Raw genomic sequence first — 57007 nt, forward strand, 5'->3', positions numbered from 1 at the left:
ATGACCCCGGCTGCTTATGCCCAACATCTGGCCAACACCGATATCATTACCCCCGGACTCTAAACCAAGCCGCTACTCAGGGCGGGGGGATGTCGTCAGGCTGAATGTCGCCATGAGCAATCTGCTGTGCTTCCAAATACGCGGAAAGAGCTGCAAGCGCCTGACGAAGCTTGGTTAGCGCAGCAGCATTTCCGTGGTTGCGTTCCAAGAACTCGGCAAGCGTGGTGCCCTGAGCCCACTCCATTTTGACGATGGGGTAGAGGTTTCCATCGATCAGGATCCCGTTAGGGATGAAATCGAACGGCAGGAAGTAGGGACTCGCAAGTTGCTTGAGTCGGAGTGCAATGGCCTGATAGCGCCGTTCTAGATCGTTGGATTTTTTGTGAAAACAACGCAGCGCAAAACGCTTGCCGCCCGTATCAACCGTATAGGTCAGTGCAAAGCCGCCACACAAAGCCAATGGCAACCCCAGTCCGGTGGTCCGCAACTGCCCGGCTCTAAGCTGTGGATCTTGAATCGCACGCGCAGGCGCTTGTAGTGCTTCGTTGTATTTCTCAAGCGATGGATAGTTCATAGATGTCCGGCGCCAGTCAACGCGGCGATGATGAGGGTGGTGTCATCCCGCCTCATGCTCCCTTTGGTTCGCTCTTCTTCGACAAGGCTGACAAGCTCTTCCAACTCTCTGACAGCATGAAGTCGTTCAAGGGCAGTGGGATCACTGCGCTCCTGGTGTTCAAGCAGCCACGCGGCTAGCGCGTCTGTCATGCACAAGAGAAGCCGATATCCATGGGTCTCATAGGGCCAAACCACCTCAGTCCAGACCCCGCTGCCATCTTCAAATAAGGGGGCATTGAGATCAGGCTTAGTGCTGATCAATGTTGGATGAAGGGAGAACTGCTCCGAGCTTTCATAGGGCGCGCACGCGAGCATCTGCTCACCATCGGTGAGTGCGGCAAACGAATCGCCAATCGCCGTGACTCTGATCTGTAACTGTTCGGCCTCGTCTTGTGCAACAAGCAGGGTGCCGAAGCTGCCGCGCTCATAGGCAGCAGCCTTCGACCAAGACAGATTTGGCGCGTCATGGAGCGCTTCGTATTGCCGCGTGGATGTGGCTATCGCATCAGACAGATTGGCAGGGTGCTCCAAGAACTGGTCCACAAGAAGCGCGGCCCAGTTCTTGGCGTCGAACGATTCGGATGCACCGTCAGACAGCACGATGCGTCCGGACGCCGCTGCCAAACGATAGGCGTCTTCATTGGCTTCCGGCGCGTCCAAATGTTTGGCAACAGAGCCGTCGAACAAGATCTGGATGGGCATGGTCAGCGCAGCTGGGCTGCTCGCGTTCCAATGTCGAAGAAGTCCACGATCTCCGCAGTCTCTGCGTTGAACATGAAGCCGCGTGACTCCATGGTCGCCTTGATTCCCTTTTCCTGAGCAGCTTGTTGCAAGTGCGGGGGCAGGGGGCTCGACATCCGGAAAAGGAGTTTGGCGTAGTTGTCAGACAGACCAGCGTCCGAGATCGGGAAGGTCACTGGATCGCCACCGCTAGCGCTTACGTGCAGGTTGAACAGCAAAACATTGCCGTCATTCGTGGCAATTTGTTGGAGTTGCTGGGCAAGGCCCTCCGGATCACCGTCTGTGGATTCGCCGTCAGTGACATGGAGAACGGTGGGCGGATAGCTGTCTGGATGCGCATCGCACCAGGCCACAAGTTCAGCGGCTGCGCTGGTGATGGCATTACACATCGGGGTGCCGCCAGAGGCGCGTGCTTCAAACCAGACCGGGAACTTGATGGACTGGCTGACCAAGCCACCTGCGCCATCGTCGACCCGCTTGACTCGGTCTTCAACGCGCAAAGGACTGGCTTCGATTTGAGAGATTGGGTGGAGCACGGTGTGCGAGAGGGCGCCCGCCAGACCATTCTGCGCGTCCGAGTTTGAGTAGCCAAGCACACCGACTTCGAAATAGTTGCGCGTTCCCTCCGATTTGGTGCAACGCGTGATCAGCGTTGCAAGTGTGCGGTTGAGCACGTCAGAGACGAATTGAGCTTTGGACTTACCATTCGTCATCACTTCCTGCATGGAGCCGGATTGATCGACCAAAAACAGAAAAGCGGTTGGGCTAGTGCGGCTAATCTCTGCGGTATAGCTCATTAGAACTCCTAAAAGGCGAGCTAGAAGACTTCTAGCTCTTGCGAGATATCATAGCGCCAGGCCCTCAGAGCGTTCAGGCTTGACTTGTGACCGTTAGCCCACATTTTTCTCACGTCGATGTATTCCATTCTCTGGTTCGTGGCCAGATCGGCTGAGAAAACTGCCTGGAAGTCGGTCCGCCTCTGTTTTTGGGTAGGGCAAAGGCCGGATAGCTAAGTGTCCCGAAAGACAAAGGCCTGGGCTGTGCTTGAGCTCGGTTATGTGCTTCCGCCAGGCGAGTGACGGAAGGGCGCTGGGGCGACAGATCATGTTCTGATAGCCAACGGTCAAGATGCTTCTATCGCTCCCGCACGGTCTTGTTACTTAAATGACGCGAAGTCGTGGTCAATCGCTTATGGCGCACCAAATGGCGTTATCGGCGGCGAAGAGGAAATCTAAAGCTGGAAAGCAGCTGTGTGCCCTTCCTCTAGAATGGCCTTGTATGCCTTGGTAGAGTGTAATAACTTTCTTCCCTCAGCCATCTTGTGGAGGTGCGGAGTAAGCCGTGCCTCACTCTGAAGTGCGAATGGATGGGCCTTTAGGCTCCTACTACCTCTACTCTGCGGATGACGAATAAAAGAGGACTTTTTTTTCATGTCGTCAAAAAGTATCGCTACGTCTGGTCAGGGGCTATTGCCGCTGGATCTCCCCGGCCTCTCCGCGCAGGCCGAGAACGAGGTGAGCGTGCGCCCTAAGCTGCCAGTTGATGCCACTCGGCTCTTAGAAGCGCTGAAATATCAAGTGCACGTAGCGATAGACTATTGTCATACATTGCAACCCGATGATGTTCTATGGATTGAAGTGTTTGGTGACGTAACGGTCGAGGGGCGAGAACAAGTCGAGGTCAAGGACTACAGCGGTGATCTTACTGACAATCACGAGAACCTCTGGAAGACGCTCAAAAACTGGTTGAACGAAGACTTTCCACACCAGGACTATGCTTCTTTGGTGCTGCTTACAACCCAGGAGTTCGGCGCGCGCGCGTCGATCCAGAACTGGGAGGGCCTAGACTTGGATCAGCGTCTAGAAGCCTTGGAGAAGATCCATAAAGATGCTGAAAAAAGGTATGCGGACCGTTCTACATCCCGAGACGGCGATAGTGCAGTTATGTCCGAGTCCAAAGCCAAAGCAAGAAAGGGCAAGCAAGAGCACATACCAGAGGTCTTGAAATTCCAGCGGCTCGTTATGGCCCCAGGCATGAGGGAAGCATTAAAGCAAGTATTGGCCAAGGTGAAGTTGATTACCGACCAGCCTGACCTCCTTGGGTTGATTGATCAATATAAGAGGAGGTATCTGAGGGCTGTGCTATCGCACCGACAAGACGAGTTCCTTGATGATCTTTTCGGGTTCATGACCAATGCAATGAAGATGACTGAGGGATGGAGCTTCACCAGCGCGCAGTTCAGTTCGAAGATCGCGGAGCTCACCAAACGATACATGGTTGGCACCGTTAAGTTTCCGCGTATTGATGCCGGCAAGGTAGGATTAGAAGCACAGGAAGCCAGTATGCGCGAACGGCTATATGTGAGGAAGTTGGAAGAGATCGGAGCTGATAAGCGCACAATCGGACAGGCCACGGTTGATCGTCTCTCCGCAGATAAATATATTGCGGAGCTATACAAGGATTGCGCGACGTCGCGTGAAGATGTTGAAGAATACAGCAGCAGTCACCTCCAATTGCATTGCTCTTCTCGCCTCTCCTGGATTGACCGCAGTCCTCCTTTGCCTAGCCACTCTGAGCGTCAGAGAAATTCCCGCGCGTTTTACCACGAGACCTGCGCTAGGCCCGTAGTCGTATTTGGGAGCTATGATTTCACGCCAGTTGCCTTTCGCAATGGTGTCTATCATATGTTGGCCGATCAAGACTCCGGGGATTCTCTTAATGATTTCCAGTGGAAGCTTTGGGAATGACACCTAGGCCAGTTGAACATCTCTATACACTTCAACGGTCACCGTTTGCGTTGGCGCCGGTCATTCATGAATTTTACGACGGTGCTGCTCCTCGCGAGCGGGGCTTGCTGCTCAGCTATTTGGTTCTGCCAATGGTTTTGTATCCGACGACGCAAAAATATCTTGTTGCTGCAAATAGCAGAAGTAGTCTTCGCACTCTTTGTAATGATCAGTCCAGGCTTGTCGGTCTTGTTCATAACACTGCCCGGTTCAAGGCGCTGACCCATGCTTCGCTGCTCGTTCTAAAAGCTGAGCGGAGCATCGAGATAACTGAAAGTTTGGCAGTGAAGTCCGTTCGTGAAGTTCGCGGAGTCAATGCGGTCGAAGAGCACCTGGCTGCGGCTAGGCGACTTTCCTTAATTTTTTCGGAAGCGGATGTCGTCTCCATTTACAGGATGTTGGGGTTCAAGTCACTATGAAATGCTTTATTCGCTACATCGGCGTTGTTGACACGGACGGCGATCTTCATCAAGTAAAATTCGAGCCAGGCCTTAACGTCATTACGGGAAAGTCCTCTACCGGTAAGAGTGCAATTCTCGAAATATTTGATTATTGCCTTGGCAGTAGTGAGGACACGATTCCGGTTGGAATCATCACGGAACGCGCAGAGAAATTTTTCGTGGTGTGGCAGTTCCCGGGATATTTTTTGGTGGCTGCACGAAGGAAAAGGTCGGATCATGGCTTCTTGCTTGAACAGCAAGGCACTGATCCAGATGCACTGATGGAGTTAATTGAACAGCCTGCAGCGTTCTTTGCTTCAAAGCACTTCATGCCATTGGCTGAGTTCAAGAAGAGCCTTGGTCGCTATTTCTCAATCACATTGGCGAACATTGACGAAGATCCCTATTTCAAGCTTGCCGGCAGAAACAAGGCTGCTACCCCCTCCGTGCGAACCTTCTCTTCGTTCATGCTGCAACATCAAAACCTCATTGCCAACAAGCATGCGATATTTTATAGGTTCGATGAGAGGGAAAAGCGCGACCAAGCAATCAATCACTTCAAGATATTTATGGGTCTTGTGGATGAGGCTTACTTTGATCTTTTCAAAGAACACGAAGTTGCAAAGTATGAGTTAAAAAAAATCCAGGCTCAGATACCTAAGCAAGCCCAACGCAGGGAAGCTGCAATTGGCAGATACAGAGATCTCTTGGCTCAGTTTAAAGCATTGGCCGGAGTGGATCTAATTGAGGCTACCGCAGAGCAGATCTATTCGCGCCCCTCTCTTCTACTGAGCCAGATCTATGGGCGACAGGTCAGAATTGATGTGCTATCCAATGAGATTGAGGTCAGAAGAGAAGCACTGAGTCGCAAACGGACCGAGGCGCTCCTTGAAAAACGCGAGTTGCAAGGCCAGCTGAGGCTTGTGTCAGAAGCTGTTGGTTCCGCTACGCAGTTTAGCGTGGACATGAAGACAGACAGATCACCTGATTCGACTGAGCTATTTGAAGCCATTTGCCCAATCTGCGAGTCTCATACGTTGGCACCGGCGACTGAGGCAAATAAGCTCGTAGATGCGATTAACTGGCTGAATGGTGAGCTCAGACTGTCGACCTATGCGCGTGAAAGCTTTGCAGCAGAAGGGCGAAAAGTTCAGGAGAAGATCAGTGATATAGATGATCGGCTGCGCTCAATCGCTGCCGAAATGAAGCCAATTGACGAAGAAGCTAAAAGGCTCGATTCGTCGAGATCAATTGACGAGCAGGCCACTAAATCTAAATTGTTGCTTGAGATTGCAATTGAGGATCAGTTGGATAAGCCGGAGTCCGAGCTTTCCGCGCAGGCTAAGCGCTGGGAAGAGGAGGTCACCCGCGTGGCTCACTTGTTGGCACAATATCGGGCTGATAATAGTCTCGCTTTACTGAGTGAGAGTATCGATGCAAAATTGCGCGAGTTCGGCGATCTCTTTAGTTTTGAAGACACTTACAAGCCTTCGAAGCTGCGCTTCGATATTGAGACCTTTGAGCTTTGGTATCAGCAAGATGAAAAAAGCCGTGTCTATCTCCGTTCTATGGGAAGTGGAGCGAACTGGCTCTACTCACACTTGGCTCTTTTCTTGGCGCTGCATTACCACTTTGCGGCTGAGGCAAAGTGCAAGATCCCACCCATCCTATTTCTAGATCAGCCTACTCAGGTCTACTTCCCGACCGCCCTGGATGATGCCGAGCATTTCGACCCCGAAGATCTGGCTAAGCAGTCCAGGCGCGAGACTCGGGTTGACGAAGACATGAACGCGGTGAACAACATGTTTACCCAGCTCGCCAGGTTCTGTGATCAGACTGCAAGGGACACGGGGGTGATGCCGCAAATTATCGTATCTGACCACGCAGACAAGTTGACCTTGGGAGACGGCTACGACTTCAAGAGCTTTGTTCGCGCTACTTGGCGAACAAGGGGCTTCATTGCCGAAGGCACGGCACCAAAGTGACATCAGTAGTTCAGGGCAGTAGCCCTGACTCTAAATCGGGCGGACCTTATTGGTTGCCGCCCGCCCGCTAGGCTAGCCCCCCAATTTCTGCTAACCATCAACAGTCACGTTGCCTGTTTTGCAGCGGTGGGCGTATTCTTTAGGGACATACACTAGGACACGGCTCGGTTGGTGTTTTGCAGTCAGATCAATGAGTTAGGGTGGAGAACGTTTAGTCCCACTCTCTCCGCCACTCCTGCGTAAGTTGTTGATTTCAAACAACAAAAAACAGGGCTGACAGATGCGGGTGAGGCACAATTCGGGGCACATTCCGAATGAAGCTACCTCACTACCTGACCAAGACGGCCTCAGGCCGCTATGTATACCGTCAGCGCGTTCCGACTGACCTGCGGAAGCTGATCGGGCGCGAGTTCATCAAACGAAGCTTGGGACACAACCTCTTGGATGCCCGGCAAGCCGCTTTGTGGCTTGCCTCGCGATATGCTGCGGCTTTCAAAGCAATGCGTGGGCAAGGTGTGGCGAAGATCACCGTCGATGAAGTGCTGAAAAATCTTGCCGCGCAAGGTTCTCGGGCCTATGAGATTGATTTGCCGAATGGCTATCGATTAAAGGCCAACGATGAGGCAGATCACGCAAGAGCAATGGAAGCAATAGCGGCCATTGGTCAATTGCATCAGCCAAAATCAGCTGATCCAGCTGCTATGACAGTGGCTGAAACGATTACCTTAGGGGATGCTAAAACAAAGTGGCTGGCAAGTTTGGAGGCCGTCACAATTCCTAAAACCTTAGCCATAAAAAAAACAGCGATCGAAGATTTGACCTTCTATCTTGGATTGCATCGTGATGTGCATACGATTGGAAGACCTGATTTGGCAAGGTTCTATCAACATTTGAGAGATAAGGGTAATTCGACGCCCGCTATTTATAATAAGCAATCGTATCTGGGGAAAACTGGTTTTTTTGCCTGGGCGATGGCTTCGGGATATTATCCGAAGGGTGATAATCCAGCTACTGACCATATTAAATATGGGGCAAGGGAAAAGCGTCAGCGCAAAAAACTCGGCTTTAAGAGTTTTACTGCTGAACAATTGCTGGCAATTTATTCGTCAATCAATTTTGAAAAAATGTCACCCGGTGCCCGCTGGGCAAGCGTCTTGGGACTCTACACTGGCGCAAGAGCCTCGGAAGTTGGTCAATTGTTGCTGACTGATGTTGCCAAAATTGATGGAGTTCTAGCCATCAAAATTGGCGATGAAGGAGATGGGCAGAGGGTTAAAAATGAGTCGAGTAATCGGATCGTGCCAATCCATCCCGATCTAATTAAGCTGGGTCTATTGGATTTTGTCGAGGTGCAGCAGAAAAGAGGGGAGACCCGTCTTTTCAGTCAAGCAGACCCCAAGGCAAAAAATGGTGCAGGAAACTGGATCTCCAAAGCCTTCACCCGCCATTTGGTCACAGTCGGCTCCGATTGGCCGGAAGCTAAGCGAGGGTTTCACTCACTCAGGAAGACCGTTATCCAAGAGCTACAAGGGGCGGGGGTTGCTTCCGAGTTGAGAGCGCAATTGGTGGGTCATGAGCTTGATGACGAACACCATTCGACTTATAGCCGTGAATTTACATTGGCAGAAAAATTAAATGGAACCGGGAAATTCCCGGGATTGTCAGTGCTGAATTATGGTTTGGATTTGGAGGCTTTGCGTTCATTGCTGACAGCAGCTGTAAGCAAGCGAACCGCAAAAGTGCCTGGGCGCAAATCAAGTTCAGCGGCGCGCTTGCGCAATAAAGCTGCGACCTCCTTGTCAAGATAAAGATCGAGGCGATCCATTTCTTTTCTTCGATTTATTAGCGATCCGGACATCCGGATAATATAGATAGAAAATTATTTAGCGCAATATCTATTGGCTTCCGGATAATTTGAGGGATAATATATCTAAGTCAGATCGGCAATACCCTTGAACATTTTTTCAGCAGCAGCTTTGGGCTTCAAAACATTGTCGGACGGTTTCAAACCGTCCGACAATGTGGGGAGTGACCAAAATGGCGTTAGCCGTTTTGGGCGCTCCCGTGTCCGAAGCGAGAGCGAAGGACACACGACCCGAAGCGAAAAGCGTAGGGTCGGTGAGGATGGCGGGAGCCAGCCGAACAGTGAGAAAGGCGAGAGCCTTTCGAATAGTGCGCACGATATCCAATTGTCACCGGTAGGTGGCGATTGGATGAGTAAGCATGCTTCTGCGCTTCGGGAGCGTGCAACGCGTGCCCGCCTGGCATCGCAAAGCGATGGCAAGGCGTGGACGCTGCACGCGGACCGCCAGACGCGCAACATCCTCGACGACTGTCCAAAGCGAGACATCAGCAATGAGACAGCAGAGAAGTATCGCCGTGCCTATGACAACCTGCGCGCATCAGGCAAAACCGCCTTGGAAGCCGCCTCTACCCGTGCCCACTGGGATTTCCTACGGACCGCGACACGATATTGCTTAGAGCAAGACACCCGCGCTTGGCGTGCTGCTTCTGAGGTGGCCAGAAAGGCAGGGCAACTAGAAAAAGCCCAATACTGCACCGAGCAAGCTTTTAATATGGCAGCGGTTTTAGATGAGCAATTTATGCAGCCTCATAGGAAGACCTGGGCTCACAAGGCTGCAAAATTGAAAGAACAAGGCATTCGTCCAGTGTCCAAATCCAAGCGATCAACCCGCGCACCGTCACCAAATTTGGCGACGGTCGCACTCATTGCTGGAAACAAGAAAGGGACAAAATTGGTAGAACGCCACGCGGAACGCTTGGCAGTTTTGTCCCTGTTTGGGGTGAGGCCAGCAGAACTAAAAAAGGGCATAAAATTAAAAGTAACCGAAGGCGGAAAATATTTAACCGCTGAGGTTTTAGGGGCCAAGTGCAGTGATGCGCATAATAGAGGGCAAGAGGTCCGGGTCATTCGTGTGCCAGTCAAAGGAAGCGCAGCCCAAGCATTGGCAGAGGAAGTGGCCAAGCACGGGAAGGCCTGGAAAATGCAGACTTCCGATGCCGATTACAGAAGCCTGAACCGAGGACTGGCCTCATCAGGATTGTCTTGCTATTCCTTCCGTCACCAGGTCGGAAGTGAACTAAAAGAAGCCGTTTCAACCGGTGCGATGACAGCCGCAGAGGCAGCAAAAACTATGGGCCACCGATCAACTGAAAGCTTGTCGTATTACGGTAGCCGTAGCAAATCGGGTGGCGGGAGAACAATGCAGGCCAACGCGACCAATGAGGTTCGTGTGGAGCCTGTGTCATTTGCAGCGCGTGCCGAAGCACGCGCAAAAACAGGGAATGGACGCATTCGCGTCACCCCAACGCCGCAAGCACGGCCCAGGGCCGTGCCGAAGGCGGCCCGAGCCAGATCGGCTGCCCCTCGTCCCAAGCCTCCGCGAATAATGTAAGCTTCGCGAGGGCACGAACCAGGGCACATTTTCGGGTTGTGTTTCACTTGCAAATCAGAGAGATGGATTGGTTTCTACTTTCTCCCACTCTCTCCGCCAGGTCTCGCAAACCCCCTGATTTATCAGGGGGTTTTGCTTTTCTGGGAGAGCATCAGGCAGGACACGAATCGGGACACAACCCGATGCGAATTCCCCAGCATCTCATCCGCTCTCCCGCTGGGCGTTGGTCCTTCCGCCAGCGATGACCCAACCCCTAAAAACAGTCGCATCGTAACGTAGAAACTTGCCCGATATGGGCCCCTGTCATTCGATATCGATTACACCACCGCGACCTTGACCTTGAACACCTCAACAGCCCGCATGAGTTGGGTGGAGTGCTCTTCCAGCGAGTGTGCGGCGGTGCTCGCAGCTTCGACCAGGCTGACGTTTTGCTGGGTGGTTTCGTCCATTTGGGCGATGGTCTGGTTGACCTGTTCGATGCCGCTGGCCTGTTCCTGCGAGGCGGCCGAGATGTGGCCCATGATGTCGGTGACGTGCTGGACGCTGGTGACGACCTCGCCCATGGTGGTGCCGGCCTTGTGTACCAGCGCAGAGCCGTCGGCCACGCGTTGCACGGAGTCGTCGATCAGGCGTTTGATTTCTTTCGCGGCATCCGATGAGCGGTGCGAGAGCGTGCGCACTTCCGAGGCCACGACAGCGAAGCCGCGTCCTTGTTCGCCTGCGCGCGCGGCTTCCACAGCAGCGTTGAGGGCGAGGATGTTGGTCTGGAAGGCGATGCCGTCGATGACCGAAATGATGTCGGCAATGCGCCTGGACGCCGCTTCGATACCAGACATTTTTTCCACGACCTGGCCGACCACATCGCGACCTTCCGAGGCGATCGAAGCTGCGCCGAGTGCGAGTTGATTGGCGCGACCTGCATGCTCGGCGTTCTGTTTGACGGTGGACGTCAGGGCTTTCATCGACACTGCAGTGCGCTCCAGGCTGGCTGCCTGCAGTTCGCTGCGTCGCGCCAGTTCCTGGTTGCCTGTGGCGATATCTTCGGCGGCAAAGTCGATGCTGTTGGACGTGGTCTGGATATGCGTGACGATATCGGTGAGGCGGTGCACGGTGCTGTTGGCGTCGTCGCGCATGGAGGCAAAGACGCCGTGGAAGTTGCCGGACATGCGCACGGTCAAATCGCCATCGGCGACCGAGTGCAGCAAGTCGGAAAACTTGCTCAGGTTGCTGTCGGAGGTGCCCATCATGGTGTTGAGGTTTTCGACCATCAGGCGGAAGTCGTGCTCGAACTTTTCCGGCTGGCCGCGCAGCGCGAAGTTGCCGGCGCATGCCGCCTGGGTGAGTTGCTGGATCTGCACGTTGATGGCGCGCAGGTTCTGCTTGACCTGCTGCATGGTAGCGGTGATGGCGGCTTTTTCGCCGGGATACTGCTCGATTTCCGGTGCCAGATCGCCGATGGCATAGCTGCCCATGACCTCGGTGATGCGCAGCTGAGTCTGCACGTGCGCATGCACCAACGCATTGGTGTCCTGCACCATATGCGCATATTCGCCGGGAAACTGCTGCGCGTCGGTGCGGTAGCTGATCTCACCTGCGTCGTGACGGGCGGCCATGTGGCGTTGCGCGGAGATCACCTCTTGCAGGCGACGCTGCATCTGCTGCATGGCGCGCAGCAGTTGTCCGGATTCGTCCTTGCCGGTCGTGATGTCCTGGCTGCGCAAATCGCCGTCGTTGATGCGCTCTGCCAGGCGCAGCGATTGACGCAGCGGCAGCACCACGCTGCGTGTCAGCAACCATGCAATCGTCGCGCCCAGCAACAAAGCGATTACCGTGGAGATCACCATGAGCATCGCAAAGCCGCGTGCGCTGGCCATGGCATCCTTGGCCGCTTCGCCGTTCTTGGCTTCCTGCAAGTCGATAAAGGCGTTGATGCTGGCCAACCAGGCGATGAAGGCGGGACGTGCCTCCTGCAGCAGGCGTTGCTCTGCGTGCGGTTTGTCTGATGCATCGCGGAACGCGCGCACTTGCGCGATCAAGGGAATGGTGCGTTGCTCGATGGCCTTGATCTGCTGGAGAATGGCGTTCTCCTTCGTATCCGAAGACGCCGCGATCATGTCGTCCAGCGGCTGTGCAGAACGTGCGTAGTCCGCCGCCAGTTTGTCGATCGATTGCTCGGCGGCGCGGCGGTCTGCCGGGTTGTCCATCAGCACCACGTCGCGCAAGGCGATCGCGCGGTCGTGGACGCTGCCGCGGAAGTTGATGGCATAGCGTTGCTTGACGCTGTTGACCTGGTTGATGGCAGTGAGTTGCTGGTCGATGCTCTGTACGCGCTGAATACCGACGACGGTCAGCATCACCATCAGCACGATGATCGCGAGGAAGCCAAGCGCCAGGCGCTGACCGATGCGCAGATTCGAAAAGAAGGACATAGGGGTTCTATCGGTGATCCGACTAGCGGGAGAGCGGGGAATTCCCGGCGACAGCAGGGAGGCGAAGGCACTCGGGACACCAATGCGTCAGCAGCGCTAGCGCTGCTACGGACGTGTCTCGACGCGTTGGTTAGCGACCGCAACCGCAGGAAATGAAACGGTTGGGTTCGTTTGATTCAGGTGCGGTTGCTCTGGGTCCGCTGGTTGCACGCATCGCGCCACGATCAGGCGCGCCGCTGTATGTGTGTGTCTGCAACCCGCTATTGGTGCGGATCTTCGACCGCCGTGTAATCGGGCGTGCGCCGACGCGCGCGGTGCAATGCCGTCAGCCCGCCAGGCGAGGCGGCGTTTGCAGATGAGTCAACGCGTCTGCGGGCAGCCGTGGAATCAGCAGGGCAGGGGCGCCCCAGCGTGGCAATGCCCTCTGCCGCAGGGCATTGCCGTCATCGCGTTTTGCTATCCGCAGCGAGGGCACTGGCGATTGTGCAGTGGTCGGTTTCGGTCGTCGCCCGACAGATTTGGTGCCTCGATCGACGGCGTCATCAGCGTTGCGGAGGAATTCTGTACGCTCGGCCGACTGGTGGATTTCAACCCGCCCTGCAGCAGCCGAATGCCGAGCCGGCCATGTGGGTTCATCAGTCGCGGCCCGATTTTCGGGACGCCCTGGCCTTGTTCGACCATCGACCGCATGGCGGCGGCGTAGGCGGCAAATGCGCTCCCCAGGGTGTCGTTGCAGGCGATCTCGTTTGCCAGGACATACCCGCCGGTAACCGCCAACGTGGTGCCGATACCGGCCAGCGGTGTCGCGCACCAGGCTGCATCGCCGGTCAGTGCCACACGCCCCTTGTGCCAGCGTTGCACGCGCACTTGCCGCAAGGCAGCGAAGTAAAAATCATCGGTACTGTTCATGCCATCCAGCACACGTGCCGCCTGCCAGCCGGCATCGGCGCAGCGCGCGTGCAGATAGGGTTTTTGTTGTTCGACGCTCCACTCCTGCTCGCCTTCGGGCTGTTTTTACAGACAGCGGATGGCGCGTGCGGTGCCGTGCCGATCCGGCCGTAACGAAATGCTGCGGCCGCCAGTGGCGTGATGCCAGCGCCACAGACGGTCGTCGTCGGGGGGGCGTGCAATGGTGAAGTGGGCGATGGTCAGATCCATCCACCGCGGGTCGTTTTCGCCGGGCAGGTGGCGTTGCAACATCGGGCCTTTCCAGGACAGCAGCATGATCGGGCCGATCAATGTCAACGAGACGCCATGCGGCGGCAGCTGTGCATCGACCAGCCGATTGAAGACCCGTGTCGCGTGATTGGCCAGGTAACCCGGTGCCACCGCGGCCAGGGGGATGAGTTCATGTCGATCCTGGATGTGCGCAACCGTGCAATACCTTGCGGCCATTGCGCGATTTTATCGGCGCCGCACGCGCACCGGGCGTCCTTGATCGTCCTGGTGCTGCGGTCAGGGCGGCAAGGCGTGGTCGTTGCCTTCCTGCAGGCTGCTGGCGCGGCGACGCTGCTGGCCTGGACGCGTGTCGGCCGGGCTTGATGCCCATCGTCACAGCGGTCCTGTACCGTAAGATGGTGGGCCGGCGCGAGACTGCGCGCGCCTGCTGGATACCGTCTCCCCGGATGGGACGCGGCTGACGGCTAGCCGCTTTCGCAGGCGCTGGGCACGGGTGGTAACTGATCTCTTTCAATGGTTCGAAAAGATGCACGACTGGTTGATGGGTAATCTGGCCGCAATCTGCGCTGCATGCGCGCATGGCGATACGCGCCGGGAGTGCGGCAGGTTCGTTGCGCGGCAGCACGCCGCATGAGCACGGCGTTCCCGCATGGCGACAGCGCCATGGCGCAGGAGGTGCGTGCGTACGACTGGACATCCACGCCGTTGGGGCCTTGTGCGCAATGGCCATCGGCGCTGCGCAATGCGGTCAATCTGCTGCTCAGTTCGCCGGAAAGCATGTATGTGGTGTGGGGCGAGCAACTGATCTTCTTCTACAACGATGCTTACGCCCCGATCCTGGGGCCGCGGCAAGCGCAGGCCTTGGGCGCGCCGTTGCGCGAGCTGTGGGCCGATGCCTGGGAGGCGGTGCGTGCGCCGGTCGAGGACGCGTTTGCCGGGCGCGCGTCGCGCTTCGAGGAAGTGCCGATCGGCATGAACCGCTACGGTGCGCCGGAAGATACCTGGTGGACCTTCTCGTTCTCGCCGATCTACCTGGACGATGGCCGCGTGGGTGGCGCGTTCTGCGTTACCAACGAAGTGACCGATCGCAAGCTGGCGCAGAACCGCCTGGCCGATGAACATGAGCGGCTGATCCGGTTGTTCGAGCAGGCGCCGATGTTCATGGCCTTCCTGAGCGGGCCACAGCACCGGATCGAGTTCGCCAACCCGTGCTATTCGCGCCTGATCGGCCACCGTGACGTGATCGGACGTCCGCTGGCCGAAGCGCAGCCCGACGCGGTCGAACAAGGGCATTTGCAGCGCCTGGACGAGGTGTATCGCTCCGGGCGCGCGTATTCGGCCAATGCGCTGCCCTACAACGTGCAGTCGGTGCCGGGCGGGCCGATAGAGCGGCGTCTGCTGGATCTGGTCTATCAGCCGATTGCCGGCGCCGATGGCGCCGTCTCCGGCATCTTCGTGCAGGGCCTGGACATCACCGATCGCATCAGCCTGGAGCGCGCCGTGCGCGAGGCCGAGGTGCGCAACCGGCAGATCCTCGACAGCGTGATGGACTACGCGATCATCGCCACGGATCTGCAGGGTCTGGTCACCACATGGAACGAGGGAGCACAGCGCACTCTGGGCTGGAGCGAGGCCGAAATGCTCGGCAAATCGCTGGAGCGCACCTTTACCCCGGAAGACGTTGCACGCCGGCAGATCTTGATCGAGGCGGCTGCCGCGCTGGAAAGCGGCAGCGGCATGGACGAACGCTGGCATCTGCGCAAGTCCGGCGAGCGTTTCTGGGCCAACGGTTCGTTGATGGTGCTGCGCGACGAAACCGGCGCGGCGATCGGCTTCGTCAAGGTGCTGCGCGACCGAACCGCCGAGCGGCTGGCCAGCGAGGCGCTGCGCAAGAGCGAGCGGCGGCTCGATGCGCTGGTCCGTGCGGCGTCGCAATCGATCTTTTCGGCCAGCGCCGATTGGCGTGAGTTGCGCCAGTTGGTGGGCGATGGCGCACTGCGCGATGCGCTGCCGGCCACGCCTTACTGGCAGCAGGACAGGGTGCACCCGGACGATCGCGCGCGTCTGGCGCAGGCGATTGCCACCGCGATTGCCGACAAGACCGGCGTGGATATCGAATACCGCGTGCGCGGGCCCGCGCAGAGCGTCGGCTGGACCTTGATGCGCGCGATTCCGTTGCTCGATGAGCGCGAGCAGATCGTGGAGTGGTTCGGGACTGCGGCCGACATCACCGATAAGCGCATGGCCGAAGAACAGCTGCGCCAGCTCACCGAAACCCTGGAAGAGCGCGTGCGCGAACGCAGCGCCGCGCTGTTGCTGGCCGAAGAAAAGCTGCGCCAGAGCCAGAAGATGGAAGCGGTCGGGCAACTGACCGGTGGCCTGGCGCACGATTTCAATAATCTGCTGACCGCGATCAGTGTCGGATTGGAACTGCTGCAGACGCGCATCGAACAAGGCAAGTACGACCGCCTGGAGCGCTACGTGGACATGGCGCAATCCAGCGCGGCGCGTGCCACGGCACTGACCCAGCGCCTGCTGGCGTTCTCGCGTCGGCAGACATTGGCGCCGACCGCGCTGGACGTGGAATCGCTGGTGCGCGGCATGCACGACATCATCGCGCGCACGCTGGGTCCGTCGATCGTCTTGCAGCAGCGTTCGGCGGACGACTTGTGGAAGGTGCTGGTGGATGCGCCGCAGCTGGAAAACGCACTGCTCAACCTGTGCATCAACGCGCGCGATGCCATGCCGGATGGTGGCGAGCTCACCATCGGCATCCACAACCGTGCGCTGGATGACAGCGCTGCCCAGCAACTGGACATGCCGGCTGGCGACTACGTGTGCTTGAGCGTGCAGGACACCGGAACCGGCATGACCGCCGAGGTGATGGCCAAGGTGTTCGAGCCGTTCTTCACCACCAAGCCGATCGGGCAGGGCACCGGGCTGGGGTTGTCGATGATCTACGGGTTTACCCGGCAATCCGGTGGACATGTACGGATCGATTCGGAAGTGGGCGTCGGGACCGTCATGGCGCTGTATCTGCCACGTTTCAGCGGTTTGCTCGCGCACGAGGATGTGCTGGCGACGGATGCGCAACCGCAGCGCTCGGTGGCGCGCAGCCGTACCGTGTTGCTGGTGGAAGATGAAACCCCGATTCGCGTGCTGATGTCCGAGGTGCTTACCGAAGCCGGCTACCGCGTTGTCGAGACTGCCGAAGGCAGCGCGGCGGTGGAGCGCTTGCGCTCGCATGAAGACATCGATGTGCTGGTGACCGATGTCGGTCTGACTGGCGGATTGAACGGGCGCCAGGTCGCCGATGCGGGCCGCCAGTATCGCCCCACATTGCCGGTGCTGTTCGTCACCGGCTATGCGGCGACCGCTGCGGTGGGCGCAGGGCAACTGGACACCGGCATGGAAGTGTTGACCAAGCCGTTTCTGGCGGCGGATCTGGAGCAGCGCGTGGCGCAACTACTGGAGCGTCAACCGCAATGATGGCGCTTTGTGGCAGCCGGCAAACCTGGTATCGCAACCGGCAGCCTGCAGAAATTGCTCAGTCGGGTTCGCCTACAGCGCCGTTTCTACGACGCCCAGCAGGTCGCGTAATGAGAATGGCTTGGTCAGCAGGCGCATGCCGGTATCGAGAAAATCCGCGCGTTTGGCAATGGCGCCTGCGTAGCCGGTGATGAACACGATGGGCAACGCGGGGTACAGGCGGCGCGCGTTATCGGCCAGGTCGCGGCCATTCATGCCGGGCAGGCAGATATCCGATAACAGCAGGTCGAAGGGGCGCGCCGATGCCAGTTGTTCCATCGCCTGCTCGGCATCTCCCGAGGTGACCACCTGATACCCCTCGTCACCGAGGATATCGGCCGCCATTTCGCGGATTGCATCATCGTCTTCGACCAATAGAATGCGTGCGTTGCTTGTTACATCGTTCACTGCTGTCCTTGAGCACGCGCGACAACGCGACCTGCTTCAGTCGCAACGCTATCGGTGCCCATGTGATGGATGTGTGGGAGTCACAAAGCCGCCGGAGCGCAGTTGCGTGACCAGCCATACTGGCGCTCGCTATGGCCTGTCCGCTTTGAAAGAGCCCCAACGCCAGGCGCACCAAAGGGTGGTCTTGCGCATTGCGTCAAGCAAAACAAGCTGATCAGTTCAGCCCAGGGCGCCGGAGTATTACGTGCGCGTGATAAATTAACGTCATGGAAAATTCGACGCCTAAGATCGCAAATCGCATCACCACTGGGACCGAGGGGCTCGACACCATTCTGCGCGGTGGCCTGCCGCCGAATCGTCTGTACCTGCTTGAGGGCCAGCCAGGGTCAGGCAAGACCACGTTGGCGCTGCAGTTCCTGCTCGATGGCGTAGCCAACAACGAGAGCTGCCTCTACGTGACCTTGTCGGAAACCATCGACGAGCTCAACGAGGTCGCTGCCTCGCACAACTGGTCGTTGGAGGCGCTGAGCATTTTCGAGCTCGCTTCGGCCGAGGCGTTTCTGGGCGACGGGCGTCAGCAATCCATTCTGCACCCGTGGGAAATGGAGCTCGATGGCACCGTCAAGCTGATCCAGGCCGAGATCGATCGGATCAAGCCGACGCGCGTGGTGTTCGATTCGCTGTCCGAGTTACGGCTGCTGGCGCAGGATGCGCTGCGCTATCGGCGGCAGGTGCTGGCGCTCAAGCAATTCTTTGCGCCGCGCAATATCACCGTGTTTCTGGTCGATGATCTCACCGGCGAGAACGGGCAGCGCGACGCGCATCTGCACAGTCTGTGCCATGGGGTGATTTCGCTTGAGCGCATGACGCTGGACTTCGGTGCAGCGCGTCGGCGCATGCAGGTGCAGAAGCTGCGCGGTGTGAATTTCATCGCCGGTTATCACGATCTGACCATCACCACCGGCAGTATGCGGATCTATCCGCGCCTGATCGCGTCCGACCACCATGTGCCGTTTGTCGGCGACCCGGTGTCCAGCGGCGTGGAGCGCATCGATGCGTTGCTGCACGGAGGGCCGTTGCGTGGCACCAGCACGCTGCTGACCGGGCCGGCCGGCTCCGGAAAGACCAATGTGTCGCTGCAATACGTCAACGCTGCCTGCGAGCGCGGCGAGCATTGCTGCATCCTGGAGTTCGACGAGCGCACCGGTACGTTGCTGACGCGCGCGCAGAGCCTGGGCATGGATCTGCGCAAGCATCTGGACTCGGGCATGCTGGAACTGCATCAGATGGACCCGGCCGAGCTGACTCCCGGCGAGTTTGCCTGGGCAGTGCGGGCCAGCGTCGAGGAGCGCAACTGCCGCATCCTGGTGATCGATAGCCTCAACGGCTATCTGTCGTCGATGCCACAGGAAAAGCAGCTGATGCTGCAGATGCATGAGCTGCTGTCGTACCTCAACCAGAGCGGCGTCACCACGTTCTTGATCAATCCCCAGCATGGTCTGGTGGGCACGATGTCGACCGGCAACCTCAATATCTCCTACATGGCCGACACCGTCATCCTGTTCCGCTTCTTCGAGGCGCAAGGGCGGATTCGCAAGGCCTTGTCGGTGATCAAGAACCGGAGTGGCGCACACGAAGATTCGATCCGCGAATTGCGCATCGGCAGCGGTGGTATCCAGCTGAGCGAGCCGCTGGACAAGTTCCACGGCGTGCTGACCGGTACCCCGCATTTCGTCGGAGACATCGTGCCACTGCTGGATGGCCCACTTGACCACCTGTGAGCCGGACGGTTCCATCGTCCACATCATCGCGCCGTTCGGTCGTGATGCCGACAGCATTGCCGGTATCGTCGGTCAGCGAGGGCTGACGCGCCGGGTCTATGGCTCTCTGTCCGCGTTGGCAGAAGATCTGGTCGATACGTCCGGCATGGTGGTGTTGACCGAGGAGGCGATCAGCGGCGACCTGCATGCGTTGTCGCAGGTTCTGCAGCGGCAGGACGCATGGTCGGATATTCCGTTCGTGCTGCTGCGTGCGCCGCGCGGAACCCATACCGGGCGCCGCGCCGATGTTCCGCCGGAGATGACCAACGTCATCGAACTGGAGCGGCCGCTGAGTTCGGCCTCGTTGCTGAGCGCCATTTCCACTGCATTGCGCTCGCGGCAGAAGCAGTTGGTGATTCGCGACCAGATGATGCAACTTGCCGAGAGCAAGGCCGCGTTGGCGTTGAGCGAAGCCGAATTGCGCCGGGTCACCGATGCGTTGCCGGTGCTGATCGCCTTCATCGACAAGAACCTGGTGTATCGCTTCGCCAACCGCTCGTACGAGGATTGGATCGGCATCCCGCCAGAGGACGTGATCGGGCGGCCGTTGGCGGAGGTGGTCGGCCCCGACGTGGTGACCGAACGCCGTGCCTGGATCGAAGCGGCATTGGCCGGGCAGTCGTTGACGATGGAAGCGAGCTGGCCGCATGCCGATGGACGTCGCCGCGATGCAGAGATCCGCTACATGCCGCGCTTGGATGCCCAAGGTCAGGTGGATGGCTTCCACGTGTTCGCCACCGATATCACCGCACGTGCGCTTGCGATGGAGTCGATCCAGCAGCAGGCCAGCCTGCTTGAGGTCAAGGTGGCCGAGCGCACGGTCGAGTTGCAGCAGCAGATGCAGGCGCGCGAATCCAGCGAAGCGGCGTTGCGTCAGGCGCAGAAGATGGAAGCGGTGGGCCAGCTCACCGGTGGCATTGCGCACGATTTCAACAACATGTTGACCGGCATTTTGTCGGCGCTGGATCTGGCGCGGTTGCGCATCGATCAAGGCCGCACCGAAGGGTTGGGACGCTTTCTGGACGTGGCCTCGGCCTCGGCGTTGCGAGCAGCGGCACTCACCCAGCGCCTGCTGGCGTTTTCGCGCAGGCAATCGCTGGAAGCGCGGCATCTGCATTTGAATGACCTGGTGGTGTCGCTGCAGGAGTTGCTGATGCGCACCCTGGGCGAATCGGTACGCCTGGAGACGGATTTGTGCGCAGAGCTGCCGCAGGCCTATGTCGATGAAAATCAGCTGGAAAGCGCGCTGCTCAACCTGGCCATCAATGCCCGCGATGCGATGCCCGATGGCGGGCAGCTGCGCATCACCACCCGTCATCTGCTGGTGGACGCACAACCGCTCGAACTCGGCCGTGGAGTGACGCTGGCGCCGGGCAATTACGCGGTGGTGTCGGTTGCCGATACCGGGACCGGCATGCCGGTGGACGTGCTGGAGCGGGTGTTCGAGCCGTTCTACACCACCAAGCCGATCGGGCAGGGCACCGGTCTGGGCATGTCGATGATCTATGGCTTCATGCAGCAGTCCAACGGACAGGTCTGGGTGGAGTCGCAGATCGGCGTGGGCACCACGGTCAGCCTGTACCTGCCGGCGGGGGTGAACTCGCACACCACGTTGCCGCAGCCGCAGGCCGGTGCGGTGCTGGCCGGGCAAGGCCAGCAGGTGTTGGTGGTGGAAGACGACGAACAGGTGCGGCTGCTGGTCACCGAACTGCTCAACGAGCTGGGCTATCAGGCCGATGTGGTGGCCGACGCCGATGCGGCGCTGCCGATCCTGGCCTCATCGCGACGGATCGACCTGCTGGTGACCGACGTGGGCTTGCCGGGACTCAACGGGCGCCAGCTGGCGGAAATTGCGCGGCAGTCACGTCGCGATCTGCCGGTGATCTTTATGACCGGCTATGCGGAAACCGCGCGTGATCGCGGCGAATTTCTCGCCGAGGGCATGAGCATGATCGCCAAGCCCTTCACGCTGGGAGAATTCAGCGGCAAGTTGCAGGAAGTGCTGGGCCCGTCGGCCTGAGTTTGGTGCGCGTTCCATCGCGGCCTTGACGCAGGCGCCATTGTGGTGGGCTGGCGTCACGTGTCGTTGAACGCCGACCCAGCCTGCGGCTGCGATCAGGGCGCTGCGCGGCTGGACTGGCGCGCGCTTGCCAGCGATTCGGCCACGGCGATCTTTTCGGCCACCGCCCGTTGCATCGCGGAACCGTTGTCCAGCAAGCCATGCAGGTGGCGCCAGTGTTCGGTGGCAGCGCGGTAGTCCTGCTGCTGGAAGTCGCTGATGCCGAGCAGCCACAGGGCGCGTTGATGGTCCGGCTCGCGTGCGATCACCTGTTGCAGGCGTGCGCGCGATGCGGCGTCGATGGCAAAATCGCTGCGCGTGCCCATGTCTGCCGCGATCCAGCCGACGATGGCAGCGCTGTTGTCGGGGGCGAGCTTGAGCGCTTGCGCATAGGCGTTGCGTGCGTCGGCAGCGCGGTTTTCCTGCTCTTGCGCCTTGGCCTGCTGCATCCAGGAATCCAGCGCCTGCCGTTGTGCCTGCTCGGCCGGATCAATGACCTGTGGCTGCGCGCTGGCTGCAGCAGGCACATCCGGTGTCGCCTGCACTGTCTGTTGGGCTGGCGCAGCGTACACGCGCGTTGTGATCGCGTCGGGCGTGCCGACCAGGTGGTACAGGCCGGCGGTGGCGATCGGCAAACCGAGCACCAGCACAATCGGCAGCGCATAGCGTGTGCCGCGATTGCGCGTTGGCCGGCGCAACAGCGGCACCAGCAACAACAGCAGTGCGATCACCAGCAGCGCCGCACTTATGCAGTAAAAACCCTTCATCACCACTCTTCCTCGGCTTGCGGCGCGACCGGAGTGCCGGCACGCGCACGTTTGCGCACGGTGTGCAGCACCACGCCTGCCCCCGCGCCCAGCATCAACAGCGGGCCGAACCACAGCAGCCAGGTGCCGCGCTTGACCGGCGGGTCGTATAGCACGAAGTCCGAATAGCGCTCGACCATGTACTGCTTGATCTGCGCATCGCTGTGGCCGGCCTGAATCTGTGCGAAGACCTGATGACGCAGATCGCGCGCCAGTTCGGCATTGGAGTCGGCCAGGTTCTCGTTCTGGCATACCAGGCAGCGCAGTTGTGCGGTCAGCCGCTGATAACGCGTTTCCTCGCTGCGGTTCCTGAACGGCAGCGGGTCCACTGCCTGCGCCGCCAGCGGTGGTGCAAGCAGCACGCCAAGCAGCAGCACCAGTAGCAGACGCAGTTGCCGGCCTTGCAAACGCCAGTGCCAGCACCGCGAGAGACAAGCCGGCATCACTGCGCGCCCTTGGGCAGCGCGGCGATGGCAGGCAGCAGTGCGTCGTTGATGACATCGGGTGTGAGCACGCCGATGTGTTTGTAACGGATCACGCCTTGCGCATCGATGAGAAACGTTTCCGGTGCGCCGTAGACGCCGAAATCGATCGCGGTCTGGCCAGCCTCGTCCGCTATCACCACGGCATACGGGTTGCCGTATTGCGCAAGCCACGCCGTGGCATCGGCGGGCGCGTCCTTGTAGTTGTAGCCGATCAGCGGCACACCGAGCCGGCTGGCCTGCGCCATCAACACCGGATGTTCGTGCACGCATTCGGCGCACCAGCTGCCGAACACGTTGAGTACGTAGGGCTTGCCCAACAGCTGATCGCGGCTGACACGTTGTTCGGGCTGGTCCAGCCGCGGCAGCGAAAACGCCGGCGCCGGCTTGCCGATCAACGGCGATGGCACATCGCGCGGGTTGTGCTGCATCGTCCAGTAGATGCCGAAACCGAACAGCGCCGCCAGCAACAAAAAGCCCAGCAAGGGCAGCAGACGGTTCATGCGTGGGATTCCTGCGCGCTGACGATAGAGTCGTGTGCTGGCGATGTGGCCGCCTTGCCCGCGACGGCAGGCGCACGAAAACGGCGTGCGCAGGCGCTGACAAAGCCGCCCAGCATCATCAGCAGGCCGCCGGCCCAGATCCAGCGGATAAAGGGCTTGTAGTACAGCCGCAAGGTCCAGTCGTATTCGATGTGCTGGTCGTCCAACGGCTCTCCCAGTGCGACATAGAGATCGCGGCTGATGCCGGGGTCGATCGCCGATTCGGTCTGGATGCGCTCGCTGCTGTACAGGCGTTTTTGCGGATGCAGCAGCGCAACCACCTTGCCATCGCGACTGACCTGCACGCTGCCTTGTTCGGCCTTCCAGTTCGGCCCATCGATCAGTTGCACGCCATCGAAGCGGAAAGCGTAGCCGGCGATCTCTGCGCTCTCGCCTGGGGCCAGCCGCACGTCGCGTTCGACCGACAGGCTTTCAGAGACCAGCACGCCGGCAACGAACACCGCCACACCCGCATGCGCAAGCAACATGCCGGCCATTTCAGCGGGAAAACGCCGGCCGCGCGGCATTTCGCGCCAGCGCTTGTGCATGTACAACGCGGTGCCGGCGGCCACCCAGGCGGCGACGCCGATCCCGGCAATCGCCCTGAGTTGACCATCGGCAAACAGGCTGCCGACCAAGGCGCACGCAATCGCCGCGATACCGGCGCGCGTGCCGAGTTCCTTCAGTGGCGCCGGCTCGGCCTTGCCCCAGCGCAGGTAGGGGCCAAAGGGGAGCAACAGCACCACTGGCAGCATCAGCAACGGGAACAGCAAGCCAAAGTAGGGCGGCCCGACCGAGACCTTGCCCAGGCCAAACGCGTCCGCAATCAGCGGGAACAAGGTGCCCAGCAACACCATCGCGGCGGCCACGGTGAGCAGCAGATTGCCGATCAAAATGCCCGTCTCGCGCGAGGCGGCGGCGAACGGTTTGCCGCTGGCGATCTTCGGTGCGCGCAAGGCGTACAGCAGCAACGAGCCGCCCACCACGGCCACCAGGAAAATGAGGATGTACAGCCCGCGTCGCGGGTCGGCGGCGAACGCATGCACCGAGGTGAGCACGCCCGAGCGCACCAGGAAGGTGCCCAGCAACGACAGCGAGAACGCCAGGATCGACAGCAAGATCGTCCACGCACGCAGGCTGCCGCGTTTTTCGGTGACCGCCTGGGTGTGGATCAAGGCGGTGCCGACCAGCCATGGCATGAAGCTGGCGTTTTCCACAGGGTCCCAGAACCACCAGCCACCCCAGCCCAGTTCCGCGTACGCCCACCAGCTGCCGGCGACGATGCCGGCGGTGAGGCAGGCCCAGGCCACGTTGGTCCACGGCCGTGCCCAGCGCACCCAGGCCTGTTCCAGTTCGCCGCCCAGCAACGCCGCCACCGCAAACGCGAATGCGACCGAGAAGCCGACGTAGCCGGTGTACAGCACCGGCGGGTGGAAGGTCATGCCCGGATCCTGCAGCACCGGATTGAGTTCGTTGCCGTCCAGCGGAATCGGCGACAGCCGCCCGAACGGATTGGAGGTCAGCAGGATGAAGGCCAGAAAGCCCACCGACACCAGCCCCAGCACCGCCAGCACGCGCGCGGCGAACTGCTGCGGCAGATGCCGGCTGAAAGCGGCCAGCAACACCGTCCAGGTCGCAAGAATGGCGATCCACAGCAGCAACGAGCCTTCGTGCGCGCCCCACACCGCGGCGAAGCGGTAATACCAGGGCAGGGCGATATTGGCGTTGGCAGCGACATAGGCCACCGAAAAATCCAGCGACAGCAGCGACCAGGCGAGCAGGCCGAACGCCATCCACACGAATACCGCTTGACCGACCGCCGCAGGCCGCGCAATGCCCATCAACGCGGCATTGCCGCGCCAGGCGCCGACCAGTGGCAACACGCCCTGCGCCAGCGACAGCAGTAATGCCAGGATCAGTGCGATCTGGCCGAGTTCAGGCGTCATGAGCGAATCGCTTGGTGCAACGAAGAGGGATCATCGATGGAGTGAAAACGATGGAGTGAAGCGGTGCGCGCCGCATCAACGCGGCGCCGGCAGCGGCACGGCGGCGGCGGGAATCGGCTTGCCGACATGGCCTTCGGCCATCGCATCTTTCAGTTCCTTCGGCATATAGGTTTCGTCGTGCTTGGCCAGCACTTCGCTGGCAACAAAGCGCCCGCCCTGCATGCGGCCGTTGGCGATCACCGATTGGTTGTCGCGAAACAGATCCGGAAGGATGCCGGTGTATTCGACCTGCGTTGCGGCGTGCTTGTCGATGACGGTGAAGTCGACTTTAAGGCTGTCGCTGGCGCGCCGGATCGAGCCGGCCTTGACCATGCCGCCGAGGCGGAACTGCTGATAGCTGGCCGCTTCGCCGGCATGCACCTGGCTGGGCGTGAACAGATAGCTCATGTTCCGCTGCAGCGCGAGCACGATCAGCGTCACCGCCAGTGCCGCGGCAGCCAGCACTGCGAGCACCAGCCACAGACGTTGCTTGCGAGTGGCATTCATGGCGCGTCCCGCTCCAGTACAGGTGCCGGTTGATCGCGCGTGCGACGCGGCGTCTGGCGTTGCAACTGGCCGCGCAATTCGCGCGGCAGACGGCGACGACGCACCCACGGCGAGATGAGGTCGGCCAGCAGCACCAGCACGAACAGCGCATAGGCGGTCCACACGTATTGGCCGTAGCCGCCCATGCTCAGGAAGCTGTTCATGCGGTGCGCTCCATCAACACGATGCGGCGGACCCAGTCCTTGCCGCTTTCCAGTGCCAGCAATTCCACCCGCACACGCCCGAACAGGCTGGCGAGGTAGTAGAACTTGGTGGCCAGCATCATCGTCAGCAGCGGCCACAGCATGTCCGCGCCCATCTTGGAAGGGCCGAGCAGGCGCACGGTAGAGCCTTGATGCAGCGTGTTCCACCACACCACCGAGTAATGCACGATGGGCAGATTGACCAGCCCCACCAGCGCGAGCAAGCCGGCCGCACGCATCGCCTGGCGGCGGTCTTCCACCGCGTAATACAGGCCAAGCACGCCCAGATACAGAAACAGCAGCAGCAACTCCGAGGTGAGCCGCGCGTCCCAGGTCCACCAGGTGCCCCACATCGGCTTGCCCCACAGCGAGCCGGTGCACAAGGTGATGAAGGTGAAGGCCGCGCCGATCGGCGCCGAGGCCATGGTCACCACTTCGGCCAGCTTGATCCGCCACACCAGCGCAATGAACGCTGAAACGCCCATCGCCGCGTAGATGAAAAGACTCATCCAGGCGCTGGGCACGTGGATGAAGATGATGCGGTAGGCATCGTGCTGCTGATAATCCGGCGGCGCCAACACCAGCCCGCCGTAAGCGGCCACCGCGCCGAGCAGCAAGGCCAGGCCTAGCGCCCACGGGCGCACGATCCCGGCGAAGCGGTAGAAGGTCGGCGGCGAGCTGAGTTGATGCAGCCACAAGGGAATCCACTTGGCCATGCCGGTGTCGTCAGTTGGAATGTTTGGCGTGCGAGGTCAGCGCGTCGACTGCTGCGCCGGCGTTTACCTGCAGCTGTCCTTCGGACATCTTGCTGGTGCGTTGCATCAGTTCGCGCAGGGCGGTCGCGTCCATCGACGGCGACAACGACAACAGCAACGCGGCCATGCCGCTGACATGGGCGGTGGCCATCGACGAGCCGGAGGTGAAGTCGTAGCGGCCGTTCGGCTGAGTGGTGAGAATGTCCTTGCCGGGCGCGCTCAGCACGCCGGGCATCGCGGCGGTCGCGCTGCTGCTGCGGACCACCAGCACGCCGGGGACGTCATTGGGAAAACCATCCAGGCGCCCATTCGGCGGCATCGCGGCCACCACGATGCGGCCCTGCTGCACCAGATGGAGCAGCATCTTGCTCAGCAGCGGATCGGCCGGGCCACCCAGGCTCAGATTGATCACGCGCGCCGAGCTGTTGTTGATCGCCGCCAGCGCCTTGGCCAGGGTGAAGGTATTGCAGCGCGCAGTGGCACCGACAGTCGGCGCATACCAGCACGCCTTGTAGATGCTCAGCATGGCCTTGGGCGCCATGCCGACGATGCCTTGATGGTTGTTGCTGCCGGCAGCAATGATGCCGGCCACTTCGGTGCCGTGCGAATCGCTGCTGGTGGTGATCGAGCTGTCGTCGACCAGATCGTGCACGTCACGGATGCGCGATTTCAGATCCGGGTGAGCGGTGTCCACGCCGGTATCGACCACCGCCACCACCACGCCGCGGCCCTGGGTGACGGTCTGCGCGCTGGCCGCATCGGTGGCGATGAAGCCGCGTTGCATGTCCACGTACGGGTCGTTGTAGCCGGACAGCGAGGTGGTTTTTTCCGAGGCGTCGGCAGAAAACACCGAAAAATCCTGTACCGGTTGCACCAGCTCCACGCCTTCGTCGTCGGCCAACGCGCTGACCAGCGCGTCGCGCGACACCCCCGGTGGCGGCTGCAGCACGGCGCAATACAAGCCCAGCGAGGTGATCGGCCAGCCGGAGACCTCGCGCAGCTTGTAGCGCTGTTTGATGGCTTCCATGCGTACGGCGGCCTTCTGGCCGGCGCCGTAGTAGCTGGAGGCGTAGCCGATCAGGCTGGAGCCGGCGCGTGCCGGTGGTGCGGTGAGCGGGTTGGCCACCGCCAGCAGGATGTCGCGGCTGCTATCGGGCGTATGCGCATCGGCCTGCGCCGGCGCGGTGCTGGGGGCGACGGTCTGCGTCGCGCCCTGCGGCACGCTTTGGGCGCGCCCATTGGCGCAGGTGCCCATGCCGATGACGGCGGCGATCAACCCGAGTGCGAAGAAGCGACTCATGGTGCCGACACGATCTCGGCCAGGCGGATACGCGGGTTCGCACGCAGTTGCTGCACGGTCTGTTGCGGCTGGGCCGGCGGCTGCGGTGCGACAGGCACCACGGTGTAGGCGCCCATTTCGTTGGGGCCGCCGACCACCTGCAATTGCTGCACATGCAGCAGGCTGTCCCAGTCGGCCACGGTCATCTTGGCATCCGGCACCACGCGGATGGCGCCGTTCGGGACCGGCCAGGCGGTGGCGCTGCTGAGCGTATGGTAGTCGTGCGAGGGCGCAGGCGAGGCCAGTTTGACCCCCATGACGCCCAGGCCGATCGCCTGCACCAGGGCGGCAGCGGCCAGGGCGCGCACCGTCCAGCTGCCGGAGCGGGGTGCCGCCGGGACCGGCGCGGGGGCGGTCTGCTGTTCGGGCGTATCCAGGCGGCCGAGCAGGCGCAGCAGGCCGGCGTTGGCGTCCAGTTTGACTGCCGACGGCAGTGCCAGCGCCTGCCGCAGGCGGTTCTGCTGCGCGAATTCGGCGCTGCACGAGGCGCATTTGGCCACGTGCGCGATCAGCCAAGCGCTCTCTTCTTCGCTGGCGCTATCCAGCAATACCGCCGGCATCAGTTCCCAGGCGTGCGAGCATTCCTTGCCAGGCGCGATGAAAAACGTCTTCATTGCATGGTCTCCGTATAAGGTGCGTCGCCGGCCAGGCCGGGTAGCACATTGCGTAATTTGACCCGCGCATGGAACAGCCGGGCTTTGATGGTGCCGATCGGGCACTGCATGATTTCTGCGACTTCTTCGAGCTTGTGGCCAACGCCGTAGACCAGTTCGATCACCATGCGCTGGTCCGGCGACAGCCGCTGCATGCCTTTGTCGAGCCAGTCGCGCAGTTCGCGGTCGTCGTTGTCGTCGGCGCTGGGGGCGTGGTCTTCGACCTCGGCGGTGTCGTCGATGGCTTCGCCGTCATGCTGGCGCAGGCATTTGAGCCCGCAGCGATAGGCGATGCCCATGATCCAGGTCGACACCTGCGAATCGCCGCGGAAGTCGCCGGCCTTCTGCCAGGCGATCCAGAAGCAGTCGTTGATGGTTTCTTCGATGATGTCCGGGCGGCGGGTCAGCCGCGACAGGAACCGGCACAGCCGGCCGTGGTAGCTGGTGTACATGCTTGCCAGGGCGGCACGATCGCCCGCGGCCATGCGCCGTAACAGCATGCGGTCGGTGGCATCACCCAGGTTATCGGAATCATTCATCGAGGCAGGCACGGCAGAAGACGCATGTCAGTGCCCGGGTGCGGGCAAAAGGTTGCAGGTGGATCAGAACGTGGTGGAGGCCGTGCCCAACCAGGTTGTTTCGCCGGGGCCACCCTGCATGCGCGGGGTGCCGCTGCTGGTGAGGATGCGTTCCAGCTTCAGCGTCCATCGTGCGCGGCTCCACTTCAGACCCAATTGCCCGTACTGATAGCGGCCGGACGCGGCGGAGCCGTAGGCCATCGCCGGAAAACGCGACGAACCGGCGCCGATCAGCAGGCTGATATCGTCGCGAAGCGGGAGACTGGCGGTGGCGTCGAAGGCCGCATTCCACGGCGACTGGTCCGCGCGGGGGAAGTTGAAGGTCGATAGCGAAACGGTCAGTACGTCGCGGTAGGACCAGGAGAGGCTGGCTTCCTGGCGGTCGAAGGTGCGTGTGGCCTGGTCGGTCGGGTAGCCGTAATACAGCAGGCTGGCCTGCATCTGCCAGCGGTCGCCCAGCATCCAGGCGCGTGCGGCCTGGACGGTGACTGCCACCGGCTTGCTCAGCGAGGGCGATTGCAGCGCGAGCGAGGTCGAGACCGACCAGCCGGGCGCAGGCAGCCAGTAGCCGGCCGCCTGCAGCGTGACCTTGTTGGGCGCGATGGAAATGCCGCGGTCGATCAGTTGCGAGGTCACCGCCACCGCGCCGCCGACATTCTCGGCCATGGCAGCGGCAGGGCTGACGATCAGGCCCAGCAACAGGCAGTGCCGCAGTGCGGCGTGGCGCCTGGCGGCGTGCTGACACATGCAACGCCGCCAGGCGCTGGCCGCTGCGTACTGGCGTCGCCGCAGCGACAGGCCCGGGATGTTCCATAGCTGCCCGCCGCAGGCGCAACGTCGCCGCGTTCGGAAGGGGGATGTCCTGGCAAGCGAAACGGTGGGCAACGGATCGGCATCTACGGTGAGCGGGGCGCAATATTGCCTGATTGCATCGGGCAGACTGCCGCGAGCACGGCGGTTTTGTTCATATTCGCGAAGGAGTCGCTGCCGGCAATGCGGCTTGCGCGATCCCTTCCCACGCGCTGGGTGCCTCGGATGCCGCCGGCCAGGCGACCCTCAGTGCAGGGTGTTGAGGTAGGCGATCAGTGCGTCGAGTTCTTTCTGATCCTCCAGGCCTTCGTACTTCATCTTGGTCCCCGGCAAGGCCTTGGACGAGGACTGCGACAGATAGGCCTTGAGCTTGTCGGGCGTCCATTGCCACTTGCTGCCCTTGAGCGCATCGGAATAGTTGCTGTAGTCCGCCAGGCTGGCGGCCGGGCGGCCGGTCACCCCGAACAGGGACGGGCCTTTCTTGTTCTTGCCTTGGGCGGCGCTGTGGCATTCGGCGCATTCGGTCATGAAAACGCTTTTTCCGTCGCCTGCACGTGCGCTCGGGGAAACCAGTGCGCCGGCCAGCAGCAGGCCGGCCAGCGGGGCGCACAACAGGGTGTTGCGAAGTGACTTCATGGGGGTCCTTACGTGTGCGGGGGAATCAGAACGCGACATTGACCGATAGCGCGAAGCTGTCGAGATCGCGCGGATTGGTGATCGGATTACCGCCACCGAATACATTGGTTGTGCTGCCGTTGAACTTGTCAAAGCGGAACCAGGTGGCGGCGAAACGCACGTTGGCGTTGGTGGTGTAGGTGCCTTCCTTACCGAACGGGGTCCAGTACAGCAGGATCAGATTGGCGGTGGTGTCGGGGATGCCGTAGGGCAGATAACGCGCGCCATCGAACGAGCCGCTGTTGATCAAGTGCGCTGCGAGCACCCCGTAGGTCTGCTTGAACGCGTAGTTCATGCTGATGTTCTGGTCGCGCACACTGCCGCGGTCGCGCGGGGACATGCTCGGATCGATCGGCAGCAGCGGGCTGCCGTATTTGCGGCGCTCGTAAATGTTGACGTAGGCCAGCGACAGCACGTGCTCGCGGGTGCCGAGAAACTGATAGGTCAGGTCGTAGCCCAGGTCGGTGAAGTCGTCGCTGGGTCCGCCGCTGCGCAGGCGTTGGCGACGGCTGGTCATCGCGGTCAGGCCGGCCGAGAAGAACTGCCGCTTCATGTCCTTCATATAGGCAAAGCGGGCATAGCCGGTGTCGCTGAGCTTGCCCGGGTCGTTGTTGGGGTTCCAGCCCAGGTGGTCCTGAGCATCGGCGGACAATGCGCTGTAGCTGCCGACTTCGCCGTACCAGTTGCGGTCGAACAGACCGTACACGCTGGCGCCGATCACGCGGTTGGACAGCGCCGACGAACTCAACATGCTGGCCGAACCGGCATTGGAGACCGGGCTCAGGGTCGATGCATTCGGCAGCACATGGATCGGATCGGAAATGCCGGGGTTGTTATTGATGCTGACGCCCACCATGGCGTCCTTGCCGGCCAGCTGGAACGGCGTGCTGACGAAACGCAGATCCACATCGTCCAACTGGGTGTTGAAGTTGTCGTTGCCGCCGTTGTTGGAGCGGATCTTGGAGTAACCGCCGATATGGTCGTTGACCCGGCCGGCCAGATACAGATCGCCTTCGTTGACGCGTGCGCTGCTGTCGCCGCGGCTGGGATTGCGCCGCGTCCAGGTGACCTGGCCGGAGACCGGGATCTTGGTGCCGTTGCCGTCGGTATCGGTAAAGCCGCCGAGTTTGAAGCGCATGCCGTACGGCGTGAGCGAGGGGCCATAGGAACCGACATGGCAATCCGCGCACGACGAACCGGTCTGGCGCGCGAACGCGGGAATCGCCTGCGCCTGCGTGCTGGCCAACAGCAACAACGGGCCGGACACGCACAACAAGGACGTCAGGGAGGCGGCACGCGTGGCGGCAACGCGACGCGGAGCGGGCTGGGAAGTAGGCATGGAAAGTCCTTGTTCGACGGTACGGGGTTCGGCGCTGCGGGAGCGGGGGATGGCTGGAAATTCAGCGGAGTTCATCGGGATTTTTTCGGTAGCACGCGATGCAGCAAGCCATCGCCAAGCACCAGGTGATGCCAGAGCGCGGCGCCGATATGCAGGATCACCAGGGCCAGCAAGACCCAGGCCGCATTCAAGTGCCAGGTGCTCAAGGTGTCGGCCAGGTCCTCGTCCGGCGCGACCAGATTCGGTAGCGTCAATCCAAACAGGTGGACCGGTTTGTCATAGGCGTTGCTCAACGACCAGCCGATCAGCGGCAACGCGACCATCAGGCCGTACAGCGCAAAATGGGTGGCGCCTGCAGCCAGCCGCATGATCAGCGGCGACGGCGGGCCGGGCGGCAGCTTGCGCAGCCGGAGGCGCAGGCCCACGCGCAGGACGAAGAGAAAGAGCACCATCAAACCGAAGTGGCGATGGCCTTCCATCAGCCACTGCCGCAATGCGCGTCCTTCCAGTTCGGCGCGCAGCAAAATCAGTGTGGCGGCCATGACCAGGCACAGCACCGTCAGCCAGTGCAGCACGCGCATCGATTTGGGAAGTGGAATGACCTGCGCAACCGGCGGCGCTGTGGACCTGTCGGTGGCGACGGTGTCGGGTGTCTGGTGGGATGAACGCATTTGGTCGGTGTGCTCTGGTGCTGGTCGTTGGTTCCGGCAGTGCCTCGTACGCTGCCAGGCCTGGCTCCCCACGCCGGCCGAGCTGCGGCCAGGTGAACGTGCACCGATATGTGCGGGCAAGCCGGTAAAAGGTTGCATCGCCTTGCGGGGATTGCGCCGCAATCAGTGCGCATCCGCGTCTGTTGCGCATGCGCGTACATGGGTTCGCAGTGCCGTGACCTGGTGCAACCTTTCGCGCATCCCGCTGCACTCAGGCATGTCGCACTACGTGCAGTCAGCGGTTACGCCCCCGGATCATGGCCATCGAACGCATCCAGTTGCATACCCACGGTGACGATCGCGGTCTGCTCATTTCGTTGGAGCAGCAACGCAACGTCCCGTTTGAGATACGGCGGGTGTATTACCTGTTTGGTACCCGCGATGGCGTGCATCGTGGCCAGCACGCGCACCGACAGCTCAATCAACTCGCCGTCGCCTTGTGTGGCTCGGTGACGATCCTGCTGGACAGAGGCGACGGCAATGGCCAGGAAGAAGTGGTGCTGGACGATCCCTCGCAAGGCCTGCTGCTCGGTCGCATGGTGTGGCGCGACCTGTACCGCTTCAGCGCAGACTGCGTGTTGATGGTGCTGGCCGACCAGTTCTACGACCCGGCCGATTACATTCTGGATTACGACGAGTTTGTCAGCGAAGTGCGCGGTGAAAGCCGCCTGGACGCACGCAGGCTGGAAGCATGAGCGTGCATAAGCCACTGGTGATCATCGGGGGCGGCGAGTTTGCGCAGATCGCCTGCGAGTATTTTCAGCACGACAGCGATTACACCGTGGTCGCCTTCAGTGTGGAACGCGACTTTCTGCGGCAGCCCACGCTGGCCGAGTTGCCGGTGGTGGCCTTCGAAGACCTCGAACAGCACTATCCACCCGGGCAGTACGAGGTCTTCGTGGCGATTCCGGCCACGCAGCTCAACCGCCTGCGTACACGCTTCTTCCAAGACATGCTGCGCCGCGGTTATCGCTGTGCCAGCTATGTCAGCACGCGCGCGTTCGTCTGGCGCAATGCGCAGATCGGTGCCAACTGTTTCATCTTCGAAGGCAATGTCATCCAGCCGTTCACCCGTGTCGGCGACAACTGCATTTTGTGGAGCGGCAACCACATCGGTCATCGCACCGTGGTGCAGGACAACGTGTTCATCGCCTCGCACGCGGTGATTTCCGGCTATTGCGAGATCGGGCGCGGTAGCTTCATCGGCGTCAATGCCACGCTCAGCGACAAGGTGCGCATCGCCGCAGACAACGTCATCGGCGCCGGCGCGCTGGTCACCCGGGATACCGAGGCCGAGCGCGTGTATGTGGGCTCGCCGGCGCGTGCGGTGGCCGGCAGATCCAGTTTCGACGTGGAGCTCTGACGCATGTTCGCCTGGACCAAGCGGGGACTGGTGTTCGATGTCGCGCGCGATGGCGTGGGCGGCTGGATGCAGCATGCCGCGCTGACGCCGACGCCGCACCGCGTGTCTGCGCAGGTGTTGCGTGTGTATGCGGGTTTTCGCGATGCGCAGGGTGTGAGCCGGATCGGGTATGTGGACGTGCGCGCCGATGCACCGACCCAGGTCGCCGGTGTCAGCAAGCAGCCGGTGCTGGACATCGGTCGCGATGGCTGCTTCGACGACAATGGCATGATTCTGGGCGATGTCGTGGCCGGGCCGGATGGCCTGTACATGTTCTATGTCGGCTTTCAGCGCGTGGCCAAGGCCAAGTTCCTGGCTTTCACCGGGCTTGCGGTCTCCCGCGATGGTGGAGAGAGCTTTCAGCGCCGGCAGGACACGCCATTGCTGGATCGTGCCCCCGGTCGCAGCACGATCGCGGCGGTGCATTCGGCGCGCTATGAAGATGGCCGTTGGCGGCTGTGGTACGCGGTGGGCGACGATTGGGAAACCATTGGCGGCCAACCGTACCCGCGCTACCACATCCGTTACACGGAGACCGACGACCTACGCTGCATCCCCATCGATGACGTGGTGTGCCTGCGTCCACGCGATGATGAATATCGCATCGGCCGCCCGCGCGTGTATCGCCTGGGCGATCGCTACCTGATGTATTTCACCCGGGGCGACACGCACGGTGGCTACTTCCCCGGGATCGCCTTCAGTGACGATGGTTTGCAGTGGGAGCGCGACGACACCCGGCTGGGCTTGCAGCTCTCCGAGCATGGCTGGGATGCGCAGACCTTGTGCTACCCGGCGTTGATCCAGCAGCACGATCGCGTGCTCATGTTCTACAACGGCAATGCCATGGGCCAGGCCGGCTTTGGCCTGGCCGACGCCGCGCTGCCGTCGGACCTGCAGGGGCGTCATGTTTTCGGTTAGGTCGTATGCCCCCAGCGATGCGCCGGCGTGGGATGCGTTGGTGACGACCTCGCGCAACGGCAACCTTTTGCATCGGCGTGGCTACATGGACTATCACGCCGACCGCTTCGTGGATGCATCGTTGCTGGTCGAACGTGGTGGCGAGGTAGTGGCGGTGTTTCCGGCCAGCGTGCAGGGCGATTGCGTCAGCAGCCATGCCGGGCTGACCTATGCGGGCTTGCTGTCGTCGTCTGCCTTGCGTGCCGGTGCCACCTTGCAGGTGTTTGAACAGATTGCCGCGCACTACCGCGCGCGCGATGTGCGCGAGATCGTTTACAAGCCGGTGCCGCATGTGTTTCATGCGTACCCGGCCGAAGAAGACCTGTATGCATTGCATCGCCTGGGTGCGCAGCTGTACCGGCGCGACCTGTCGTCGGTGATTGCGCTGCGCGAGCCCTTCGCGTTCAGCGCCGAGCGTCGACGTTCGCTGGTCAAAGCGCGCAAGGTAGGGATGCAGATCCTGCGCGGCACACGGCTCGATGCGTTTCATGCCTTGCTGACCCAGGTGCTGCAGCGGCATGGCGTGGCGCCGACCCATCGGCTGGATGAACTGGAACTACTGCAACGCCGGTTTCCGCAGCACATCGTGCTGCATGAAGCGCGCGCTGAGGGGCAGCTGGTGGCTGCAGCGCTGGTCCTGGATTTCGGTCGCAGCGTGCACACCCAGTACCTGGCGGTTTCCGAGCGCGGCCGCCAGCTGGATGCACTGAGCCTGCTGCTGTCCGAGCTGATCACCACGGTATATGCGCAGCGCCATTACTTCAGTTTCGGCATCTCCACCGAGCAGGGCGGGCAGGTGCTCAACGACGGCCTGGTCGAACAAAAAGAACGCTTCGGCGCACGTGCCGTGGTGCAGGATTTCTATCGGTGGACCTTGTAATGGATGTACCGTTTCTGGATCTGCGTGCAGTCAATGCGCGCTACGCGGATGAACTGAAAGTGGCTGCCGCGCGGGTGATCGACGCCGGCTGGTATGTGCTCGGACAGGAACTGGCCGCGTTCGAAGAAGAATTCGCCAGCTACTGCGGTGCTGCGCATGCGGTGGGGGTAGGCAACGGCCTGGATGCGTTGTCGCTGATCCTGCGCGGTTACCGCGAGTTGGGCGTGTTGCGCGAGGGCGATGAAATCATCGTGCCGGCCAACACCTTCATTGCGACCTTTCTGGCGATCAGCCAGAACCATCTGGTGCTGGTGCCGGTTGAGCCGGATCCGCTGACCTTCAACATGGAGCCGGCCAGCGTTGAAAAGGCGATCGGCCCGCGCACGCGCGCCATCATGGCAGTGCATTTGTATGGGCAGTTGGCCGACATGGCCGCATTGCAAACGCTCGCGCATCGCTACGGGTTGCTGCTGATCGAAGATGCGGCGCAGGCGCATGGCGCAAGCATGCATGGGCGACGTGCCGGCGCCTTCGGCGATGCGGCGGCGTTTAGTTTCTTTCCGACCAAGAACCTTGGCGCACTGGGCGATGGCGGTGCGGTGGTGACCTCGGATCCGCAGCTGGCCGGGCGCGTTCGCGCGCTGCGCAATTATGGGTCCGAGATGAAGTATCACCACATCTGCCAGGGGGTGAACTCCCGGCTGGACGAAATGCAGGCCGCCTTCCTGCGTGTCAAACTGGGCTATCTGGAAGACGAGATCGCGCGGCGACGCAGTGTGGCGCAGCGCTATCTGCAAGGCATCGAGCATCCCTTGATCACGCTGCCCACGGTGGTCTCCGCGGAGCGGCATGTCTGGCATCTGTTCGTGGTGCGCAGCCCGCAGCGCGATGCCCTGCAGGCGCATTTGCTGCGCCAGGGCATCCACACACAGATCCATTACCCGGTGCCGCCGCATCGGCAGCCGGCCTATACCACGCTGGGCGATACCTGCCTGCCGGTGAGCGAGCGTCTGCACCAGGAAGTGCTGAGTCTGCCGATGGGCCCCGCACTGGACGACGCGTCTGTGGCGCATGTGATTGCCGCATGCCAAGCGTTCGGCACCGCTGCATGAATCTTGTGCGCAGCAGCGCGTACACCGGCGTTGCCACGCTGGCCAAGCTGCTGGCGGCGCTGGTGGTGGTCAAGCTGGTGGCGGTGTACGCCGGCCCGCAAGGGGTCGGCCGGCTTGGCCAGTTCCTCAATCTGATGTCGGTAATGGCGGTACTGGCGGGCGGCGGGATCAGCGCCGGTATCGTCAAATACGTGGCCGAGTATCGCGACGACGCCCCGGCGCTCGCACGTTTGCTCAGCGCAGCGCTGTGGTACGCCTTCTGCGCGGCCTGCGTGATGGCGGTGCTGGCCCTGCTGTTCAGTGGTGTCATCGCCGAGCGCCTGCTGGGCGATGTGGCGTATCGGCCGCTGATCTGCGTGCTGGCGATCGCGCAGTTGGGCATTGCCCTGGTCAATTACATCCTGGCGGTGATCAACGGCTTTATGGATGTTCGCCGTCTGGCGTTCGTGCAGGTCAGCGGCGCGGTATTGAGCGTTGCACTGGTTGCGTGGCTCTCCAGTCGGGCGCAGTTGCAAGGCGCGTTGCTGGCGCTGGTGCTGGGCCAGGTGCTGTGGTTGCTGGCCGGCGTGCCGGCACTGCGGTACAGCCCGTACTTTCGGCGCGACATGGTGCGCTTGCGCTTCGACGCACCGATGACGCGCAAGCTGGCCGCGTTCTCGGCGATGACGCTGACCTCCACGCTGGTGCCGCAGTTGGTGGTCATTCTCGTGCGCGACCATCTGGCGTTGCAGTTCGGATGGCAGCAGGTGGGGTACTGGCAGGCGGTCAGCCGGGTGTCGGATGCGTATCTGCTGTTCTTCGTCACCGCCATCAACGTGTATTACCTGCCCAAGTTGGCGTCGTTGCAGGATCGGGCGGCCCTCGGGCGTGAGTTGCGGGCCGCGTATCGTTATGTGATGCCGGCCGTGATCGTGATGGCGCTAGGCGTGTACATGCTCCGCGATTGGGTCACCTGGCTGCTGTTCGATGCGCGATTTGTTGCTGCAGCACCGCTGTACGGCCCGCAGTTGCTGGGCGATGTGATCAAGATCGCAGCGTTCGTACTGTCTTACGTGATGCTGGCCAAGGCGATGACGCGGTTGTTCGTCATTTCCGAGTGCGTGTTCGCTGCCAGTTATCTGGCGCTGGTGTATCTGTTCACTGCGCAGTTCGGGCTGATCGGGGCGATGTACGCTTTTGTCGCCAACTACGTGTTGTATCTGCTGTTCAACATCGTGGTGGTGCGTCGCTATCTGGTGCTCGCGCCATGAGCGATCCCACGCAAGCCAGTGGACGCGCGAGCTGGCCGCTGGTCTCGGTGCTGATTCCGGCCTTCAACCATGCGCAGTTCGTGCAGCGGTGTCTGGACAGCGTGTTGGAAGACCCGTACCCGTGCAAGGAGATCGTCATCATCGACGACGGCTCCAGCGACGCCACGGGCGAAAAGATCGCACAGTGGATCGCAATCCATGGACACCGGCTGCCGGTGCAGTTCGTGCAACGCGACAATCGTGGTGTGGCGGCTACGCTCAACGAACTGGTGCTGCGTGCGCGCGGTGACTACCTGCGGCTTGGCGCGAGCGACGATTATCTGTTGGCCGGCGGGTTGGACGCGCAGGTGCTTTACTTGCGCGTACATCCGCAAAAGCTGGCGGTGATTGGCGATGCCCGGGTGGTCGACCAGCAGGGGAAGATGCTTCACGGCAGCGCCATGCGCGATCTGCATCGGGTCAATACCGATGCGTACCGCTCCGAGTCCGGCATCCGCCGCGCGGTGATCCAGCAGTGGGCGGTCAGTGGTGCGGTGGCCTTGCTACGCCGCAGTGCCTTCGATGCGCGCACCGGCTGGGACGAGTCGCTGCGGATCGAAGACTGGGATTTTTTCCTGCGCCTGGCCGCACGCAACGCGCTTGGTTTCGTCGACGTGCCGGTATGTGCCTACCGGTTGCATGGCAACAACCTCAGCAAGACCGTGAACGTGCCCGCGCGTATCGCCAATCTCAGCGAGTCGCGTCAGGTGGCGCTGCGTTGTGCAGACCTGTTCGAAGAGCCCGAGCGCACCTTGCTGCGCGCGCAGTCGCGCTACATCGCGGCCAAAGTGGCATTTCTGCAACGCCGGCCGCATGCGCTGATCGGCCACTTGCTCGCCTATGCCTGGTTGTCGCTGCCTGCCAGGTGGCGCCACAGGCACGCACGCTCTGCGGTGGAGCCTGCATGAGTACGCTCTTGCGCCGGCCGGCGACCTATCTCGCACTGCCGATGCTGCTCAGCTGTGCGCTGACACTGCTGACCTATACGCTGCCCGGCAATTATCTGGAAGGCATTGCGCTGCTGGCCGTTGCCGCTGCTGCGACCTTGCTGCTGGATATCATGCTGCGCACCCAACTGCCTGCGGTGCAGCGCTTTCGCAGCTATCGCTATGCCGGTACCCGCGATGCCTTTGTGGTGATGGCGCTGGCGGCCGTGGTGACGCTGTTCTGCATCGTGGATGTCGCGCTGTTTCCGATTCCGTTGTTCAGCGATCCATCCTCGTATGCGACATTGAGTCCGTTGCGTTCGCACGTTCGGCACATCTCCAACATGTGCTGGATCCTGCCGCCGGTCGCGCTGCTTTGCGTGCGGCACCGCGGGCTGCGCGCGGCGATGGTGGTGCTGGGATTTGTGTTCCCGATCGTGGTGATCGACCGCAACCGCATCTTCGCCGGGCTATTTTCGTTCGTGCTGGTGATGCTGCTGCGCCGTGATCCTGCGCGCCGCTTGCCGTGGAAGACCATTGGCTTGCTGGTGCTGGCTGGTGGCGGGGTGTTTTCGATTCTCGGTGCACTGCGTTCCGGCTCGCTGGCGACAGTCACCTTGCCGTTCGGTGCGTTTTATCGCGCCATGCCGCAGGGCGTGCAGTGGCTGCTGCTGTATATCAGCGCCGGTCCGTACAACTTCGGTGCGATCCTGGCCAAGGGCTACGTCAACGCCAGTTTTCTGGTCAATCAGCTGGTGCCCTTCAGTGGGTCGATCGCCACCGCCGGCACCAGCATTCCGCTGGATGCGCCCAACATCAACGTGGGCACCGAATTCCTTCCGTTTCTGATGGCCTGGGGTGCGCCGGGCGCGCTGACCGCGCTGCTGGCGTTGTATTCGGGCCTGCTGTGGAGCGTGCGCTTGCTCAATGCCTCGCTGTCGATCTTCCATGTGCTGATCTTCCTGCGCATCGCCTACGCCTGCCTGATGGCGCCGTTCGCGCCACAGGCCTTCACCTGGACCAACTTCGGTTTCATCGCGCTGTGTCTGGTGTTGCATGCCTGCACGGTGCTGTTGCCCAGCCGCAATGCGGCACCTCCCGTTGCTGCGTAGTGCGCGGCAGCTTGATTTTCAACACGTTCCAGAGCCGGTGCACCATGAATCAACACGACGACATCTATCTGATCGACCTCTGGCGCATCCTGCGGCGCGAATGGCGCTGGGCGCTGGCCGCGCTGGTGATCGTGTTAGGCCTGACGTTCGCCTTCACCCGGCTGGCCAAGCCGCAGTGGGAGGGCACCGCGTGGATCCAGGTCGGCGAAATCGGTCCAACGCCGGCCGGACGCGATCCCAAGGTGGAACCGTTCCAACGCGTGATCGATCGCATGAAGACACGGCTGTTTCAGGATGCAGTGTTGCGTCAGGCCGGTGTACCGCTCAACAGCCGCGCTGCGCAGCTGTATCGCGGCAGCCTTAAACCGGATCCTGACCCATACGCGAATCTGATTGGCGTGACCATTCGCGCCGAGTCGCCCGGGCAGGCGCGCAAGCTGGCGATGGCCACCGTGACCGCACTGCAGATGCTGCACGGCGACACCAATGCGGTTGCATTGGAACTCGCACGCACGCGCTTGCGAGGCTTGAATGAAGACCTGCGTGCGGCACTCAGTACCCAGGCGCAACTTCAGCGGCAATTGCAGGCCGGGCAGGGTGCCACTGCGGCGACGCCTGCCCAGGTATTGGCGGGTGTGTTGCTGACCGACAGCAACACCACCATCCGCGCGTTGAAAGCCGAGCGTGACGATCTCAACGCGCGCCTCACCACGCGCTACACCTATCAAACCTCGTTGGCGTGGCCGCTGTATGTGCCCGATCGCCAGGCCTTTCCGAATGCGATCACCGCCTGGGCTGTCGGCTTGCTCGCTGGTGCCGGATTGGGCGTGCTGGCGGCGGTGTTGCGCAACGCATGGCGACGTCGCACGGTTGCGGTCACGGTCGCTGCCGCCTGAACGCGGCGGCAGCTGCTTTCAGGTTGCAGATCGCGCACCACGCTGCAACCAAAGCCGCTGCGCGTGGCACTCACCAGACAATCAAGCGATGCCGCGTTGGCGGTGTTGCGTCTGGAGAGTGTCGTGAGAATAGCTGCACTGGTGGGGGAGGCTGCGCATGTCGATGGTCAATGAGCATGCGGCGCGTGGCGGCACGGTCGCCCCGGAGCGGTTGCTGGAAACACAACGTGCCTTCGATAGCGTCGCCCCCGACTACGACGGCCCGCGCGGCAACAACGCGCTGATCCAGCGCATGCGCACCACGCTGTGGGACACGGTTGCGGCCGAGCTGCCGGCCGGCTCGCGATTGGTGGATCTGGGGTGCGGCACCGGTCTGGATGCCGGCGAATTCGCGCGCCGCGGCTACAGCGTGCTGGCCACCGACTGGTCGCCTGCCATGGTCGAACGCACCCGCCATCGCGCGGCCACGCAAGGTCTGGAAGCACGCCTGACAGCCGCGCACGTGGGCATCCAGCAGCTCGACCAGCTGGAGGGCACCTTCGACGGCATGTACTCCAACTTCGGTCCGCTCAATTGCGCGCCGGATCTGCCGGCAGTGGCTGCGGAGTGCGCGCGTCTGCTGCGCGCCGATGGCTGCCTGGTATTTTCGGTGATCGGTCGCATCTGCCCGTGGGAAATCGGCCATTACACATTGCGCGGTCGCTTCAAGCGCGCAGCGGTGCGTGCCGCGCGCGGAGTCACCGCAGTGGGCATGAATGGCCATACCATCTGGACCTGGTACCACCTGCCGCGCGAGTTCTATCGCGCCTTCAACAAGCACTTCGTGCTGGACAGCTACCGCGCCTTGAGCCTGTTCCTGCCGCCGCCTTATCTGGTCGAGTTCTGCGAGCGCTATCCGCGTCTGTCGGCAAAGTTGGGCTGGTGCGACGACCGTCTGGGCGGGCTGCCACTGCTGCGCGACATGGGCGACCACTTCCTGATCGTGATGCGCAAGCGCTGAGTGGAGACGCCGATGTCAATGGCCGATATCTGTTTGCAGGGCGCCCGCGCAATCACCCTCGCAGGCCCCTCGCGCGCCGCAGTGACAATACGCGCAGGCCGTTTCGGCGGCACGCTCGGCACCGGTAGCCTGCGGCTGGATTTGCAGGGCCACGTGTTGGCGCCCGGGCTGATCAACGCGCATGACCATCTGCAGGTCAATTGCGTGCCGCCACTGCCGCAAGGCGCACCGTTCGCCAACAGCTACGAATGGATCGAGGCGTTTCAGGCGCATTTTCAGCATCCCGAGGTGGCGGCCGCATTGCGCGTGCCCAAGGCGGTGCGCTTGCGTCACGGCGGGTTGAAGAATCTGCTGGCCGGCGTCACCTGCGTGGCGCAGCACGATCCTTGGCACGCGACCCTGGACGCGGCGAATTTTCCGGTCGGCTTGCTGCGTGAGTTCGGCTGGAGCTACGCGCTGGGCTGGACCGGTTACGGCCCACCGGTGCAGGGCAGCTTTGCCGCGACCGCGCCCGAACACCCCTGGATGATCCATCTGGCCGAAGGCACCGATGCGGTGGCAGGGGCCGAACTGGACGAGCTGGATCGGCTCGGTTGCCTGGCGTCCAACAGTGTGCTGATCCATGGCGTGGGCATGGGCGAGCGCGATATCGAACGGGTGATCGCGCGCGGCGCGGCGGTGGTCTGGTGTCCTTCGAGCAATCTGGCGCTGCTGGGCCGCACGCTGGATCCGTGGCGGTTGTGCATGGCCGGGCGCCTGGCATTGGGAAACGATTCGCGCATCAGCGGCGCACGCGACCTGCTGGAAGAACTGCGCATTGCCGCCGACAGCGGGCTCGCACCGGATCTGCTGCTGGGCATGGTCACGCAGCAATCCGCGCGCATCCTGCGCATGCAAGCGCGCGGATGCATCGCCCCAGGCGCTGCCGCGGACCTGGTGATCGTGCGCGATCGCGGTGGCGACCCTGCCGCCAACGTTGTCGGTTGCCAACGGAGTGCGCTGCGCGCAGTGATCCGCGATGGCGCCCCGCGCATCGCTGACCCGGATTTTGCCGAATGGTTCGACGCCGCAGGTATCCAGACCGTGCCAGTGCTGCTGGACGGCCGCCCCAAACTGCTCGACGCCAGCTTGGCCGATCCTGCGGTGCTGGCACTGGAACCGGGCCTGCAGTGCGTGTCGCAGGCAACGCAAGCGCCATCCATCACGATGGCCGCCAATGGTGCGGTGTCGTGAACGCGGTACCGACACTCGAGCCGGCAGCAGCGTATGCGTTATGGGCACAGGCGTATCCGCCGCATGCGCATAACCCGGTGATGCTGGCCGAAGAACGCGCCATGCTCGCGCTGATGCCCGGCACCTTGCAGGGCCAACATGTGCTGGATGCCGGCTGCGGCAGTGGTCGCTACATGCTGCATGCGTTGCGGCGTGGCGCGTTGCATGTCACCGGTGTGGATCTGTCGCCGCAGATGCTGCAACGCGCCGGCGCCGAACTCATGCACGATTGGCCAGCGGTACGCGTGAGTCTGCAACAAGGCAGTCTCGATCAATTGCCGCTGCCTGATGCACTCGCCGATCTCAGCGTCTGCGCTTTGGTGGTTGGGCATCTGCAACAGCTCTGGCCGGCGCTGGAAGAACTGCATCGGGTTACCCGCGTGGGCGGTCTCGTACTGTGCAGCGATGTGCACCCGATCGGCCATGCACTGGGCTGGCGGCGTGATTTCAAGGCCGACGGCCAGCATTACGCAGTGCGGCATACCCAGCATCTCTACAGTGACTGGCATGCCGCCTGCGCGTCGCTGGGCCTGGTGATCGAGGCGGTCGCCGAACCGATGCTGGACCCGGCCGATATTCCCCCCGGCGCTCGCTTCGATCAGGCTGCGTTGCAGGTACCGGTCGCCTTGGTGCTGCGGCTGCGGCGCATCGCGTGAGTGACGTGGTTTTCATGGCGATGCCGGAGTACAGCGGGTCTGCGGCCTGCAGGCGCTGCGCTCGGGGTGGCGTGCGCTGCTCGAAAGGCTGCGCCACCGGCATTGCAGAGCGTGCATGCCAGCGGCTGTCTGCGCCATGAGCCTGCATGTGGCGCAGCTCAATCTGGTGCCAACGCCCGATGGTTGGAGCGTGGAACAGGTCTTCGCACAGTGGCCATCGCTGGCCGATATCGCCGAGGCGGTGACCAGCGCAGGGGTACGGGTGACGGTGATCCAGTCCTGCGCACTGAACACTCGACTCACACGCCAGGGTGTGGACTACCGCTTCGTCGCATTGGGCGAACGTGGTAGCACCCTGCGTGCACGCCGTCTTGCGGCCATGCTGCGCGAGATCGACGCCGACGTGATCCATGTGCACGGCCTGGAATTTGCCGGTGATGCACGCCGGCTTGCGCGCCTGTTGCCGCAGATTCCCATCCTGTTGCAGGACCATGCCAATCGCCCGCCACGCTGGTGGCGCCGGATCGTCTGGCGTGCGCGCTACGCGGCGGCTGCCGGCATCGCGTTCACGTCGCTGGAACTGGCCGAGCCATTTCGACGCGCGCGGCTGTTTCGATCCAGCACGCAGCTGTTTGCGATTCCCGAATCGAGCAGCCGCTTCTGCACCGGCGATCGCCTGCAGGCACGCGAGCAGACACGTCTGTCTGGCGACCCCTGTGTGTTGTGGGTCGGCCATCTGAGCGCAGCCAAGGATCCGCTGTGCGTGCTCGATGCCATCGCCATGGCGGCGCCCCTGTTACCCGGGCTGCGGCTATGGTGCGTGTTCGACCAGGCACCGTTGATGGAGCAGGTACAACAGCGCCTGCGCGAAGATGCGCATCTGGCGGACCGTGTCCAGCTGCTGGGCAAGTTTGCGCATGCGCGTGTGGAAACCTTGCTGCGCGCCGCAGACCTGTTCGTCTCTGCCAGCCATGCGGAAAGTTGTGGTTATGCCGCACTGGAGGCCTACGCCTGCGGCACCTTGCCGCTGTTGACCGATATTCCGGCTTTCCGTGCGCTCAGCGATGCCGGTGCGGTCGGCGAGTTGTGGCCGGTGGGCGATGCCTCGGCCCTGGCGGAAGTACTGCTGCGTGTCTCGCGCCAGCACCCCAATCGCGCGCAGGTGCGCGCGCATTTCGATGCGCGGCTGTCCTTTGCCGCAGTGGGGCAACGCTGGGCGAGCGCTTACACCCAATTGCTGGCCGCCGTGCCTGGACGAACCGCATGAAACTGGCCTTGGTGGTACCGGGTGGCGTGGACCGCAGCGGCGAAGTCCGTGTGATCCCGGTGTTCCTGACCCTGATCGAATGGCTGGCGCGCAGTCACCAGGTGCATGTCTTTGTGCTGCATCAGGAGCCGATGCCCGGCACCTGGACATTGCGCGGCGCCACCATCCATAACATCGGCGCGCAACGCACTAGGTTGCGTGCAATCAATGCCATTCGTCAGGAGCATCGGCGCGCACCGTTCGACCTCATCCAGGCGATCTTTTCCGGCCACTGCAGCTTGATCGCGGTGGTCGCTGCCAAGCTTTTACGACGCCCAAGCGTGGTGCATATCGCCGGTGGCGAGCTGGTCGCATTGCATGCCATCGGCTACGGTGGCCGGCGCCGTTTGCGTGGCCGTCTGCGCGAAGCGGTGATCCTGCGCCTGGCCGATTGCGTCACGGCCGCCAGTGCGCCGATCGTCGATTCGCTAACAGCACTCGGCATCCGTGCGCAGCGGGTGCCCCTGGGGGTGGATCTGCGGGCCTGGCCTGCGGCCGCGCCGCGCGCGCGCACCGGCGAGGTCGCACGGTTGCTGCACGTGGCCAGTCTCAATCCGGTCAAGGACCAGACCACCTTGCTGCAGGCCATGGCGGCGCTCAAACGCGCCGATGTTGCCTTTAGCCTGGACGTGGTCGGCGTCGATACCCTGGATGGCGCCATGCAGCGCCTGGTGCAACAGCTTGGGCTGAGCGAGCAGGTGCGCTTTCTCGGGTTCAAGACCCAGCGTGAGTTGCGCCCGATCATGCAATCGGCCGATCTGCTGGTGCTTTCCTCTCTGCACGAAGCCGGGCCGCTGGTGCTGCTGGAAGCAGCGGTCACGGGTGTTCCGACCGTGGGCACTGCCGTGGGGCATCTGGTCGAGTGGGCGCCGATCTGTGCACTGGCGGTGCCGCCTGGCGACTGGGCCGGATTGGCCGAAGCCGTCCGTCAGGTGGTGGCCGACGACGAACTGCGCTTGCGCCTGGCCTGGGCCGCGCAGTGCCGTGCGGTACGTGAGGACGCGGCGTTGACCACGCGTCTGTTCGAGAAGCTCTATCGCCAACTATGCGAGCAGCGTCCGCTGCACTGAGTGCGCAGCCCGGAGCAAGACAGCGATTACGCGCCTCGACAGCGCGCAAGCACGCCTTGCATCAACCGACAGCGCTCAGCAAAAATCGTGCGATGCAGATCGCAACGTCACCGCAAACCCACCCAGGACGTGGTGCAAGCCATCTGCTGTCTCACACCGGCTGCAGATATCCATCCAGCGCCGCACGCACCACATACAACATGTCGGTGCGCGGCACCGGCCGGGTCAGGCGCGTCATCAGTCGGCGTGCCTGGGTCTGCCGCACCCACGGTTGCCCTTGAAGCCACAGTTGTGTTTGCAGCATGTCCGCACGTTCCTTGCGGCTCTCCGCCGATGGCGCAACGCGATTGTGCAGATACTGCCGCGCCTCGCTCAGCGACCGCGACCATTCGATGCCGGGCAGTGCCGGCAACCACAGGTTGGAGCATGAGGCCGTGGTCAAGGTCTGGCGGGCCGCACGCATGCGCAGCAAGCGCGGGCAATCGGCGTGCAGGCGCGCCATCACCGCCGCCGGCACCACGCTGCGGTAGTAGCGTTGCAGCAGCAGCAGCGGCGGCAATGCCCACCACGGCGACACGCGCGAGTCTTCCCACAAGTGGTCCCAGTCGCGCTGCCCCATGCGTGTGGCAAGCAACGCGAGATCGTGCAGATGCATCAGCCGGATGCTGCGATGGCAAATGCCACCGGCGGCGTGCAGCAGCAGATGCAACATCAACGCACCGATGGACGGGTAGGAGTTCAAGCCGGGCTGCGGGCGCTCGGGCAGGATATGTGATGTGATGTCCACGCTGTGGACCGGCAGGCGTTCCTGGATCCGCGTATGCAGCTCGATATTGATCGGCGCATCACGGTGCTCGCCCAGCCCCACAGCTGCTTCGCCGTGTATCGGCTTGAAGACCTGGTGCTTCCATTGTTCGAACGAGGCCACATAGCCGAGGTCGCACAGCAGTGCAGCAGCGGCGGGCGCATCCTCCGGCGTCACCAGCAGATCGATATCGGCCATCGGGCGGTCGCCCGGGAGATAGACGCCAAGCCGATGCAGCGCGGTGCCTTTGAGCCCGACCAAGGCGATCCCAGCCGCACGCGCTGCGGTATCGATGCGCGTGAGCAGGATGGCGATACGCCGATGGCGGTCTTCGACATGGCGGCGTTGCTCGCTCAGAAACCTGGTCCAATCCGGGTTCTGCCACAGCGAGCGACGCTGCAGCAGCGGCGACACGCCATGCGCCGCGGCCGCGGCGGCCGCCAGCTGCCATTGCAGCCGATCCCACTGCGGCACCGCTTGGCCCGGCTGCGCCAAGTCCTGGGCCAGCCGTTCGGTGGCCGTGCGCAGGCCGTGCTTGATGGTGCGAAGGGAGTGCTGCATGCGGGCGTGATCCGAAAAGACGAGGTGGGGTTTCGACGGCAAGGCGAAGCGTTGCAGTTCAGCCGACCAGCACGGTGGCCAGCTGCAGCGGTTGACGTGCAGCAACGCTGGCCAGCGGTGCGTTGCGATGCTGTTGTTCCGATGCGATCAGTGCGGACCAGCGTGCTTCCAGGCGATCCGATGCCTGCGCAAACGCATCGGCCGTCATCGTTGCGCGGGCCTGTTGCAGATCCACTTGCGTGTGAAAAAGATCGCGCACGCTGCGATAGAACTCCGAGTCGTAGGCGCCATGGAACATCATCGCCAGGTCATCGCTGTCCTGCCAATGCGTCTTGCCGCCCAACTGGTTCTTCACTTCTTCGTAAAATTTGGTGCCGGGCAGGGGATAGGACACGCTGACGCCGATGATGTCCGGGTTGGCTTGCGTCACCAGGGCGCGCGTGGCCAGGATATCGTCGAGTTCTTCGCCCAGATAACCGAGTTGAATGAAGAAGCCGACGCGAATGCCGCGCGCACCCAGGCGTTCGCGTGCGGCGATCACTTCGCCAACCGTGGTTCCCTTGGTCATCTTGTCCAGGATGCGCTGGCTGCCGCTTTCTGCACCCAGCCAGGCCTCTGCGCAGCCGGCGCGCGCCAGAGCCGCCACCATGCGCTCGCTGGCCAGATCGGCGCGGGTCTGGATGGTGAAGGGAATCGCGCCATCGGAATCGGTCAGACGTTGTGCGAAGGTTTCCACCCAGTCGATGTGGAAGCCGAAGATATCGTCGGCCATCCAGATGTGATCGGGCTGGAAGCTGCGCTTGAGATGGATCATCTCGGCGGCCACGTCTTCGGCGCCGCGGCGCTTGTAGTGGTTGCCCCAGATGGGTTTGGCGCACCAGTTGCAGCGAAACGGGCAACCGCGCGAGGCCGCCATGTTCAGGCTGAAATGGCCGTGCCGTTGCTGCCAGAAGCGTTGATAGCGAGGCATGTCGACCAAGTCCCACGCAGGCAGGCCGCTCAGGCGTGCATCCGGCGGTTGTGCGCCACGATGCGGGCGTGCCTCGGCAGGTTGGTCGGTGGCGATGCGCGCCACTCCCGCCAGCCAGGCCTGCGTGTCGATGGTGGGATCGGCTTCGACGCGCGTCACCAGTTCAAGTAGCGGTGCGATGCCTTCGCCAATCAACACCGCGTGCGCGCCAGCGGCCAGAAACACCTCCGGGTTGTCGGAGGCATCCGATCCTGCCACCAGTACGCGGCAACCAGCCTCGCGCGCCTGGCCAATCATCCGGCAGGCGGCCTCGCGCATCCGGTTCAGGCACATCTTGGTGAGAAAGTTGAAGTTGTCCTCGTAGAACACCACCAGGTCCGGCTGCGCAGCATGCAAGGCACCGGCGTAGTCCTGCACATCGTCGGCAAGCATCGCGTCGAACAGGCTCAAGGTGTGGCCACATTCACGCAGCAACGCCGCGACCTGCAACGTTGCCAGCGGTGGATATGGTTTGCCGCGCTCCCACTGCTTCGGGTCGTAACGCAGAAAATACGAATGACTGACCTGGATCTTTAGCATCTGCACAAGGCTCTCGTTCTGTCGCCAGGTGCGCGCAGCAATGGCGTGCGCAGTCACCGGCAATCGGCTTGGCAGTAGGTGCGCAGGCAGATGCGTTTGGTTGCGCCCAGACGACGTGCGCTGTGCCAAGCGTTGTGCAGGTGCGCCGATGGCCGCAGTGCAACCTTTCGCTCGCTGGCTGGCACACACTGGCTGATCGATGCAATGGATGAAGGGCATGCAGCACTCGGCCGCGTTGGCGGAACTATTGCCAGTAAGCGGGACCGCACGTTTGGCGGCGCACAGCGATGCGGTATCGGCCGCAGATCCGTTCGGCGAGCGACGTATGCGCCGTTTCGTTGTGCGCCGGCAGATTCTCGGCGCGCTGTTCCATTTTGAAAGCGATAGCGAAGCGTTGCTGACGTTGGTGGATGCCGCTTTTGCAAGCCTGCCTGCGCATTGTTTACCTGCTGCGCCGGAGTTCCACATCACGCTGGATCTGGTGTCGCGCGGCCAGGCGCCATCGAGCGCAGAACCGCCACCAGTGCGCACGCATGCAAGCGGTGGTTTGCTGTGCGGTGTCATGGATGCCTGCAATTACCTGATGCTGTCGGTGCCCGAGCGGCGCGCCATGCTGGTGGTGTCCGAGGACATGCTCGCCCACGCCTATCACGTGCGCTATGAGCTGATCGAATTTGCAGTGTTTCTACTGGCTGCGCGCGGAATGGGATTGGTGCCCTTGCACGGCGCCTGCGTCGGCCGGAATGGACGCAGCGTGCTGTTGCTCGGCGCCAGCGGTGCGGGCAAGTCGACGCTGGCGCTGCACAGCCTGCTGCATGGCCTGGACTTCATCGCCGAAGACGGCGTGTTCCTAGCGCCGGAAAGCCTGCTGACCACCGGCGTTGCCAACTTTCTGCATCTGCGTACCGACGCGCTTGGCCTGCTCGATGTGGATACCCGCGCGTGGATCAGCGCATCGCCCACCATTCGCCGCCGTAGTGGCGTGGAAAAGTTCGAGATCGACATCCGCCATGGCCGTGCACATCTGGCGCGCACGCCCTTGCAACTGTGCGCTGTGGTGATGCTGCGCGGCACGCCTGCCAGCACGTCGGCGCAATGCCTGCTGCCAACGCCGGTCGAACACATTGCCGACGCTCTGGCGGACGACCAACCGTATGCCGCCGGCCAGCCAGGGTGGCAGCGCTTTGTCGAGCAGGTGCGGCGCGTCGGCATGTTCACGCTGTGGCGCGGCGCGCATCCGCAGGCATCGGTGGATGCACTGCTGCAGCTGTTGCGATGAGAGCGCGCATGGCGCCAAGAGTAGCTAGCACCGCCACTGCGCCGCCAGTGCGAGGCGCGCACGGCCGATGCCGGAAGTCGGCATACAGCATGTGGACAGCCGGGTTCCTTCGCCCCGTGCACACGGACCTGACAACCGCTCGCTACGTCGTGTCAGCCGTTCTACGGCGTTGTGCGATCCACACGCCTGCCAGCGTATCGATGCGCCCCTTGCACGACATGCATCACTGAGATGCAGACCTCCATTCCTCGCGACCACATGCGTGCCAGCGTGCGCAATTTTGTCGGCACGCTGGTGCCTGCGGACATGCCAACCATCGCGCTCTATGTCGCGTTGTCATTGGCGGCTGCCTTGGCGGGCAGCATCGTGGCGGTCTGCCTGGTGCCCTTGGTGCAACCCGGCCACAGTGTGCAGCTGGCTGGTTATCGGCTGACCTTGCCCGAGGGTCTGCCGATACAAGTAGCGTTGTTTGTGGGTATCAGCATGGTGTTTGCGGCACTGCGTTGGCACAGCGCACGGCTGGCCGCGCGGCTGACCAGCCGCTACGCGATCGGACTGCGCCGCCGCGTGCATGCCGCATTGATCGATGCACCGCTGCCAGCCTTGTCCGGCGCCAGCTCGGCAGAGATCGCCAACGTGCTCACCTACAACATCGAAATCGCCACCCAAGGTTTCAGCGCGGTGCTGCAGCTGCTGGTGGCCGGCATCACTGCGCTGGTGAGCCTCAGCATTGCGATGCTGATCGCTCCCGCGCTCCTGATCGCCATGCCATCGCTGGTGGTGTTGGCCTGGTTGGGCGTGCGTATCTCCAGCAGCGATGCGCAGGCGCGCATCAGCCGCGACTACGTGGCCGACATGACCCGGCTGTTCTGGTTGAGCGAAGACTTCCCGCGGCGCCTGCGGCATGTGCGCTCGTTCCAGCGCGAAGATGTCGAAACCAGCCATTACGAGCGCATTTCCATGCGGCTGGGGCAGGGCTACGCACAGCAGCAGGAACTGGTGGCAGGCAGCCGGCTGGTGCTCGAACTCACTGCCGTGGCCGCGATCGCCGGCATTCTGGTGCTGGCCAATCTCTGGCAGGGCGCCGACCGCGCCGCGTTGATCACCGTCAGCCTGCTGCTTGGGCGGCTGCTGCCATATCTGGTCACCACGCGACAAAGCGTGCAGCAACTGCGCTCGGCGTGGCCGGCGTTGCAGTTATGGCAGCGCTATCTGGACCTGGGGAGCACGCGGACGCAGGCCACTGCCGAAACCGCAACGCCGTTGCCCGCCACGCTGCATCTGGAATATATCGGCCTGGCGCCGCCGCTACCCAGGCTGGACCTCAAGCCGATGATGCTGGTGCCGGGCGAAATGCTGCTGGTGGTCGGGCCATCCGGCATCGGCAAAAGCAGTCTGATGGATGTGCTCTCCGGGCAGACGCCGCCGTCGCAGTTCACCGCGCATATGTCCGGGCGCCGGCTGGATTTTGCCGCGTATCGTAACTGGGTGCGGCATAGCGCGTACATCGGCCAGGGCGTGCGGCCGTGGCAGCGCAGCGTGCGCGATTGTCTGGACTGGGCGCTGCCCTGCACCCCGGATGCACGCATGTGGGAAGTGTTGGCCGATGTCGGTCTGAGCGCGCGTCTGCAGCGCGAAGGGCAAGGTCTGGACACGCCGATCAACGGTCCGGATGGGCGCCTGTCCGGTGGCGAATCGCAGCGTCTGCTGTTGGCGCAAGTGTTGTTGCGCAAACCGACCTTGGCGGTGCTGGACGAAGCCACCAGTGCGCTGGACGCGGATGCCGAACGTCAGGTGTTATGCATGCTGCGGCAGCGACTGCCGCAGACCGTGCTGGTGGTGGTGTCGCATCGCACCAGCCTGGCCGCGGTGGCGGACCGCACGGTTGCGCTTGCAGCGGGCGTGACGTTAGCCGCGCAGGCAGCCGTCCAACCCCCTCCAGTCACACACGCTGGCGCGTAAAGCCACAAGGTTCACGCGCGGGTGCACCACGATTAGCCGGCAATCTCCTCCAGCGCACGATTGCGTGTACGCGGCCCGAACATTGCAATCACGCTCGCCACGATCGACATGCTGATCGCGATAAATGCCAGCACGCCATGGCTGCCGACCTGGACGAGCAACCACCCGATCAACACGCTGCTCACCGCCGTGGACAGGCGGCTGAAGGAATAGCAAAAGCCCACTGCACGCGCGCGCAGTCCGGTCGGGAACAGCTCGGCCTGATAACCGTGATAGGCAAAGCTCATCCAGGCATTGCAGAAGGCGATCATCGCCCCGCACAGCACCATGCCGATCGCCTGATGCTGCTGCGAAAACAGCACGCCAAACAGCACCGCGCCCACGGCCGACGCAGTGATCTGCCATTTGTTTTCCCAGCGCTGCGCAAAGCGCAGCAACAGCAGCGGCGCCAGCGGGTAGGCCAGCGAAATCGCGAACGAATACCCCAGGCTCTTGTTCACGCCGGTGCCTTGCGCGGAGATCAATGCCGGCAGCCAATTGCCGAAGCCAAAAAAACCGATCGCCTGAAAGATATGGAAGACCACCAGCATGCCGATGCGTCCGCGATACGGCGCGCGCCACAATACCGAGGCCTGCGTCTGCTGCTGCAGTTGGGCGGTTGCTTGCGGCGTGGGCAACGGCGCACCCAGATCGCGTTCGCACTGCGTTTCCAGCTGGCTCACCACCGCATCCGCTTCGGCATGACGTCCCTGCGCAGCAAGCCAACGGGCCGATTCCGGCAAACGGTTGCGCAACCACCAGATCGCCAGCGCGAACACGCCACTCAGCAATACCACCCAGCGCCATCCGCTCACGCCCAGCGGCGCATGCGGCACCAGCAGCCACGCGGTCAACGCCACCGTAGGCACCGCCAAAAACTGCACGAAGAAGGCGAACGCGAACGCGGCGCTGCGCATATGCCGTGGCACCAGTTCGGACAGATAGGTGTCGATGGTCACCAGCTCGATGCCCAAGCCGATTCCGACCACAAAGCGCATCACGATGACGCCGGTTGCAGTGCTTTGCAGGCCCATTGCAACAGTCGCGGCGGTGTACCAGATCAAGGCGAAGGTAAACACCAGCCGGCGCCCAAAGCGGTCTGCGAACGGGCTCAACAGCGCGGCGCCGACAAACAGGCCCAGAAACGTCGCCGCCGCAAATGCGGCCTGGTCGGGCATGCCGAACGCGCCATCGGCGCCGCTGGCAAAGATGCCGTCGCGGATCAGGCCCGGACTGATGTAAGCGGTCTGGAACAAGTCGTACAACTCGAAGAATCCGCCCAACGCGAGCAGGCCGACCAACCGCCACAACGTCGCGGTGGCCGGCAGGCGATCGATGCGTGCCGCGATGTCTGCGACGCCGGAAGCAGGGTCAAGCGGAGTGGTGGAAGCCATTGTCGTGTGGGCGCAGTCAGGGCGGCGACCATCATAGCCAGCGGTCCGAGCGATCGGCGCTTGCGCTTCGCTCGCCGCCGTACATGCGCGCATGCACTTCGCGCTGGGCTCAGCATGTTCGCGTATGCCATGGCTGCGCGCAGCGGACACCAGATCCGGGCTTCGGCCACGCCTCGGGTTTCCGCCCCTGCGGCCAACCGGCGCAGCCCAAGAAGCGCGCTTCCCGCTGGCGATTGCGCGCGCAGCACGGTCGAGGATGTCTGGCGCGCCAGTACCGCAAGCATCGGCGGTGCTGCGGGGCGGGGGATGGGGAGGTGGTCGGTGCCGATTGCGTAGCGTCGTTCGCTTCCGATCCACAGACGCCTCACCCCGGCCCGTAGATCGCAGCCCGATGCGGATCGCAGGCGACCCAGCCAGACCCCGACCTGCACCTGTCATTGCAGAGTCCACTGGGCCGGGCGCGGTGTTCGATTGCTGGAATGCTGTAATCCCCTGAGCACCGTCCAGGTGGGTGGCAATGCCATCCGGTCAGCCCCATGTCTTGCACATCACTCATTTCCCGGAGTCATCCGATGACGCCTATTTCCGTGCTCGACCTGGCGCCGGTCTGCGAAGGCAGCGACACCACCCACGCCTTCGCCAACATGCTCGATCTGGCGCAGCACGCCGAACGCTGGGGCTACCGGCGCTACTGGCTGGCCGAGCACCACAACATGCCGGGGATCGCCAGCGCCGCCACCGCCGTGCTGATCGGCCATGTGGCCGGCGGCACCAAGACCATCCGCGTCGGGTCCGGCGGCATCATGCTGCCCAACCACGCGCCGCTGCAGGTGGCCGAACAGTTCGGCACGCTGGCGTCGCTGTATCCGCAACGCATCGACCTGGGCCTGGGCCGCGCGCCCGGTACCGATCAGCCCACCGCGCGCGCCTTGCGTCGCTATTTCGACAGCGCCGACCACTTCCCGCAGGACGTGGCCGAGTTGCTGCGTTACTTCGCGCCGGCCGTGCCGGGACAGTTGGTGCAGGCGGTGCCTGGCGCCGGGCTGGATGTGCCGATGTGGTTGCTGGGATCCAGCCTGTTCAGTGCGCGCCTGGCGGCGGCGATGGGTTTGTCGTTCGCGTTCGCCTCGCACTTTGCGCCCGATGCGATGGACGAAGCGGTGGCGATCTACCGGCGCGAATTCCGCCCATCGGCGCAGTTGGCCAAGCCGTACGTGATGCTGGCCTTGAACGTGGTGGCAGCCGACACGCACGCGCAGGCGCGCCGCCTGTTCACTACCCAGCAGCAGAGCTTCGTCAACCTGCGTCGCGGCAAGCCAGGCAAGATTCCCGTGCCAATCGACGATATCGATACATTCTGGCAACCGCACGAACGTGCCGGCGTGGAGCGTGCGTTGGCGTGCACGGTGCTGGGCGATGCCGATCAGATCGCGCAGGGCGTGGCCGAGTTCATCGACCGTCATACGCCGGACGAGTTGTTGTTCACCGCCAACATCTACGACCATGCCGCGCGTTTGCGCTCGTTCGAAATCGCCGCCATCGCTTGCCGCGAGTTGGACGTGACTACTGCGTGATTCACGTCGCTTTGCGTTGCAATCCGCTCAGATGGGCGCATCTCCATCGGGAACACACACATGCACCCTGAGCAACGCAACGAGAGCATCAAGCAGTTGGCGGAATTGATCCGCGGCGTGGACATCGCAATGTTCACGACCGTCTCTGCCGACGGCAAGTTGGTGAGCCGCCCGTTGGGCACACAGCAAGTCGAGTTCGACGGCGACCTGTGGTTCGCCACGGCCGCCGATAGTCCGAAGGTGGCGGAAATCGGTGCCGATCCGCGGGTCAACGTGGCCTATGCCTCCGCCTCCAAGAACAGCTATGTCTCGGTGGCCGGCACCGCCAGCGTGGTCAACGACCGCGCCAAGATCGAGCAGCTCTGGTCGCCGGCGATGAAGGTGTTTTTCCCGGGCGGCAAGGACGATCCGAACCTGCGTCTGATCCACGTGCGCGCCGAATCGGCCGAGTATTGGGATGGTCCGAGCGGGCTGCTCGGCAAGGCGCTGTATTTCGTGATGACCGCAGTGACCGACGATACCGGCAGCCTGTCGGACAACCGCGTGGTCGATCTCAAGTAACAACATCAAAACAGCGGCGCCGGTCGTCGTGCGCTCAGCGCCAGGCGGCCGGCCACCAGCCGCCGATCAGGTCCACCAGCTGGTCGGAGGTGACACCAAACACGGCCACCGACACCAGCGCGGCCGCCCAGCCAGCCAGCATCAACGCGCCGTCGCGCTCGAGCAGGGCCAGCGCGAACAGCAGCAGGATCAGGCCGAAGAGGTAGTTGGTGAACGGGATCGGCAACGTCAGCAAGAAGCCGACCAGCACCAGCAGCAGGCCGGTGAATATCTGTGCCGGTATCCTGTCCAGCATGCCGTGCAGACGCGGCTTGAGCAGTCGATCCAGGCGTTGCAGGGTGGGCGCCAACCTCGCGACAAACCGCTGGCTGGTGCTGCGACGCGGCCCACGTTCGCCGATGAAGCGCGGCACCCAGGGCTTGCGCAGGCAGCACATCATCTGGACGCCGATCAGCATCGTGAGCGGGCCGCTGATGCCGCCGGCCACGCCGGGAATGGGAATGAACGACGGCAGGATCGCCAGAAACAGGAACACGCCGAACGCGCTCTGCTGCAGATCGGTGAGGATCTCGCGCA

Annotated in this window: 50 protein-coding genes, 1 other RNA gene and 2 pseudogenes (1 of these 53 cut by a window edge); 28 read left to right on the forward strand and 25 right to left on the reverse strand. The window is 62.4% G+C overall.

Annotated elements, in window-relative coordinates; all coding sequences use genetic code 11:
* Positions 1-76: 76 nt before the first annotated feature.
* The 3 genes from GGR62_RS16940 to GGR62_RS16950 are packed head-to-tail and all read right to left on the reverse strand — an operon-like array spanning position 77 to position 2153.
* Positions 77-574 carry a hypothetical protein gene (locus GGR62_RS16940; RefSeq protein ID WP_260306249.1) on the reverse strand — a complete coding sequence of 166 codons (498 nt, stop codon included), beginning with the start codon at positions 572-574 and terminating at the stop codon, positions 77-79.
* The gene (locus GGR62_RS16945) at positions 571-1317 is read right to left on the reverse strand and encodes a hypothetical protein (RefSeq protein ID WP_184409019.1); all 747 of its coding nucleotides are present in this window, start codon (positions 1315-1317) and stop codon (positions 571-573) included. The genes GGR62_RS16940 and GGR62_RS16945 overlap by 4 nt, the downstream gene beginning before the upstream one ends.
* Before the next feature lie 2 nt (positions 1318-1319).
* Positions 1320-2153, reverse strand: coding sequence for a vWA domain-containing protein (locus GGR62_RS16950; protein ID WP_184409020.1), 834 nt, complete (start codon positions 2151-2153; stop codon positions 1320-1322).
* Positions 2154-2786: 633 nt separating this feature from the next.
* On the opposite strand from GGR62_RS16950, the gene GGR62_RS16955 reads away from it, so the two are divergent.
* The 5 genes from GGR62_RS16955 to GGR62_RS16975 all read left to right on the forward strand — a co-directional run bounded on the left by GGR62_RS16955 (position 2787) and on the right by GGR62_RS16975 (position 9983).
* Positions 2787-4103: a hypothetical protein gene (locus GGR62_RS16955; protein WP_221229313.1), complete on the forward strand. Its 1317-nt coding sequence runs from the start codon at positions 2787-2789 to the stop codon at positions 4101-4103.
* A complete protein-coding gene (locus GGR62_RS16960; protein WP_221229315.1) occupies positions 4085-4561 on the forward strand; it encodes a three component ABC system middle component in 477 nt (158 codons plus the stop codon). Before GGR62_RS16955 ends, GGR62_RS16960 begins: the two co-directional genes overlap by 19 nt.
* Positions 4558-6567 (forward strand): DUF3732 domain-containing protein, encoded by a 2010-nt coding sequence (locus GGR62_RS16965; RefSeq protein ID WP_184409021.1) that lies wholly within the window; start codon positions 4558-4560, stop codon positions 6565-6567. Before GGR62_RS16960 ends, GGR62_RS16965 begins: the two co-directional genes overlap by 4 nt.
* A gap of 314 nt (positions 6568-6881) precedes the next feature.
* On the forward strand, positions 6882-8375 hold the full coding sequence (locus tag GGR62_RS16970) for a site-specific integrase (protein ID WP_260306253.1): 1494 nt from the start codon (positions 6882-6884) through the stop codon (positions 8373-8375).
* Positions 8376-8519: 144 nt separating this feature from the next.
* Positions 8520-9983, forward strand: a complete 1464-nt coding sequence (locus GGR62_RS16975) for a hypothetical protein (protein ID WP_139792708.1) — start codon at positions 8520-8522, stop codon at positions 9981-9983.
* A 317-nt stretch (positions 9984-10300) separates the two neighbouring features.
* Here the strand turns inward: GGR62_RS16975 and GGR62_RS16980 are convergent, their stop codons facing one another.
* The 3 genes and pseudogenes from GGR62_RS16980 to GGR62_RS21325 all read right to left on the reverse strand — a co-directional run.
* A complete protein-coding gene (locus GGR62_RS16980; protein ID WP_184409022.1) occupies positions 10301-12412 on the reverse strand; it encodes a methyl-accepting chemotaxis protein in 2112 nt (703 codons plus the stop codon).
* A gap of 456 nt (positions 12413-12868) precedes the next feature.
* Positions 12869-13594: pseudogene (locus GGR62_RS16985) on the reverse strand (FAD-dependent monooxygenase); the annotation flags it as partial.
* Between the two features lie 6 nt (positions 13595-13600).
* Positions 13601-13777, reverse strand: a pseudogene (locus GGR62_RS21325) (MarR family transcriptional regulator); the annotation flags it as partial.
* On the opposite strand from GGR62_RS21325, the gene GGR62_RS20965 reads away from it, so the two are divergent.
* Positions 13763-13954: a hypothetical protein gene (locus tag GGR62_RS20965; protein WP_221229327.1), complete on the forward strand. Its 192-nt coding sequence runs from the start codon at positions 13763-13765 to the stop codon at positions 13952-13954. The pseudogene GGR62_RS21325 and the gene GGR62_RS20965 overlap by 15 nt on opposite strands.
* Positions 13955-14221: 267 nt before the next feature.
* Positions 14222-17080, forward strand: coding sequence for a PAS domain-containing protein (locus GGR62_RS16990; protein ID WP_184409023.1), 2859 nt, complete (start codon positions 14222-14224; stop codon positions 17078-17080).
* Positions 17081-17152: 72 nt separating this feature from the next.
* Here GGR62_RS16990 and GGR62_RS16995 read toward each other — a convergent pair whose 3' ends face one another.
* Positions 17153-17464, reverse strand: a complete 312-nt coding sequence (locus tag GGR62_RS16995) for a response regulator (protein WP_260288733.1) — start codon at positions 17462-17464, stop codon at positions 17153-17155.
* Between the two features lie 329 nt (positions 17465-17793).
* Here GGR62_RS16995 and GGR62_RS17000 point away from each other — a divergent pair, with 329 nt between their 5' ends.
* Together GGR62_RS17000 and GGR62_RS17005 are read left to right on the forward strand one after the other, a co-directional pair.
* Positions 17794-19308, forward strand: a complete 1515-nt coding sequence (locus GGR62_RS17000) for an ATPase domain-containing protein (protein ID WP_184409025.1) — start codon at positions 17794-17796, stop codon at positions 19306-19308.
* Positions 19295-21367, forward strand: a complete 2073-nt coding sequence (locus tag GGR62_RS17005) for a PAS domain-containing protein (RefSeq protein WP_184409026.1) — start codon at positions 19295-19297, stop codon at positions 21365-21367. Before GGR62_RS17000 ends, GGR62_RS17005 begins: the two co-directional genes overlap by 14 nt.
* A 95-nt stretch (positions 21368-21462) precedes the next feature.
* Here GGR62_RS17005 and GGR62_RS17010 read toward each other — a convergent pair whose 3' ends face one another.
* From GGR62_RS17010 to GGR62_RS17075, 14 genes are all read right to left on the reverse strand, one after another.
* Positions 21463-22179 carry a C-type cytochrome biogenesis protein gene (locus GGR62_RS17010; protein WP_184409027.1) on the reverse strand — a complete coding sequence of 239 codons (717 nt, stop codon included), beginning with the start codon at positions 22177-22179 and terminating at the stop codon, positions 21463-21465.
* Entirely contained in the window at positions 22173-22655 is a 483-nt protein-coding gene (locus GGR62_RS17015) for a cytochrome c-type biogenesis protein (protein WP_184409028.1), read from the reverse strand. Before GGR62_RS17015 ends, GGR62_RS17010 begins: the two co-directional genes overlap by 7 nt.
* Positions 22655-23197, reverse strand: a complete 543-nt coding sequence (locus GGR62_RS17020) for a DsbE family thiol:disulfide interchange protein (protein WP_184409029.1) — start codon at positions 23195-23197, stop codon at positions 22655-22657. The genes GGR62_RS17015 and GGR62_RS17020 overlap by 1 nt, the downstream gene beginning before the upstream one ends.
* Positions 23194-25182, reverse strand: a complete 1989-nt coding sequence (locus tag GGR62_RS17025; protein ID WP_184409030.1) for a heme lyase CcmF/NrfE family subunit — start codon at positions 25180-25182, stop codon at positions 23194-23196. The genes GGR62_RS17020 and GGR62_RS17025 overlap by 4 nt, the downstream gene beginning before the upstream one ends.
* A gap of 75 nt (positions 25183-25257) precedes the next feature.
* Positions 25258-25728, reverse strand: a complete 471-nt coding sequence (gene ccmE / locus GGR62_RS17030) for a cytochrome c maturation protein CcmE (protein WP_184409031.1) — start codon at positions 25726-25728, stop codon at positions 25258-25260.
* Positions 25725-25931: a heme exporter protein CcmD gene (gene ccmD, locus GGR62_RS17035; protein WP_184409032.1), complete on the reverse strand. Its 207-nt coding sequence runs from the start codon at positions 25929-25931 to the stop codon at positions 25725-25727. Before ccmD ends, ccmE begins: the two co-directional genes overlap by 4 nt.
* Positions 25928-26686, reverse strand: a complete 759-nt coding sequence (gene ccmC, locus GGR62_RS17040) for a heme ABC transporter permease CcmC (protein ID WP_184409033.1) — start codon at positions 26684-26686, stop codon at positions 25928-25930. Before ccmC ends, ccmD begins: the two co-directional genes overlap by 4 nt.
* A 10-nt stretch (positions 26687-26696) precedes the next feature.
* Positions 26697-28025: a S8 family serine peptidase gene (locus tag GGR62_RS17045; protein WP_184409034.1), complete on the reverse strand. Its 1329-nt coding sequence runs from the start codon at positions 28023-28025 to the stop codon at positions 26697-26699.
* Positions 28022-28678, reverse strand: coding sequence for a zf-HC2 domain-containing protein (locus GGR62_RS17050; protein WP_184409035.1), 657 nt, complete (start codon positions 28676-28678; stop codon positions 28022-28024). The genes GGR62_RS17045 and GGR62_RS17050 overlap by 4 nt, the downstream gene beginning before the upstream one ends.
* Positions 28675-29256, reverse strand: a complete 582-nt coding sequence (locus tag GGR62_RS17055) for a sigma-70 family RNA polymerase sigma factor (protein ID WP_184409036.1) — start codon at positions 29254-29256, stop codon at positions 28675-28677. Before GGR62_RS17055 ends, GGR62_RS17050 begins: the two co-directional genes overlap by 4 nt.
* Positions 29257-29319: 63 nt before the next feature.
* Positions 29320-30042, reverse strand: coding sequence for a hypothetical protein (locus GGR62_RS17060; RefSeq protein WP_184409037.1), 723 nt, complete (start codon positions 30040-30042; stop codon positions 29320-29322).
* 309 nt (positions 30043-30351) lie between these two features.
* Positions 30352-30741, reverse strand: coding sequence for a c-type cytochrome (locus tag GGR62_RS17065; protein ID WP_184409038.1), 390 nt, complete (start codon positions 30739-30741; stop codon positions 30352-30354).
* Positions 30742-30766: 25 nt separating this feature from the next.
* The gene (locus GGR62_RS17070; protein ID WP_184409039.1) at positions 30767-32119 is read right to left on the reverse strand and encodes a cytochrome C; all 1353 of its coding nucleotides are present in this window, start codon (positions 32117-32119) and stop codon (positions 30767-30769) included.
* A gap of 71 nt (positions 32120-32190) precedes the next feature.
* Positions 32191-32700: a cytochrome b/b6 domain-containing protein gene (locus tag GGR62_RS17075; protein ID WP_260288721.1), complete on the reverse strand. Its 510-nt coding sequence runs from the start codon at positions 32698-32700 to the stop codon at positions 32191-32193.
* 386 nt (positions 32701-33086) lie between these two features.
* On the opposite strand from GGR62_RS17075, the gene GGR62_RS17080 reads away from it, so the two are divergent.
* The 14 genes from GGR62_RS17080 (at position 33087) to GGR62_RS17145 (ending at position 46707) form a co-directional block, all read left to right on the forward strand.
* On the forward strand, positions 33087-33524 hold the full coding sequence (locus GGR62_RS17080; RefSeq protein WP_184409041.1) for an FdtA/QdtA family cupin domain-containing protein: 438 nt from the start codon (positions 33087-33089) through the stop codon (positions 33522-33524).
* Positions 33521-34192: an acetyltransferase gene (locus GGR62_RS17085; RefSeq protein ID WP_184409042.1), complete on the forward strand. Its 672-nt coding sequence runs from the start codon at positions 33521-33523 to the stop codon at positions 34190-34192. Before GGR62_RS17080 ends, GGR62_RS17085 begins: the two co-directional genes overlap by 4 nt.
* A gap of 3 nt (positions 34193-34195) precedes the next feature.
* The gene (locus GGR62_RS17090; protein WP_184409043.1) at positions 34196-35149 is read left to right on the forward strand and encodes a hypothetical protein; all 954 of its coding nucleotides are present in this window, start codon (positions 34196-34198) and stop codon (positions 35147-35149) included.
* Positions 35136-36068: a GNAT family N-acetyltransferase gene (locus tag GGR62_RS17095; RefSeq protein ID WP_184409044.1), complete on the forward strand. Its 933-nt coding sequence runs from the start codon at positions 35136-35138 to the stop codon at positions 36066-36068. Before GGR62_RS17090 ends, GGR62_RS17095 begins: the two co-directional genes overlap by 14 nt.
* On the forward strand, positions 36068-37180 hold the full coding sequence (locus GGR62_RS17100) for a DegT/DnrJ/EryC1/StrS family aminotransferase (RefSeq protein WP_184409045.1): 1113 nt from the start codon (positions 36068-36070) through the stop codon (positions 37178-37180). Before GGR62_RS17095 ends, GGR62_RS17100 begins: the two co-directional genes overlap by 1 nt.
* On the forward strand, positions 37177-38430 hold the full coding sequence (locus GGR62_RS17105) for an O-antigen translocase (RefSeq protein ID WP_184409046.1): 1254 nt from the start codon (positions 37177-37179) through the stop codon (positions 38428-38430). The genes GGR62_RS17100 and GGR62_RS17105 overlap by 4 nt, the downstream gene beginning before the upstream one ends.
* Entirely contained in the window at positions 38427-39377 is a 951-nt protein-coding gene (locus GGR62_RS17110; protein ID WP_184409047.1) for a glycosyltransferase, read from the forward strand. Before GGR62_RS17105 ends, GGR62_RS17110 begins: the two co-directional genes overlap by 4 nt.
* Positions 39374-40507 carry a hypothetical protein gene (locus GGR62_RS17115; RefSeq protein ID WP_184409048.1) on the forward strand — a complete coding sequence of 378 codons (1134 nt, stop codon included), beginning with the start codon at positions 39374-39376 and terminating at the stop codon, positions 40505-40507. The genes GGR62_RS17110 and GGR62_RS17115 overlap by 4 nt, the downstream gene beginning before the upstream one ends.
* 44 nt (positions 40508-40551) lie before the next feature.
* Complete coding sequence (locus GGR62_RS17120) at positions 40552-41403, forward strand: Wzz/FepE/Etk N-terminal domain-containing protein (protein ID WP_184409049.1); 852 nt, start codon at positions 40552-40554, stop codon at positions 41401-41403.
* A gap of 157 nt (positions 41404-41560) precedes the next feature.
* A complete protein-coding gene (locus tag GGR62_RS17125; RefSeq protein WP_184409050.1) occupies positions 41561-42403 on the forward strand; it encodes a class I SAM-dependent methyltransferase in 843 nt (280 codons plus the stop codon).
* A 12-nt stretch (positions 42404-42415) separates the two neighbouring features.
* The gene (locus GGR62_RS17130) at positions 42416-43636 is read left to right on the forward strand and encodes an amidohydrolase family protein (RefSeq protein WP_184409051.1); all 1221 of its coding nucleotides are present in this window, start codon (positions 42416-42418) and stop codon (positions 43634-43636) included.
* Positions 43633-44331, forward strand: a complete 699-nt coding sequence (locus tag GGR62_RS17135) for a class I SAM-dependent methyltransferase (protein WP_184409052.1) — start codon at positions 43633-43635, stop codon at positions 44329-44331. Before GGR62_RS17130 ends, GGR62_RS17135 begins: the two co-directional genes overlap by 4 nt.
* Positions 44332-44467: 136 nt before the next feature.
* A complete protein-coding gene (locus GGR62_RS17140) occupies positions 44468-45598 on the forward strand; it encodes a glycosyltransferase family 4 protein (RefSeq protein ID WP_184409053.1) in 1131 nt (376 codons plus the stop codon).
* On the forward strand, positions 45595-46707 hold the full coding sequence (locus tag GGR62_RS17145; RefSeq protein WP_184409054.1) for a glycosyltransferase family 4 protein: 1113 nt from the start codon (positions 45595-45597) through the stop codon (positions 46705-46707). Before GGR62_RS17140 ends, GGR62_RS17145 begins: the two co-directional genes overlap by 4 nt.
* 151 nt (positions 46708-46858) lie before the next feature.
* Here GGR62_RS17145 and GGR62_RS17150 read toward each other — a convergent pair whose 3' ends face one another.
* Together GGR62_RS17150 and GGR62_RS17155 are read right to left on the reverse strand one after the other, a co-directional pair.
* Positions 46859-48073 carry a nucleotidyltransferase family protein gene (locus GGR62_RS17150; RefSeq protein WP_184409055.1) on the reverse strand — a complete coding sequence of 405 codons (1215 nt, stop codon included), beginning with the start codon at positions 48071-48073 and terminating at the stop codon, positions 46859-46861.
* 58 nt (positions 48074-48131) lie between these two features.
* Positions 48132-49685: a radical SAM protein gene (locus tag GGR62_RS17155; protein ID WP_184409056.1), complete on the reverse strand. Its 1554-nt coding sequence runs from the start codon at positions 49683-49685 to the stop codon at positions 48132-48134.
* 154 nt (positions 49686-49839) lie between these two features.
* On the opposite strand from GGR62_RS17155, the gene GGR62_RS17160 reads away from it, so the two are divergent.
* The 3 genes from GGR62_RS17160 to GGR62_RS17170 all read left to right on the forward strand — a co-directional run bounded on the left by GGR62_RS17160 (position 49840) and on the right by GGR62_RS17170 (position 52863).
* Positions 49840-50901, forward strand: coding sequence for a serine kinase (locus GGR62_RS17160; protein ID WP_184409057.1), 1062 nt, complete (start codon positions 49840-49842; stop codon positions 50899-50901).
* 89 nt (positions 50902-50990) lie between these two features.
* Positions 50991-51059: non-coding RNA, sX9 sRNA (locus tag GGR62_RS17165), on the forward strand.
* Between the two features lie 100 nt (positions 51060-51159).
* Complete coding sequence (locus GGR62_RS17170; protein WP_184409079.1) at positions 51160-52863, forward strand: ABC transporter ATP-binding protein; 1704 nt, start codon at positions 51160-51162, stop codon at positions 52861-52863.
* Between the two features lie 32 nt (positions 52864-52895).
* Here GGR62_RS17170 and GGR62_RS17175 read toward each other — a convergent pair whose 3' ends face one another.
* Entirely contained in the window at positions 52896-54296 is a 1401-nt protein-coding gene (locus tag GGR62_RS17175) for an MFS transporter (protein WP_184409058.1), read from the reverse strand.
* A gap of 572 nt (positions 54297-54868) precedes the next feature.
* On the opposite strand from GGR62_RS17175, the gene GGR62_RS17180 reads away from it, so the two are divergent.
* Together GGR62_RS17180 and GGR62_RS17185 are read left to right on the forward strand one after the other, a co-directional pair.
* On the forward strand, positions 54869-55870 hold the full coding sequence (locus GGR62_RS17180) for an LLM class flavin-dependent oxidoreductase (protein ID WP_184409059.1): 1002 nt from the start codon (positions 54869-54871) through the stop codon (positions 55868-55870).
* A 60-nt stretch (positions 55871-55930) separates the two neighbouring features.
* Positions 55931-56431 (forward strand): pyridoxamine 5'-phosphate oxidase family protein, encoded by a 501-nt coding sequence (locus tag GGR62_RS17185; RefSeq protein WP_184409060.1) that lies wholly within the window; start codon positions 55931-55933, stop codon positions 56429-56431.
* 34 nt (positions 56432-56465) lie between these two features.
* Here GGR62_RS17185 and GGR62_RS17190 read toward each other — a convergent pair whose 3' ends face one another.
* On the reverse strand, positions 56466-57007 hold the 3' portion of the coding sequence (locus GGR62_RS17190) for an exopolysaccharide biosynthesis protein (protein ID WP_184409061.1). It continues 130 nt past the right edge of the window; only the last 542 of its 672 coding nucleotides appear in the window; the start codon falls outside the window, past its right edge — the gene reads right to left on this strand; its stop codon occupies positions 56466-56468.

This window comes from Xanthomonas sp. 3075, assembly GCF_014197275.1.
GTDB lineage: Bacteria > Pseudomonadota > Gammaproteobacteria > Xanthomonadales > Xanthomonadaceae > Xanthomonas > Xanthomonas campestris_B.

Bases quoted from the DNA above. Each gene is read 5' to 3' on its own strand.
- GGR62_RS17065 (WP_184409038.1), bottom strand. From the start codon at position 30,741: ATGAAGTCACTTCGCAACACCCTGTTGTGCGCCCCGCTGGCCGGCCTG.
- ccmD (WP_184409032.1), bottom strand. From the start codon at position 25,931: ATGAACAGCTTCCTGAGCATGGGCGGCTACGGCCAATACGTGTGGACC.
- GGR62_RS17025 (WP_184409030.1), bottom strand. From the start codon at position 25,182: ATGACGCCTGAACTCGGCCAGATCGCACTGATCCTGGCATTACTGCTG.
- ccmE (WP_184409031.1), bottom strand. From the start codon at position 25,728: ATGAATGCCACTCGCAAGCAACGTCTGTGGCTGGTGCTCGCAGTGCTG.
- GGR62_RS17020 (WP_184409029.1), bottom strand. From the start codon at position 23,197: ATGAACCGTCTGCTGCCCTTGCTGGGCTTTTTGTTGCTGGCGGCGCTG.
- GGR62_RS17150 (WP_184409055.1), bottom strand. From the start codon at position 48,073: ATGCAGCACTCCCTTCGCACCATCAAGCACGGCCTGCGCACGGCCACC.
- GGR62_RS17080 (WP_184409041.1), top strand. From the start codon at position 33,087: ATGGCCATCGAACGCATCCAGTTGCATACCCACGGTGACGATCGCGGT.
- GGR62_RS17075 (WP_260288721.1), bottom strand. From the start codon at position 32,700: ATGCGCGTGCTGCACTGGCTGACGGTGCTGTGCCTGGTCATGGCCGCC.
- GGR62_RS16970 (WP_260306253.1), top strand. From the start codon at position 6,882: ATGAAGCTACCTCACTACCTGACCAAGACGGCCTCAGGCCGCTATGTA.
- GGR62_RS17160 (WP_184409057.1), top strand. From the start codon at position 49,840: ATGCAGCACTCGGCCGCGTTGGCGGAACTATTGCCAGTAAGCGGGACC.
- GGR62_RS16955 (WP_221229313.1), top strand. From the start codon at position 2,787: ATGTCGTCAAAAAGTATCGCTACGTCTGGTCAGGGGCTATTGCCGCTG.
- GGR62_RS17100 (WP_184409045.1), top strand. From the start codon at position 36,068: ATGGATGTACCGTTTCTGGATCTGCGTGCAGTCAATGCGCGCTACGCG.
- GGR62_RS17060 (WP_184409037.1), bottom strand. From the start codon at position 30,042: ATGTGTCAGCACGCCGCCAGGCGCCACGCCGCACTGCGGCACTGCCTG.
- GGR62_RS16950 (WP_184409020.1), bottom strand. From the start codon at position 2,153: ATGAGCTATACCGCAGAGATTAGCCGCACTAGCCCAACCGCTTTTCTG.
- GGR62_RS17185 (WP_184409060.1), top strand. From the start codon at position 55,931: ATGCACCCTGAGCAACGCAACGAGAGCATCAAGCAGTTGGCGGAATTG.
- GGR62_RS17180 (WP_184409059.1), top strand. From the start codon at position 54,869: ATGACGCCTATTTCCGTGCTCGACCTGGCGCCGGTCTGCGAAGGCAGC.
- GGR62_RS17175 (WP_184409058.1), bottom strand. From the start codon at position 54,296: ATGGCTTCCACCACTCCGCTTGACCCTGCTTCCGGCGTCGCAGACATC.
- GGR62_RS17000 (WP_184409025.1), top strand. From the start codon at position 17,794: ATGGAAAATTCGACGCCTAAGATCGCAAATCGCATCACCACTGGGACC.
- GGR62_RS17090 (WP_184409043.1), top strand. From the start codon at position 34,196: ATGTTCGCCTGGACCAAGCGGGGACTGGTGTTCGATGTCGCGCGCGAT.
- GGR62_RS17070 (WP_184409039.1), bottom strand. From the start codon at position 32,119: ATGCCTACTTCCCAGCCCGCTCCGCGTCGCGTTGCCGCCACGCGTGCC.
- GGR62_RS17170 (WP_184409079.1), top strand. From the start codon at position 51,160: ATGCGTGCCAGCGTGCGCAATTTTGTCGGCACGCTGGTGCCTGCGGAC.
- GGR62_RS20965 (WP_221229327.1), top strand. From the start codon at position 13,763: ATGTCGATCCTGGATGTGCGCAACCGTGCAATACCTTGCGGCCATTGC.
- GGR62_RS17125 (WP_184409050.1), top strand. From the start codon at position 41,561: ATGTCGATGGTCAATGAGCATGCGGCGCGTGGCGGCACGGTCGCCCCG.
- GGR62_RS17045 (WP_184409034.1), bottom strand. From the start codon at position 28,025: ATGAGTCGCTTCTTCGCACTCGGGTTGATCGCCGCCGTCATCGGCATG.
- GGR62_RS17055 (WP_184409036.1), bottom strand. From the start codon at position 29,256: ATGAATGATTCCGATAACCTGGGTGATGCCACCGACCGCATGCTGTTA.
- GGR62_RS17130 (WP_184409051.1), top strand. From the start codon at position 42,416: ATGTCAATGGCCGATATCTGTTTGCAGGGCGCCCGCGCAATCACCCTC.
- GGR62_RS17140 (WP_184409053.1), top strand. From the start codon at position 44,468: ATGAGCCTGCATGTGGCGCAGCTCAATCTGGTGCCAACGCCCGATGGT.
- ccmC (WP_184409033.1), bottom strand. From the start codon at position 26,686: ATGGCCAAGTGGATTCCCTTGTGGCTGCATCAACTCAGCTCGCCGCCG.
- GGR62_RS16945 (WP_184409019.1), bottom strand. From the start codon at position 1,317: ATGCCCATCCAGATCTTGTTCGACGGCTCTGTTGCCAAACATTTGGAC.
- GGR62_RS17145 (WP_184409054.1), top strand. From the start codon at position 45,595: ATGAAACTGGCCTTGGTGGTACCGGGTGGCGTGGACCGCAGCGGCGAA.
- GGR62_RS17015 (WP_184409028.1), bottom strand. From the start codon at position 22,655: ATGCCGGCTTGTCTCTCGCGGTGCTGGCACTGGCGTTTGCAAGGCCGG.
- GGR62_RS17050 (WP_184409035.1), bottom strand. From the start codon at position 28,678: ATGAAGACGTTTTTCATCGCGCCTGGCAAGGAATGCTCGCACGCCTGG.
- GGR62_RS17095 (WP_184409044.1), top strand. From the start codon at position 35,136: ATGTTTTCGGTTAGGTCGTATGCCCCCAGCGATGCGCCGGCGTGGGAT.
- GGR62_RS16965 (WP_184409021.1), top strand. From the start codon at position 4,558: ATGAAATGCTTTATTCGCTACATCGGCGTTGTTGACACGGACGGCGAT.
- GGR62_RS16940 (WP_260306249.1), bottom strand. From the start codon at position 574: ATGAACTATCCATCGCTTGAGAAATACAACGAAGCACTACAAGCGCCT.
- GGR62_RS16990 (WP_184409023.1), top strand. From the start codon at position 14,222: ATGAGCACGGCGTTCCCGCATGGCGACAGCGCCATGGCGCAGGAGGTG.
- GGR62_RS17085 (WP_184409042.1), top strand. From the start codon at position 33,521: ATGAGCGTGCATAAGCCACTGGTGATCATCGGGGGCGGCGAGTTTGCG.
- GGR62_RS17120 (WP_184409049.1), top strand. From the start codon at position 40,552: ATGAATCAACACGACGACATCTATCTGATCGACCTCTGGCGCATCCTG.
- GGR62_RS17115 (WP_184409048.1), top strand. From the start codon at position 39,374: ATGAGTACGCTCTTGCGCCGGCCGGCGACCTATCTCGCACTGCCGATG.
- GGR62_RS16995 (WP_260288733.1), bottom strand. From the start codon at position 17,464: ATGGCGGCCGATATCCTCGGTGACGAGGGGTATCAGGTGGTCACCTCG.
- GGR62_RS17110 (WP_184409047.1), top strand. From the start codon at position 38,427: ATGAGCGATCCCACGCAAGCCAGTGGACGCGCGAGCTGGCCGCTGGTC.
- GGR62_RS16980 (WP_184409022.1), bottom strand. From the start codon at position 12,412: ATGTCCTTCTTTTCGAATCTGCGCATCGGTCAGCGCCTGGCGCTTGGC.
- GGR62_RS17105 (WP_184409046.1), top strand. From the start codon at position 37,177: ATGAATCTTGTGCGCAGCAGCGCGTACACCGGCGTTGCCACGCTGGCC.